The organism is Candidatus Thorarchaeota archaeon (assembly GCA_013388835.1).
Classification (GTDB): domain Archaea; phylum Asgardarchaeota; class Thorarchaeia; order Thorarchaeales; family Thorarchaeaceae; genus JACAEL01.
Window position 1 is genome coordinate 1 of record JACAEL010000068.1, and the last position, 57,418, is coordinate 57,418.

58 protein-coding genes, 1 tRNA gene and 1 CRISPR repeat array (1 of these 60 cut by a window edge) are annotated in these 57,418 nt (G+C 54.9%); of the genes, 38 read left to right on the forward strand and 21 right to left on the reverse strand.

What is annotated here, in order from left to right; all coding sequences use genetic code 11:
• The first annotated feature begins 22 nt into the window (after positions 1–22).
• Positions 23–397: a CRISPR direct-repeat array (repeat unit 31 nt; unit sequence GTTCCAATCAGACTAGAAGTAGGGTTGAAAC).
• Positions 398–500: 103 nt separating this feature from the next.
• Positions 501–1,448: a hypothetical protein gene (locus HXY34_10750; GenBank protein NWF96607.1), complete on the reverse strand. Its 948-nt coding sequence runs from the start codon at positions 1,446–1,448 to the stop codon at positions 501–503.
• Between the two features lie 456 nt (positions 1,449–1,904).
• Between HXY34_10750 and HXY34_10755 the strand changes: the two genes are divergently transcribed.
• The 12 genes from HXY34_10755 (at position 1,905) to HXY34_10810 (ending at position 16,495) form a co-directional block, all read left to right on the forward strand.
• A complete protein-coding gene (locus HXY34_10755) occupies positions 1,905–3,653 on the forward strand; it encodes a CRISPR-associated DxTHG motif protein (protein NWF96608.1) in 1,749 nt (582 codons plus the stop codon).
• A gap of 63 nt (positions 3,654–3,716) precedes the next feature.
• Entirely contained in the window at positions 3,717–4,772 is a 1,056-nt protein-coding gene (gene cmr1, locus HXY34_10760; GenBank protein ID NWF96609.1) for a type III-B CRISPR module RAMP protein Cmr1, read from the forward strand.
• A complete protein-coding gene (gene cas10, locus HXY34_10765; protein NWF96610.1) occupies positions 4,769–6,622 on the forward strand; it encodes a type III-B CRISPR-associated protein Cas10/Cmr2 in 1,854 nt (617 codons plus the stop codon). The genes cmr1 and cas10 overlap by 4 nt, the downstream gene beginning before the upstream one ends.
• On the forward strand, positions 6,619–7,818 hold the full coding sequence (locus HXY34_10770; GenBank protein NWF96611.1) for a hypothetical protein: 1,200 nt from the start codon (positions 6,619–6,621) through the stop codon (positions 7,816–7,818). Before cas10 ends, HXY34_10770 begins: the two co-directional genes overlap by 4 nt.
• A gap of 2 nt (positions 7,819–7,820) precedes the next feature.
• Entirely contained in the window at positions 7,821–8,714 is an 894-nt protein-coding gene (gene cmr4, locus HXY34_10775) for a type III-B CRISPR module RAMP protein Cmr4 (GenBank protein ID NWF96612.1), read from the forward strand.
• A 7-nt stretch (positions 8,715–8,721) separates the two neighbouring features.
• Positions 8,722–9,126, forward strand: a complete 405-nt coding sequence (gene cmr5, locus HXY34_10780; GenBank protein NWF96613.1) for a type III-B CRISPR module-associated protein Cmr5 — start codon at positions 8,722–8,724, stop codon at positions 9,124–9,126.
• Entirely contained in the window at positions 9,123–9,938 is an 816-nt protein-coding gene (gene cmr6, locus HXY34_10785) for a type III-B CRISPR module RAMP protein Cmr6 (protein ID NWF96614.1), read from the forward strand. The genes cmr5 and cmr6 overlap by 4 nt, the downstream gene beginning before the upstream one ends.
• Before the next feature lie 215 nt (positions 9,939–10,153).
• A complete protein-coding gene (locus tag HXY34_10790) occupies positions 10,154–10,660 on the forward strand; it encodes a hypothetical protein (GenBank protein ID NWF96615.1) in 507 nt (168 codons plus the stop codon).
• The gene (locus HXY34_10795) at positions 10,657–11,724 is read left to right on the forward strand and encodes a hypothetical protein (GenBank protein ID NWF96616.1); all 1,068 of its coding nucleotides are present in this window, start codon (positions 10,657–10,659) and stop codon (positions 11,722–11,724) included. The genes HXY34_10790 and HXY34_10795 overlap by 4 nt, the downstream gene beginning before the upstream one ends.
• Before the next feature lie 277 nt (positions 11,725–12,001).
• The gene (locus HXY34_10800) at positions 12,002–13,336 is read left to right on the forward strand and encodes a DEAD/DEAH box helicase (GenBank protein NWF96617.1); all 1,335 of its coding nucleotides are present in this window, start codon (positions 12,002–12,004) and stop codon (positions 13,334–13,336) included.
• A 14-nt stretch (positions 13,337–13,350) separates the two neighbouring features.
• Positions 13,351–14,913 carry a DUF790 family protein gene (locus HXY34_10805; GenBank protein NWF96618.1) on the forward strand — a complete coding sequence of 521 codons (1,563 nt, stop codon included), beginning with the start codon at positions 13,351–13,353 and terminating at the stop codon, positions 14,911–14,913.
• Between the two features lie 379 nt (positions 14,914–15,292).
• On the forward strand, positions 15,293–16,495 hold the full coding sequence (locus HXY34_10810; GenBank protein ID NWF96619.1) for a hypothetical protein: 1,203 nt from the start codon (positions 15,293–15,295) through the stop codon (positions 16,493–16,495).
• A 72-nt stretch (positions 16,496–16,567) separates the two neighbouring features.
• Here HXY34_10810 and HXY34_10815 read toward each other — a convergent pair whose 3' ends face one another.
• Positions 16,568–17,770: a magnesium transporter gene (locus tag HXY34_10815; protein ID NWF96620.1), complete on the reverse strand. Its 1,203-nt coding sequence runs from the start codon at positions 17,768–17,770 to the stop codon at positions 16,568–16,570.
• 467 nt (positions 17,771–18,237) lie between these two features.
• Positions 18,238–18,714 (reverse strand): hypothetical protein, encoded by a 477-nt coding sequence (locus HXY34_10820; GenBank protein ID NWF96621.1) that lies wholly within the window; start codon positions 18,712–18,714, stop codon positions 18,238–18,240.
• 335 nt (positions 18,715–19,049) lie between these two features.
• On the opposite strand from HXY34_10820, the gene HXY34_10825 reads away from it, so the two are divergent.
• On the forward strand, positions 19,050–19,544 hold the full coding sequence (locus tag HXY34_10825) for a hypothetical protein (protein NWF96622.1): 495 nt from the start codon (positions 19,050–19,052) through the stop codon (positions 19,542–19,544).
• Positions 19,545–20,079: 535 nt separating this feature from the next.
• On the opposite strand, the gene HXY34_10830 is transcribed toward HXY34_10825, so the two are convergent.
• Positions 20,080–21,105 (reverse strand): S8 family peptidase, encoded by a 1,026-nt coding sequence (locus tag HXY34_10830; GenBank protein NWF96623.1) that lies wholly within the window; start codon positions 21,103–21,105, stop codon positions 20,080–20,082.
• Positions 21,106–21,288: 183 nt separating this feature from the next.
• Between HXY34_10830 and HXY34_10835 the strand changes: the two genes are divergently transcribed.
• Positions 21,289–21,774, forward strand: coding sequence for a hypothetical protein (locus tag HXY34_10835; protein NWF96624.1), 486 nt, complete (start codon positions 21,289–21,291; stop codon positions 21,772–21,774).
• Positions 21,775–21,838: 64 nt separating this feature from the next.
• Positions 21,839–22,945 (forward strand): winged helix-turn-helix transcriptional regulator, encoded by a 1,107-nt coding sequence (locus HXY34_10840; GenBank protein NWF96625.1) that lies wholly within the window; start codon positions 21,839–21,841, stop codon positions 22,943–22,945.
• Positions 22,946–22,996: 51 nt separating this feature from the next.
• Here HXY34_10840 and HXY34_10845 read toward each other — a convergent pair whose 3' ends face one another.
• A complete protein-coding gene (locus HXY34_10845) occupies positions 22,997–23,365 on the reverse strand; it encodes a hypothetical protein (protein NWF96626.1) in 369 nt (122 codons plus the stop codon).
• Between the two features lie 109 nt (positions 23,366–23,474).
• Here HXY34_10845 and HXY34_10850 point away from each other — a divergent pair, with 109 nt between their 5' ends.
• A complete protein-coding gene (locus HXY34_10850) occupies positions 23,475–24,575 on the forward strand; it encodes a 4Fe-4S binding protein (protein ID NWF96627.1) in 1,101 nt (366 codons plus the stop codon).
• A 5-nt stretch (positions 24,576–24,580) separates the two neighbouring features.
• On the opposite strand, the gene HXY34_10855 is transcribed toward HXY34_10850, so the two are convergent.
• Entirely contained in the window at positions 24,581–25,765 is a 1,185-nt protein-coding gene (locus HXY34_10855) for an aminopeptidase P family protein (protein ID NWF96628.1), read from the reverse strand.
• Positions 25,766–25,849: 84 nt separating this feature from the next.
• Positions 25,850–26,758, reverse strand: a complete 909-nt coding sequence (locus tag HXY34_10860; GenBank protein ID NWF96629.1) for a carbohydrate kinase family protein — start codon at positions 26,756–26,758, stop codon at positions 25,850–25,852.
• A 266-nt stretch (positions 26,759–27,024) separates the two neighbouring features.
• Between HXY34_10860 and HXY34_10865 the strand changes: the two genes are divergently transcribed.
• Genes HXY34_10865 through HXY34_10880 form a run of 4 tightly spaced genes read left to right on the forward strand, consistent with a single transcriptional unit; the run spans position 27,025 to position 31,036 of the window.
• On the forward strand, positions 27,025–27,306 hold the full coding sequence (locus tag HXY34_10865) for a MoaD/ThiS family protein (protein NWF96630.1): 282 nt from the start codon (positions 27,025–27,027) through the stop codon (positions 27,304–27,306).
• The gene (allB, locus tag HXY34_10870) at positions 27,307–28,677 is read left to right on the forward strand and encodes an allantoinase AllB (protein ID NWF96631.1); all 1,371 of its coding nucleotides are present in this window, start codon (positions 27,307–27,309) and stop codon (positions 28,675–28,677) included.
• Positions 28,674–29,165: a 4Fe-4S dicluster domain-containing protein gene (locus HXY34_10875; GenBank protein ID NWF96632.1), complete on the forward strand. Its 492-nt coding sequence runs from the start codon at positions 28,674–28,676 to the stop codon at positions 29,163–29,165. The genes allB and HXY34_10875 overlap by 4 nt, the downstream gene beginning before the upstream one ends.
• Complete coding sequence (locus HXY34_10880) at positions 29,165–31,036, forward strand: aldehyde ferredoxin oxidoreductase family protein (protein ID NWF96633.1); 1,872 nt, start codon at positions 29,165–29,167, stop codon at positions 31,034–31,036. Before HXY34_10875 ends, HXY34_10880 begins: the two co-directional genes overlap by 1 nt.
• Positions 31,037–31,106: 70 nt before the next feature.
• On the opposite strand, the gene HXY34_10885 is transcribed toward HXY34_10880, so the two are convergent.
• Positions 31,107–31,352 (reverse strand): Lrp/AsnC ligand binding domain-containing protein, encoded by a 246-nt coding sequence (locus HXY34_10885; protein ID NWF96634.1) that lies wholly within the window; start codon positions 31,350–31,352, stop codon positions 31,107–31,109.
• Positions 31,353–31,605: 253 nt separating this feature from the next.
• Here HXY34_10885 and HXY34_10890 point away from each other — a divergent pair, with 253 nt between their 5' ends.
• From HXY34_10890 to HXY34_10905, 4 genes are read left to right on the forward strand one after another with little or no spacing between them, the layout of a single operon-like run.
• Positions 31,606–32,088, forward strand: coding sequence for a hydrogenase iron-sulfur subunit (locus tag HXY34_10890; protein NWF96635.1), 483 nt, complete (start codon positions 31,606–31,608; stop codon positions 32,086–32,088).
• Complete coding sequence (locus HXY34_10895) at positions 32,085–32,993, forward strand: F420-nonreducing hydrogenase (GenBank protein ID NWF96636.1); 909 nt, start codon at positions 32,085–32,087, stop codon at positions 32,991–32,993. Before HXY34_10890 ends, HXY34_10895 begins: the two co-directional genes overlap by 4 nt.
• Complete coding sequence (locus tag HXY34_10900; GenBank protein ID NWF96637.1) at positions 32,990–34,306, forward strand: Ni/Fe hydrogenase subunit alpha; 1,317 nt, start codon at positions 32,990–32,992, stop codon at positions 34,304–34,306. Before HXY34_10895 ends, HXY34_10900 begins: the two co-directional genes overlap by 4 nt.
• A gap of 5 nt (positions 34,307–34,311) precedes the next feature.
• The gene (locus tag HXY34_10905) at positions 34,312–34,464 is read left to right on the forward strand and encodes a hypothetical protein (GenBank protein ID NWF96638.1); all 153 of its coding nucleotides are present in this window, start codon (positions 34,312–34,314) and stop codon (positions 34,462–34,464) included.
• A gap of 116 nt (positions 34,465–34,580) precedes the next feature.
• Here HXY34_10905 and HXY34_10910 read toward each other — a convergent pair whose 3' ends face one another.
• Both HXY34_10910 and leuS read right to left on the reverse strand, forming a co-directional pair.
• Positions 34,581–35,777 carry an MBL fold metallo-hydrolase gene (locus tag HXY34_10910; GenBank protein ID NWF96639.1) on the reverse strand — a complete coding sequence of 399 codons (1,197 nt, stop codon included), beginning with the start codon at positions 35,775–35,777 and terminating at the stop codon, positions 34,581–34,583.
• 277 nt (positions 35,778–36,054) lie between these two features.
• Positions 36,055–38,958: a leucine--tRNA ligase gene (gene leuS / locus HXY34_10915; protein ID NWF96640.1), complete on the reverse strand. Its 2,904-nt coding sequence runs from the start codon at positions 38,956–38,958 to the stop codon at positions 36,055–36,057.
• 419 nt (positions 38,959–39,377) lie between these two features.
• Here leuS and HXY34_10920 point away from each other — a divergent pair, with 419 nt between their 5' ends.
• Positions 39,378–39,665, forward strand: coding sequence for a hypothetical protein (locus HXY34_10920; protein ID NWF96641.1), 288 nt, complete (start codon positions 39,378–39,380; stop codon positions 39,663–39,665).
• Between the two features lie 14 nt (positions 39,666–39,679).
• Here the strand turns inward: HXY34_10920 and HXY34_10925 are convergent, their stop codons facing one another.
• Entirely contained in the window at positions 39,680–40,174 is a 495-nt protein-coding gene (locus HXY34_10925; GenBank protein NWF96642.1) for a hypothetical protein, read from the reverse strand.
• 65 nt (positions 40,175–40,239) lie between these two features.
• On the opposite strand from HXY34_10925, the gene HXY34_10930 reads away from it, so the two are divergent.
• The 4 genes from HXY34_10930 to HXY34_10945 all read left to right on the forward strand — a co-directional run bounded on the left by HXY34_10930 (position 40,240) and on the right by HXY34_10945 (position 43,086).
• Positions 40,240–40,749, forward strand: a complete 510-nt coding sequence (locus HXY34_10930; protein NWF96643.1) for a hypothetical protein — start codon at positions 40,240–40,242, stop codon at positions 40,747–40,749.
• A gap of 234 nt (positions 40,750–40,983) precedes the next feature.
• Complete coding sequence (locus HXY34_10935; GenBank protein ID NWF96644.1) at positions 40,984–41,628, forward strand: hypothetical protein; 645 nt, start codon at positions 40,984–40,986, stop codon at positions 41,626–41,628.
• A 71-nt stretch (positions 41,629–41,699) separates the two neighbouring features.
• Positions 41,700–42,641 carry a succinylglutamate desuccinylase/aspartoacylase family protein gene (locus HXY34_10940; GenBank protein NWF96645.1) on the forward strand — a complete coding sequence of 314 codons (942 nt, stop codon included), beginning with the start codon at positions 41,700–41,702 and terminating at the stop codon, positions 42,639–42,641.
• A 28-nt stretch (positions 42,642–42,669) separates the two neighbouring features.
• The gene (locus HXY34_10945; protein ID NWF96646.1) at positions 42,670–43,086 is read left to right on the forward strand and encodes a hypothetical protein; all 417 of its coding nucleotides are present in this window, start codon (positions 42,670–42,672) and stop codon (positions 43,084–43,086) included.
• Positions 43,087–43,151: 65 nt separating this feature from the next.
• On the opposite strand, the gene HXY34_10950 is transcribed toward HXY34_10945, so the two are convergent.
• Positions 43,152–43,742: an isoprenylcysteine carboxylmethyltransferase family protein gene (locus HXY34_10950; protein NWF96647.1), complete on the reverse strand. Its 591-nt coding sequence runs from the start codon at positions 43,740–43,742 to the stop codon at positions 43,152–43,154.
• Between the two features lie 185 nt (positions 43,743–43,927).
• Between HXY34_10950 and HXY34_10955 the strand changes: the two genes are divergently transcribed.
• From HXY34_10955 to HXY34_10965, 3 genes are all read left to right on the forward strand, one after another.
• Positions 43,928–44,500, forward strand: coding sequence for a hypothetical protein (locus tag HXY34_10955; protein ID NWF96648.1), 573 nt, complete (start codon positions 43,928–43,930; stop codon positions 44,498–44,500).
• A 270-nt stretch (positions 44,501–44,770) separates the two neighbouring features.
• Positions 44,771–45,673: a transcription initiation factor IIB gene (locus HXY34_10960; protein NWF96649.1), complete on the forward strand. Its 903-nt coding sequence runs from the start codon at positions 44,771–44,773 to the stop codon at positions 45,671–45,673.
• Between the two features lie 74 nt (positions 45,674–45,747).
• Positions 45,748–46,500, forward strand: a complete 753-nt coding sequence (locus HXY34_10965) for an AAA family ATPase (GenBank protein NWF96650.1) — start codon at positions 45,748–45,750, stop codon at positions 46,498–46,500.
• Between the two features lie 24 nt (positions 46,501–46,524).
• Here HXY34_10965 and HXY34_10970 read toward each other — a convergent pair.
• The 4 genes from HXY34_10970 to selB form a co-directional block, all read right to left on the reverse strand.
• Positions 46,525–46,615: transfer RNA gene (locus tag HXY34_10970), tRNA-Sec, on the reverse strand.
• A gap of 27 nt (positions 46,616–46,642) precedes the next feature.
• Positions 46,643–47,293 (reverse strand): hypothetical protein, encoded by a 651-nt coding sequence (locus tag HXY34_10975; protein NWF96651.1) that lies wholly within the window; start codon positions 47,291–47,293, stop codon positions 46,643–46,645.
• 18 nt (positions 47,294–47,311) lie between these two features.
• Entirely contained in the window at positions 47,312–48,643 is a 1,332-nt protein-coding gene (gene spcS / locus HXY34_10980) for an O-phosphoseryl-tRNA(Sec) selenium transferase (protein ID NWF96652.1), read from the reverse strand.
• Positions 48,627–50,027: a selenocysteine-specific translation elongation factor gene (gene selB, locus HXY34_10985; GenBank protein ID NWF96653.1), complete on the reverse strand. Its 1,401-nt coding sequence runs from the start codon at positions 50,025–50,027 to the stop codon at positions 48,627–48,629. The genes spcS and selB overlap by 17 nt, the downstream gene beginning before the upstream one ends.
• A gap of 81 nt (positions 50,028–50,108) precedes the next feature.
• Between selB and HXY34_10990 the strand changes: the two genes are divergently transcribed.
• Together HXY34_10990 and HXY34_10995 are read left to right on the forward strand one after the other, a co-directional pair.
• A complete protein-coding gene (locus HXY34_10990; GenBank protein ID NWF96654.1) occupies positions 50,109–50,522 on the forward strand; it encodes a hypothetical protein in 414 nt (137 codons plus the stop codon).
• Positions 50,523–50,686: 164 nt separating this feature from the next.
• Positions 50,687–51,736 (forward strand): 4Fe-4S binding protein, encoded by a 1,050-nt coding sequence (locus tag HXY34_10995; GenBank protein NWF96655.1) that lies wholly within the window; start codon positions 50,687–50,689, stop codon positions 51,734–51,736.
• Here HXY34_10995 and HXY34_11000 read toward each other — a convergent pair.
• From HXY34_11000 to HXY34_11010, 3 genes are read right to left on the reverse strand one after another with little or no spacing between them, the layout of a single operon-like run.
• Positions 51,731–52,078 (reverse strand): LysR family transcriptional regulator, encoded by a 348-nt coding sequence (locus HXY34_11000; GenBank protein ID NWF96656.1) that lies wholly within the window; start codon positions 52,076–52,078, stop codon positions 51,731–51,733. The genes HXY34_10995 and HXY34_11000 overlap by 6 nt on opposite strands.
• A 25-nt stretch (positions 52,079–52,103) precedes the next feature.
• The gene (locus tag HXY34_11005; GenBank protein ID NWF96657.1) at positions 52,104–52,322 is read right to left on the reverse strand and encodes a hypothetical protein; all 219 of its coding nucleotides are present in this window, start codon (positions 52,320–52,322) and stop codon (positions 52,104–52,106) included.
• 48 nt (positions 52,323–52,370) lie between these two features.
• Positions 52,371–53,351, reverse strand: a complete 981-nt coding sequence (locus tag HXY34_11010; protein ID NWF96658.1) for a hypothetical protein — start codon at positions 53,349–53,351, stop codon at positions 52,371–52,373.
• Between the two features lie 498 nt (positions 53,352–53,849).
• Between HXY34_11010 and HXY34_11015 the strand changes: the two genes are divergently transcribed.
• The 3 genes from HXY34_11015 to HXY34_11025 are packed head-to-tail and all read left to right on the forward strand — an operon-like array spanning position 53,850 to position 55,389.
• Complete coding sequence (locus tag HXY34_11015; GenBank protein ID NWF96659.1) at positions 53,850–54,167, forward strand: hypothetical protein; 318 nt, start codon at positions 53,850–53,852, stop codon at positions 54,165–54,167.
• Between the two features lie 60 nt (positions 54,168–54,227).
• Positions 54,228–55,046, forward strand: a complete 819-nt coding sequence (locus HXY34_11020) for a hypothetical protein (GenBank protein NWF96660.1) — start codon at positions 54,228–54,230, stop codon at positions 55,044–55,046.
• A gap of 34 nt (positions 55,047–55,080) precedes the next feature.
• A complete protein-coding gene (locus HXY34_11025; GenBank protein NWF96661.1) occupies positions 55,081–55,389 on the forward strand; it encodes a hypothetical protein in 309 nt (102 codons plus the stop codon).
• Between the two features lie 146 nt (positions 55,390–55,535).
• Here HXY34_11025 and endA read toward each other — a convergent pair whose 3' ends face one another.
• Positions 55,536–56,102 (reverse strand): tRNA-intron lyase, encoded by a 567-nt coding sequence (gene endA, locus HXY34_11030; GenBank protein NWF96662.1) that lies wholly within the window; start codon positions 56,100–56,102, stop codon positions 55,536–55,538.
• Between the two features lie 20 nt (positions 56,103–56,122).
• Positions 56,123–56,785: a DUF47 family protein gene (locus tag HXY34_11035; protein ID NWF96663.1), complete on the reverse strand. Its 663-nt coding sequence runs from the start codon at positions 56,783–56,785 to the stop codon at positions 56,123–56,125.
• An 83-nt stretch (positions 56,786–56,868) separates the two neighbouring features.
• On the opposite strand from HXY34_11035, the gene HXY34_11040 reads away from it, so the two are divergent.
• Positions 56,869–57,418 carry the 5' portion of an undecaprenyl-diphosphate phosphatase gene (locus HXY34_11040; protein ID NWF96664.1) on the forward strand. Its footprint extends 245 nt past the window's final position, so the window shows 550 of its 795 coding nt (coding positions 1–550); its start codon is at positions 56,869–56,871; the stop codon falls past the right edge of the window.

Genomic DNA, 57,418 nt, shown 5'->3' on the forward strand with positions numbered 1-57,418 from the left:
CTGGAGAAGATGGCGGCAGAAGAGTTCCAATCAGACTAGAAGTAGGGTTGAAACCCGTACTCAGTACGGTCCCTTCAGGCAGGCGCTCTAAGTTCCAATCAGACTAGAAGTAGGGTTGAAACTTGTGATCAGTCACATCGGGGGGAGAAAAAAGAATAAGTTCCAATCAGACTAGAAGTAGGGTTGAAACGCCATCCAGTCATCCAACTCACAACGAACGGTCCCGGGTTCCAATCAGACTAGAAGTAGGGTTGAAACGTCGGCGATCGCCCACGCGTGGTCGCGGAGATAGTCGCGTTCCAATCACACTAGAGGTAGGGTTGAAACGAGCAGGTATGACTGGAGCATCCCGCTAGAAGTGAGTGAGTTCCAATCAGACTAGAAGTAGCGTTAAGAGAGTTGTAGGGATACCACGATGCGCACATGACCAGTGGTTCAGGTGGGGCGAGAGGTGGAGGAAGAGGTGATGGGGAGGTAGCGGTCGGGACACCGTGATGAGTCTAGGAGTTGGGCTGGTGTGTGAGAGGCTCGACAGTGACGAGTGGCAGACCGGACTTGGTCATCTGACTGACAAGTGAGCGAGCGTTCTTCTTCAATGAGGTCTCGTAGAACAGATTGACGATGGAGATGGGTGCGAGCACAATGAGGGGTGCGGCGAACACCACTGTGACGGGTATGAAGTATACGAAGAGCGGGTACATGAGTTCAGGGTTTGCGGATATTGCCTGATACCAGTCGACCATCTGGACTCCGAGCAGCAGGTAGCCGATGACGGTGGATAGTCCCGCGAAGCCGCGCAGGTACTTTATGAAGAACTGGCCCACGCCCTCGATATCGGCGGTGACGCGGGAGCCTGTGGTCTTCTTCTCGGTGATGAGTCCGGCGTCCTCGAGGAGCCAGATTGGAGTGAATATGAGTAGTACAAAGGTGGCGACGAGTATTGAAATGAAGAGGACGGGCATGGCGGTCCTTATGGCGAAGTCATGCTCGCCGAGGGAGGTGAAGTTCTCGGTCACGAATACGAGTGACTGGACAGTGGGTGATGAGAGACTGAATGCGAATCCGAGAGCTGCGATGGCAGGTGTGAACAGTCGCCTGTGAGGAGAGATTCCTGCGTTGCCAGTCCTTCTCTGGATGTAGTAGTTTTGGTTTCCGCCCTTGGCGATTCTGTGGGCATACCAGAAGAGTCTGGCCAGAGGAGCGGAGAAGAGGACGACGACCACACCACAGACGAGTGCGATAACATAGGTCCAGACGAGGTCAATCATGATGTCGCCCGGCAATAGGCGGTAGACTCCCAGGGGGCTCTGAAAGGGGAACACACCAGAATAGGTGAAGAAGACAGCAAGCACAATCGTCACAGCGCCAATCAGGTTCACCACAACTGTGAATCTCCACGGGACCAGCGGACTGAATGAAGTATCCGGGGCCGAACTGCCGTCACCCATTTCAAGTGCACCTTCTAATCAGTTGTGCCAGAATGTGTATCCTGTTCCTCCAGACCCAGATATCAAGTTGTCGCGGACGGCCCGTCTGGAGCATGTTACAATCATGCTAGAAGCGGGGTCGAAACTTGGGAAAACTAAGGGGCCGACAGAACAAGACGGAGTCGGAGGTCGTTTCCTCTAGTCAAAGACCAGGACCAAACAGGACTCTCCACCGTTCAGAGACTGGTTCTGCTGGCCCACAGGACGTTCTGAGAGGCGGGCGTGGCTCACGCAGTATATATGCACCGTGGATGAAGACAGTATGTGTCCCACCGGGACTGTGATGAGCCGCAATGACGGAGACTACGTGGCCCGGGGGGACCTGTGGGAGACTCGGTTCACACAGAATGTATTCAAATAGGAACATACACTCGACTGAAGAGTAGCAGGGCCGAGACGGGCAGAGAGGACACAGACGTGGGCAGACCAGAACGCTTGTTGGTGACATTCCTCGGCACTGGCAACTACGATACTACTGAGTATTATCTGTACCCTAACCAGAGAAACCGCTTCGAAACCAATATGACCTGTGCAGCCATCGCACACTTGGCGCACCCGTTCGACAGGATTGTTGCAGTCACGACGGAGCAGAGCTGTACACGCTTGCCTCTGCTGAGAGAGAGCCTAGGGCAGGACGCTTCACATCTCAGTAGTCTTACCATTGGGGAGCCCAAGGAGGAGAAGGACCTGCTCGATTCCATACAGACTGTGGTCGATATTTTGAGGCCAACAGATGATAGTAGAGTAGATGTGACACTGGACATCACCCATGCTTTCCGTCACATGCCCCTTGTCTTCCTCACAGCTCTAAACTATCTCGACTGCTTCGGGAATGCAGTGCTCGCCCGAGTACTGTATGCGCAGTTCCAGAAGGGTATTCCCCAGACGCCCATAATCGATGTGACCCCATCTCTCACTCTAGTCAGATGGTCTCAGGCTATGAGGACATTTCTCGACACAGGGAGAATGGACCATCTTGTTGAGCTCGCTCAGCATTACAAGAAAGGACTGGAGTTCTCTGACGCCGGCGCAAGGAAACTGAGTGAACTGATCAAGTATCTTCGTGCCCTTGCGCATCCCATAGGTCATGCACTTCCCATCGAGATAGGACGGTGCGTCGCCTCCCTTCTCTCCCAGATACGTGAGGTCGCCGATGACGAGATCATCGCGCCGCTCTTTGCAGAAACGCTCCGCAAGATTGGGACTGAGCTGAGTCCTCTGCAAATTGAATACTCGTCCGCAAAGAGCGATGTACAGCTGACAGAGCAGGAACTTCGACGACAGCTCTCTGTTGTTGAGTGGTTCAAGGGGAGGAACCGAATCGGTGACGCGCTGTTGTTGCTGCGCGAATACATTGTAAATGTGATGCTTCTAGACATGAGCCCAAGAGAGTGGCTCGATTTGAAGGCGCGAAGCCAGGCGGAGTATAGACTCTCAGCACTGACACGACTCCGAAGCCTAGAGGAGCTTGAAGGACTCCTCAGTGAGGACCAACGAGTGCTGGCTGACAAGTGGAACAAGCTCACACAGCTGAGAAACAGATATGCACATGCGGGGTTTGGCGTCACCAGCGTTCAGGCATCGTCTGACAGAACTGAACTCGATGAGCTTCTGGACTACTGTCACCAGTTGCACCCGATTGACTTGAGACCTGAAGCGCAGCACCACCGACTTCTTGTCAGTCCCTTGGGACTTGCCAGAGGCGTGCTATTCTCTGCCATTCGCCTGACTGAGCCGGACCATGTGATCGTGATTGCGTCTTCTGAATCGTCACCAGCTGTTGATGATGTGATGGTTCACGCGAGCTTCGATAGAAATGGCGTGCAGGTCCTAGAACTGACGGACACATACATCGGGTTCGATGAGATCCCGCGCATCGTGGAAAGGTGCCGTCCAACGGTTGCATTGTCGGAAGAAGTTGTCTGTAATGTGACTGGAGGCACCACGCTCATGGGTGAGGTCTCAAGAGCTGTGGGGAATGAGGCCTCACGGCTTGGTGTGGACACGGTATTCGTGGCGCTCGTGGACCGACGCCCGGCAGAGGTCCAGAGAAGTAATCCCTATGTTGTTGGGCAGCGGGTGGAACTGAGTAGCCATCTCCACAGACATCCGACGGAAGCCTCCATCAACACCGCAGGAGGGTCTAGTCAGACAACAGAGGAGTGAGGCAGGCGTGTGGTTGGAAGTGTACGCTAACGCTAGCAAAGAAGACACAACGGAGAAGCAGGAATGACAGCGAACAACTCGTTCAGAATCACACTCAGGACTGTGACGCCACTCTATCTGGGCGGAGCAGAACGGCAACCGGAACTGAGAACACCATCGCTCAGGGGACTTCTAAGGTTCTGGTATCGTGCCATGGACCCGGACTTCCGGAAACATGAGAGCAGTATCTTCGGTTCTGGTGGGAAAGGAGGCGCAGGTGCCCTCTCGATAAGCTTTCCGGACGTGCCGTTGAAACCCAACCTCTATAACATTCAGACGGACGAAAAAGAGTCGCCTGGAATCAAGTATCTGGCTTATCCGTTCTATATGAAAGGAGGAGATAGGAAAGCCGTCAGGCCGGGTTCTCAATTCAGTGTGCTACACACCATACGACCCTGGGCCGACCGGGAGCTAAGTGATCTGACGAGGAAGGCAGTTGTTGCCGGCTGGTGGGCAATATGCAACCTCGGAGGAATCGGAAATCGGTCTCGAAGGGGGTTCGGCTCGGTCACGTGTGTCGGAGTCGAAACAGACTGGCCAGAAGCATCTGACACTGGTGTCAAGTTGACACCATCTTCCACCAAGGAATGGATAGACAGCCTGAAGAATGTCCTCTCGAAAGAGAGTGGGCTGTTCAAGCGAATCACTAGCGGTGAACACTCCTGCCTCATCCAGGGATCTTGGATACTTCTGCTAGCACAGGATAAACGCAAGGAGGGCTACAATCGGTGGCAGCAGGCATTGGAATACATTGGCCAGAAGTACCAAGAGTTTCGCAAGAACCGCAAACTCTCGGAGAATGCCGCACTGGGACTACCAATCGAGGACAGAGACGGCACTAAAGTGAGGGGTGTCAAGCATGAACGCAGCGCATCACCGCTCATAATCAACGTCGTCTGCATCGACGGCCACTACTACCCTGTCGTGACGCTTCTCAACTGCAGAGTGCTAGCGCCAGACGAACAGGTTCACTTGGTTGAGAAACACATGGAAAAGACCATCGCTAGACCGAGTGCCAACTTCGTGACTGCATTCCATGACCACGTCAAGGACGACTTGTTAAAGGGGGTCGAATTGTGAGCAACGAGTCACTCTACATCTCATTTGGACCAGTTCAGTCTTATGTGAGCGAGGCACGTACGACACGCGACCTGTGGGCAGGTTCATCATTGTTGGCATTGCTTGCGGAGAGTGCTCTGAGGGCAGCCGCCGGCGCCGGGGCCGAACCGGTATCTCCGTTATTGCCCTCGAGTTCTCCGGACTCGCCCTTGAGTGGACATGCCTCTGTTCCCAATGTCATGCAGCTGGATTGCAAGTCTTTGGACCCACAGACAGTAGCCTCAGTAATGATTGACAGGTGGAACTCACTATGGCGAGGAGTATGTGACGAAGCCCGTCAGCTATTGGAGCGGGCATCACCTCAGTTTAACAACTATGCAAGATCCATATGGGATAGGCAGCAGAACGGACTCTGGTACTGCGTCTGGGTGACAGGGGCATATGACAATCTAAGGGCTCGCAAGAGCATACGTCAGTTCAACACAAGTCCGGAGCAGGGTTGGAAGTGTTCAGTCTGCGGAAGTCGTCAGGCAATAGCATTGAACGAAGGCACTAGGAGAGATATGAAGGACTTTTGGCAGGGAATCAGTACAACACTGCCTAGTCGAGTGCGAGTCAGGGAGGAAGAGAGGCTGTGTGCAATCTGCTTCACGAAGAGGGCCCTCTCCGAGCTTGTCAGCAAGGGTAAACCCAAAGAACTGTCTCGTTTGCAGGCCGAATCATTCCCCTCGACGGTGGACTTCGCCGCAGTGACTTGGTTGAAGGAAGTTGTCCACTCACACGACACGGCAACCATTCATGCAGCCAAGAGAATGCTGGAGTCGCTTCGAGCATGCAAGGCAAACCGAGTGAAGGCACTGACCATATCACTTGGGTGGGGGGTTCTGGCGCCTGATCTGCAACACCTGCTAGACTTCAGCTCAGACTACTACTATTCGGCGAGCTATGCCACACGGCGCTTACAAGACCATGAGGATGCCGACAGAAAAACTCTGAGAAACTCTCAGAAAGCACTTCAAGAAGCGGCGAAGAAAGCGGGAATACTGGGCCCCTCCAGTTACTGCGCGGTACTACTCATGGATGGCGACAACATGGGGAAAATTCTCTCAGAGAATGAACGGCACAAGAGTGATATCAGCAAGGCACTGAACGACTTCGCTGACACAACTCATAGTATTGTCGAGTCTATGAGTGGACAGGTCGTATACGCGGGTGGAGACGATCTGCTCGCGTTCTTGCCTCTTGGCACCGTTCTTGACGCAGCACTCGAGCTGAGAATTGCATATGCTAGCGCCATGAGTAGCATCGGTTTCCAGAACATCCGACCAACGATAAGCGCTGGCATTACTCTCGCAAATACCACCGCGCCCCTCAGGCAGGTCGTCACTCATACGCATCACCTCCTTGATGATGTGGCCAAAGAGCACAGAGATGCTCAGACCAAGACGATGAAAGACGCTTTTGCAGTTCAGGTCTGGAATCGTTCAGGACCGGGCATTCGGCTGGTAAGGAGATGGGACTCCACAGGAAACATCTCCTGCATAAAGACATTGAGAGGACTGATTGATGCAGCCCAAGGTAGGAGTGCACCGCCACTAACAAGCGGGTTTCTCTACAAGACTTCAGAACTCTTTGAGGAGTTTGGCGGCGGTACTGGAGTCATTGAGAGTCTCCTCTTTGCTGAGTATTTCGCGTCACGGACGGAAGGCGTGAAGAAGCTCAAAGAGACAGAACAGGGTAGGGCAGCCGTCCGCGAACTCATAGACCGCCTTCTGAAAGCATCAAGGAGAGAGGATCTAACGAATCAAGAGTACGACAAGAACACGCCACTCATGATAAGGTTCATGGCAAGCGGAGGTGTCAACGAATGACACTCAGTGTATTAGTAGAGCCCACGGACCCACTGTTCTTCAGGAGTTCGATTCCCTTTGACGCGGGTGAAACCACCTACACTGCAAGCATCTTTCCACCGAGCGCCTCATCGGGCTATGGTCTTTCCAGGGCATTTGTACTCGAGCATCTTTGTAAGAATATCAGGAAGTACGTCCAATCAGGATGTGACAATTGCCCGAGCGCGGCCGGGTGCCATGCCAGAGAGGTGGTTGGAAACCCGTCGAAGCGTGACGGGAGTCTGCGGACAAAAGGGCCGTACATCATGCACGACAATCAATGTCGGTATCCAGTGCCCATGGACTTGACTCAGAAGGGCGAGGAAAGGGGGCTCCTGCCGGGTTTGGTGACAGACAAGCCAATACGGACAGACCTGGGGATGACACGGCTTCCGACTGCTGAGGATGGGCGATTATTCAGGGACTGGGGTCACACACACACCATATCAGAAGCAAGCCTATCAAAGTACCTGTCAGGTGAGCCTGTTGACAGAAACGACCTAGTCCCTGTCACTTGTGACCCACTCCTCACACCAGAGTGGGACTGGAAGAAGACACCACATCATGCCGTCTATGAGAGAAGGACGGGCATAGCTAGGGATCTCAGAACGCGGGCAACCCGGGAAGGACATCTCTACCATATTGTCTTGGCACGTATGCGTGAGAACGCACAACTAATGATAACCTTGGATGGACTGAATGAACAAGAGGCACGCATGAAAGAGAGTCTTCTTCTCAGCTTTGGTGGAGAGAACAGACTCGCCAAGGTGAAACCCGTAGACCACGGGTCGAAGATAGCAACACCTAAAGGGGATGTGATATCATCCTCAGGCAGATTCAAGCTGGTGTTGCTTCAGCATGCGGACTTTGATGGTTCGTGGTTGCCTCCGGGTTTCAAGCCACAAGAGAATGAGGGCATAACCACTTGGACCGGAACTCTAAACGGGCTTGAACTCCGGCTCATTACTGCCAGGACTGGAAAGGCGGTTCAGGTAGGAGGATGGGATATGACCGGAAAGAGACCTAGAGAACTTAGGACACTCGTTCCGGCAGGAAGCGTGTACTACTTTGAGTCAGGCTCCAGCAAGGCTCAGGAGATAGTGCAGGCGCTTCATGACAGATGCGTCGGACTCGACACCCAGATTGGACTGGGACATGCAGTCATAGGAGTGTGGTAGCTATGAATAGAATTGGTGCACTGTTGGGATTGATTGCTGAAACACCCGTTCACTGCGGAACGGGACAGAGTATCGGTGGAATAGACTTGCCAGTCCAAAGAGAAGGTCACACAGGTCTGCCCACCATTCCGGGCTCAAGCTTGAAGGGAGCCCTCAGAGAGAACTGCGCGGCAGAAGATGCTAAGGTGCTATACGGCTCAGAACTTGGCACGGATGAGCACTTCGCTGGCGCCCTGACACTGACTGACTGTCGGCTCATGGCACTCCCTGTGAGATGCTCCTCGAGGCTTTTCGTGTGGGTCACATCAGCGTACATGATTCACCGATTGGAACGAGACCTCAGCATGATTGGCATCAAACTCGGGGCCAGCATCGAAGACCTCGATAGCAATACCGTGTTTGCCACCATAGAGTCAACTCTCACAGGTAAGACTCTTCTCGAGGATGTGCTCTTGGACGTGAAGAAGGACGGTCGTGTGTCCCGCCTAGCAAGCGTCATGTCGCAGCTTGTATGCAAGACGGAAGTGCATGGCAACCTGATGGCCAAACTACTCAAGGACCTGGTTGTTGTCAGCGACAGCACAATGTCGCATCTCTCTCGCTTTGCAACCATCATTACTGCAAGAAATCAGCTGGAAGACAGGACAAAGCGGAGCAACAACCTATGGTATGCTGAGGCGGTTCCAACCGACTCCCTGTTCTATAGCATCGTGATGGCAGGAGCCAGTCGGGACGAGAGCAAGAAGGAACCGAAAGATGTCATGGGACTCTTCAGTCAGGCCATCTCAAAGGGGTATGTTCAACTCGGCGGCAATGAAACAATCGGTGCTGGCTGGATGTCTGCAAAGCTGTTGCAGGAGCAGGACCTCTCAATCATAGCGAAGAGCGGAGTGTGATTGCACTGTGACAGACCTTGATCGCATGGAAGGTGAGTACGCTCTTGAACGCGTGACATTCGCAAACAGCAAGGATTTCCGTGACCGATATCAGACCCTCGCCAGGAGTGTTCCGTCGATGGTGCTAACAAGTGGACTCGGTCAGGCGCTAGCGTTCTTGCTTGCTGATGCCAAGCAAGCACCGAAGGATGTAGACCGCAACAGCGCACCGGGATGCCTCTTCGTGGACATATCCGAGTGGCTCACGAAGAAGATTGGAGTGTATTCCAAGGACAAGGACCTGATGACGAGCATTCTGCAGGGAACGAAGGAGCAGTACTTGGCCGCACAGGACTACACACTGAGACTGTTGCAGTGGTTGAAGAGGCTCTCTGAGGCAATTATTCCAAAGAAGGAGGAAGGCTCCGGGTGACCTACAAGAACAAACCACCACCGAAGAAAGACACTCCCAAGCCTCAATCCCAGCCAAAGAAGGACACTTCCGGGACGACAATCCCGTTCTACCAGTCAGATGTAGGTAGTATGCTCGGGAAGGACTCCAACCCGAGCCTTGTGTTCGATAGGTTTCCTGACTTCTGGACCCGTGGCGACTACCAGAGTACACCCACCCTCGAATTCCTCAAACGGATTGTGAGGCTTGTGAGCGAGAACAGAGAGATTGACAGTATGCTCCAACACACTAACGAACGAAGGAGGCGGCTAGTTTCTGCGATGGGGGGCAGGTCGTTTTGCCTGAAGACCCAGTGGAGGTTTGTCACAGGATTGGGACTGCCTCATCCAAGTGAGATTGGTTTTCGCTGGAACCCGCATCTCTCTGTACCGGTGATTCCGGGGTCTTCAATCAAAGGCGCACTGCGTTCGTGGATGCGCGACTTCGAGAATAGACCAGAGGCAGCTGATACGCTTCTGGGCAAGGATGGCGTCGGACAAGTCACAATACTTGATGCACTACCCAGCAGAAAACCCAAGATGGAGGTGGACATCATCAACCCGCACTACGCCGAGTACTACTCAGATCCCGAAAAGGCGATTCCGGGGGACTATTACTCTCCGATTCCAGTGTTCTTCTTGGCGACCGCTCCAGAGACAGAGTTCTTGTTTCACATCATGCCCGTGACTGGCTATGCACCTAGTCTTGATGATGTGGAGAGAGAGATGCGCGATGCGTTCAGGTCCATCGGACTTGGAGCGAAAGGCAACAGTGGCTATGGCAGATTCATCTAGTCAGTGACCGCACGACTCGAACAGCAGCAGTCCCAGAAAAGACAGCATAGGACTGCCGCATCTCCATTCAGACCATAGGCTGGGGTGCGATTCTCTTGATAGTGCGGGAAACCTTGTCATCAACTCGAATAGACCAACCACTGACAATTCTAAGGAGGAAGGAATACCATGACCCGGAGCATCCTGGAATCAAACTGCAGGCGCGGTGATTCAATATGAGAGAAGGAGTATGGTTCACGACGATTGGCACGAGCCCACACGCAATCAGCAACGGCATTCTGGCCGCGTATCTGGCAGGCGAGTGGTGCCCGACACATGTTGTCTGTTTCTCCCTGATGCCACCTGAAGACCTTGTTGACGAAAGGGTGAAGATGAATCTTGACAACTCGTTCGACGCATTCAAGTCGTGGCTCAAACGATTCAAGGAGGTCTTGAACAGAGATGTGGAGCTGATACCCATCAGTTGTGACGAGGACAACTATGAGGGCTATCGCAAAGATCTCAGGGGAATGTTGGAGCATTATCATGACAAGCCCAAGGCGATGGACATTACGCCCGGCCGGAAGTTTGCCTCGGCCATCATGATGCAGGAGGGGATAAGGGCTGGCGCCGATGCGATCTTCTATCTGCATCTTCTCGATGAAGCATACCAGCAGCAACCTCTGCTCAACATCCCAGCGGTATACCAGAGACTTGTGGACCTGAAGAGGGAAGTACAGTGACTCATACGGTATTGAAACTGGACCAGCTGATGGCTTTCCTGAACTGGCTATACATGCAGCGCGAGGAGGTGTTTGAGTTGGAGGTGCCCTATCTTAAGAAGCCAGTCCTAAAGGTCGAGATCCCATCAGACTCCCAGCGCGGGAGAGTTCACTCAATCATTACGCAGAGTGACTTTGGAGACCTGACGCCTGGCTCATCACTCAAGTACGACGACATCCTCACATGTCTGTTGGCATCGGGTGTGGTTCAGCCTGTCAACTGGTCAGAGGCCACGCAGGAGATAGAGGGATTTGTCAGGAGGGACCTAACTGGAGGCGAGCGGTTCGGTCTCATTGCATTTGACACAAACGCGCTCATGTTTAGGTGTTATTCGCTCTTTGAGAGACACACACGCACAGGTCAGTCTAGGATGCGCTCGCCCACCTATGGCTACTTGCTTTCCAGCGGAGTGCAGCGCGAGCTGGCTCCGCTTGAGTTCAAGTACAAGCAAGAGGACATATCCAAGATGAAAGACCAGTATCAGTGCGCTTGGTTTGACTTTCGCGACTACTTGAACCAACCGGGAGATAACCAGAGAAGGTTCTGGCTTGGCAGAGTGGAAGCTGCCAACATGCAAGGCTCGAAGAATTGCGTGAAGTGTGAGTCAGAGCTCCCGACCTCACCCAAGGAGAAGGGAGGCGACAAGGACTTGGTCATTATCGATTCCCTTGTCAATCACAGCAAAAGACAGAACGTGGATGCCATGGTGATCAGTTACGACGACCAGTTCGTTGCCACCGCACACCAGCTTGGTCTCAGAGGGATTCGGCTTGACAGACCCGCGACCGGAAGTTTGGAACACAGCACATACGAGACCGAATGGACTGCAATACGCGACTTGATCTATGTATTCTCCGTGTTGTTTGGAGCTGTGAGAGCAGCATGGCAGCAGGATGAATGGACACTCTTCCAAGGCATATGGCCAGGCAAGAAGGAGGAGAATTGGATGGCCGAGGAGGTATCGGTCAGCACTGATGACCCGCGACTCTCAGACATACTGATGATGGCGAGGAGACTCGCATGACCACCCCTACGCCATTTTCCAGCACAGGGCTAGTGGTTCCGTTCAGACCAGAGGTGGCAGGAAGCAGTGAGAGGAGTGTAGCGGTCGGGACACCGGGATGTGTCTAGGAGTTTGGCCAAGGTGTAAGAGGCTGGACAGTGGCGAGTGGCAGACAGGACTTGGTCATTTGGCTGACAAGTGAGCGAGCGTTTTTCTCCAACGAGATTGTAGAAGACATTGGCACACGCCTTCTCAATGAGAGGCAGCTCCTTATGCGGAAGCGGCACTCATGCACCAGATGACACAGATAGCAGTAAAATATGATAGAGGAACCATAGTTGTCACCGGCATAGAGAGGGTTCCCTTTGGCAGCTGGGATGCGAGGAGCAAGTGCTTCAGGGCGGAGGGCATGCGCTATCAGGAGATAGTTGACTACCTCAAGCGTAGGGGAGTTGTGTACAGCGATGGGGTGCTCGACGTCCCTGAGGTGCCTACCATGAGGGCAGACATCAAGCTTAGAGACTATCAACAACAGGCCCTCGAAGCGTGGGAGGAGTTGAGGCGGGGTGTTGTAGAGCTGCCGACCGGGTCTGGCAAGAGCTTTGTGGCGCTCAGGGCGATAGCCGACCTAGCGGTCCCGACTCTGATAGTGGTGCCCACAATAGACCTGATGAACCAGTGGAAAAGGTGGGGGGGAGAACACCTTGGTGTAGAGGCGGGCATGGTCGGCGGTGGCGAGCACTCGGTGATGCCGATAACGATTGCCACCTATGACTCAGCTGCCATCCATGCAGAACACCTGGGCAACCGCTTCTTGCTTCTTGTGTTCGACGAGGTACACCACCTGCCGGCCCCATCGTTCCAGCAGATAGCAGAGATGTTCGTCGCACCTTACCGACTGGGACTGACAGCGACCTACGAACGTGAGGACGGTGCGCATCTGGAGTTACCGCGGCTCATTGGAGGGCTAGTGTATCGCCGGGCGGCAGACGACCTTGCAGGCAAGCATCTCTCACCATATGTTCACGAGCGAGTCCTGATTGACCTGTTGCCGGCGGAGAGAGAGACCTATGACAGGGAGTGGAACACATTCAAAGCCTATGTGAGGTCCAGTGGCATGAGCATGCGTGGCGTGGCGGACTTCAAGCGATTCATCATGCGCACGGGCACTGACCCCGCTGCACGGAAAGCGCTCATTGCAAGGAACAGGGCCATTGACACGGCACTCAACTCGGAGGCCAAGATGCAGGTCCTTGTAGACCTGCTCGAGACCTACCCGGAGGAGAAGACCATGCTGTTCACACGCCATAACGACCTGGTGTATAGGATCAGTTCCCGGTTCCTCATCCCGGCGATAACTCACCAGACGGACAAGGAGGAACGGAATCGGATACTCGACCGCTTTCGGTCCGGTCAGTACAGGGTGATTGTGACGAGCCAAGTCCTTGATGAGGGGATTGACGTACCCGACGCCTCAATAGCGGTCATCATCAGTGGCACGGGGAGCTCACGGGAGTACGTCCAGCGCTTGGGACGCATACTGCGCAAGCGGGAGGGGAAGACTGCGAGGATCTTCGAGCTTGTGTCCAAGGACACGCTGGAGTCAAGGATGAGTTCAAGAAGACACAGGTGATGTGAAGAGGCACCATGCTTCCGACAAGTCTCCTTCTGGTGAGGCGTTCGGCAGACCGTATCCAGCCCCTGTTTCTGGAGACCACAGCGGAGACCAGTGAGTTGGCGGAGCAGGTGAAAAAGGTCTTCGCCAGTAGCATAGGGAAGAGCAAGAGAGACATAAGAGAGCATCTTCACAGGCTGGAAGAGGACACAGACTGGGACTTTCGGGTCGTTCGGGGTCTGGGCTCAGTGTTCGAGCGCAGGTGCGTGTTTGAACAGGTCGCACCTGTAAGTCCTATGACCGCCAGAGAGACGGTCTTCATGACCTCTGCATCGCAAGGACTTCCCACGAACAGTGAGGCGCGCGCAATGGTTCTTCAACGGGCCGCGCAGGCGCTTCATGTCACGGTGGAGGACCTTGAGAGCAGTCTGTACGCCGATCTGGATGACAACTTGTACCTCAGCGCCGTCAACGCGCTGCCCGCGACCAGACTGATTGGCGACTACAATGTGAGTCTTCTTCAGACGCTGCTGTTCAGAGCCTCACGCCTCGACCTGACGACCGACAACTGGAAGGGCGTCTTCCGGGCGCTTCGCGGTCTCGGTCTGATGTACACTGCCACGAGGAGGGATGATGCATACTCTGTGACTGTGGAGGGGCCTCTATCTGTGGTCAGGCAGACCACTAGATATGGGGCAAGGTTTGCCCGACTGGTCCCAAGTGTCATCGCCTCGGAGAAGTGGTCAATCGAGGCGGAGATCTCTGATGGACCAAGGGGAGGCCGCACACGGCATCTCAGACTTGACAGTCAGACGCACGGTCAGTACCTGCCCAGAGACATATCGGACCATGTCGAGTCATTTGACAGTGATGTGGAGCAGGACTTTGCGAACAGGTTCAGGAGGCTGGACACTGGCTGGGAGCTGGTTCGGGAGCCCGGCCCACTGCAGGCGGGCGAAGCGGTCATGCTTCCTGACTTCGTCTTCCGAAGACACGGTGTGGAGGTCTATCTTGAGATTGTGGGTTTCTGGACGCCGGAGTACCTGGCCCGCAAGTGGGAGAAAGTGAGGCATCTGGAGGGAGTGGACATCATTCTTGCAGTCGACGAGGCAAACATCTGCGACGAGCTCGCCAGCCTTCCCCAGCATGTCAGTGTCGTGCTCTACAAGAGGGAGGTGCCGCTCGCTCCGGTCCTAGCACGCCTTCGAGAGAGGGACGAGCAGATCAGGAGAGAGCATACATCACGACTCTCAGCCATACCCATAGAGATTCGAGTCCCATCGATAACTGTGGACGCTCTGGCAAGAGAACTGGATGTGGACCCCGATGCCCTTCGCGAACACCTTCGGGGCAAGGAACTGGCAGACCATGTGCTGGCTGTGGATACTATAGTGGCAAAGAGTGTCCTGAGCTGTGTGTCTGCAAAGATGACTGAGCGTATGAGGAGAGGACCACTGACCGTGGCGGATGCGTTCGAACTCGTCAAGGAATGTGGAGGGGTGAGTCCCGAGAGAATACTCAATCACCTCGGCTACATCGCGGACTGGTCCAGCCTAGACATGAGTGAGGCGCTCATCGTGAAGGTAGACCAGTGAGTGTGTGACTTAGCCGTGCCCACATTGGAATTGGAAGATGCTCTCAGAGTAGCGTGACGCCGGACCCCCATAGGACCTGTGATGCATCGTTGGCTGAGTCTCAGACGACATCCAGCGCAGGTGCTCCATTACACTATCGACCGCTTCGAAAGACCAGCGAGTCTCACTGACGGTGCTAAGCATCTCTTCTGATGAGTTCTTTACGAAACAGATATTTATGGACCCGCATGGTGGGAGCATGTAAGACCTATGAGAGATGTTCTTGGCCAGGCGAGAGCCGTGTGGAATTCAGCCAATGAGGTGGACGCGTCATTGGTCTCCGAGTGGCCGGACTCCATACTTGGTCGGCACCGTCTTTTCAGTATAGGGGAAGTATAGGTTGTCAAGACGACTACGGAAGGAGAGAAAGATTGTCAAGTTCGAGCCAGTGTCGGTCAGAGAGCTGCTCACTAACATGAAGACCTACTCAGACCTCATGCTGGACCTCTCCTACTCAGCACTCCTGTTCTCGGATGAGGAACTGATAGAGTGGGTCATGGAGCTAGAGGAACAGGTGGACAGGTTCGGGTATCAGCTGCTGATGACACTGTCTCTTGCTGTTCGCGACAAGGACGATGCAGAGGCTGCGGTCGGGCTGTTTCGCGTCGCATCATCGGCCAACAGGATCTCTGATGCGGCAGCTGACATAGCAGAGCTGGTACACAAGGGCAGGCCTGTCGACCCTCTCATCAAGGGCGTGTTCAACTACGTCGAGGAGCATCTTGTCAGGGCAAAGGTGGCACCGGAGTCGGTCCTGCAGTGTCGCACGATTGACTACGTGTGGGAAGAGCTGGGTGCCAACGTAGACGTCATTGCACTCAGAAGGGGAACTGAGTGGACAGTCAATCCGAGAGCAGACATCACGATATGCCCGGGAGACATCGTCTTCGTGAGAGGCTCAGACAAAGAGACCTCGATGTTCTTGGAGATTGCAACAGGTGGTCCCACCCTTCCGTCAACTTACAGTGGAGAGAAGCCTGAGACAGGCCTCGCGAGAGCGCTGCTAGAACTGAAGGAGAGGTCTGAGTTCATGATATCTCTTGCATATGCCTCGGTCACGTATCAGGACTCGGAACTGGCCCAAGAGGTCGAAGAGCTCGAGCAGAGAGTCGACGAGGACTGTGACAGAGTCTTGAAAGAGGTCATGTCACTTCCTGATGTCGATATCAACCGCAAGTGGGGGCTTGTGGGAGTGGTGTTTGCAGCGGAAGAGATAGCTGATGCGGCATGGGAGATGGCACAGGTTCAGCTCAGAGGACTGCCAACACACGAGATCATGACGTCAGTGATGCGAGATGCTGAGGACATTGTGGCAAGACTAGTAGTCGAGCCAGGGTCGGTACTTGACGGAAAGACACTTGACGAACTCGCCCTCGATGACACACATGGTATCTACGTCCAGTCCGTAAAGAGAGAGGGCATGTGGTTCCACAGACCGCGGGGTGAGATGCTTTTGAAGGCTGGGGACATTCTCGTCGTAGACGGGTATAAGAGAGGACTTGAAGAGTTACGAGCAATAATGGGCGGCGCACAGAACGAGTAGAGAGGCAATACACGGACCACGACCGGGCCCGGAGGCCTCACGAACGCTGGTAGTCAGCGGGAGTCAGACTGCCTACAACCAGACTAGGAGGGTCGCGGCAAACAGGGACAGTGAGGTGACTGCATCAGCAAATGTGCTCTCAACTGGTATCACGAAGTTATCCGGGTCCCAACCCCTTCGAAACGTCCCGAGTGCCATCAGGAGAGAAATGACGACCCCTATACCGACTGCCATTAGATTCGTCAATGAGATTCGCATGATCAAGACTGACAAAGAGGTCCCAGTGTTCAATCCAACAGCGGAGAAGGAGATGAGAGCATAGGCGACGAATAGTGTAAGTGATGCACTCCATGTGCCTGCTATCTCTGACAGCTGGTCCTTGAACAGTCTCAGCGACGAGTGCGCTGTGCCCAAGTTTAGCTTCGTGGTCGCGGTGGAGCCGACCACCGACCCAACATCACCAACAGTATCGATTATGGCGGGATATATCATGTAGATGGCGGGCTCATTTGTGATGACCGTTCCAATGCGGTCCAGTGTTGAGCCGGAGATGTTGACAAAGAATGCGATGAGTGGCAGTACCATGAGGCTTTCGCGAAGCGTGGTGATCATGTCTGGTTCATCACGGTCAATCCATAAGAGTACCACACAGGACAGCACGAACAGCACGGAGATGACAGTGAATACACCGAGGGACCATGAGAACCTCAGTGCAGACACTACGAGAATGTACGTCATCGTCACAAGAATGTCGGCGACAGTGGAGATGATGGGATAGGTGGAGACGTCGGGGTCCGCGCCCCGCTTCATCGACTCAATGGAGACAAGTGCAGTGGCGGGTGACACGAATAGCACCGATATGGCAAGTGTCGTCAGAATCGCGAGCAGCATATAGAGAAGGTCTATCATGGTGAGTTCTGCGAATAGCACACCGAATGCGCACCCGAACGCCCACAGCACCAGACCCATTATGAGCGAGAGGACGGTTGTCGAGTCGTAGAGGATCCAGAGATGCTTTGTGTTGCCCCTCATCGAAGGCCGGATTGTACCGATATGAAGGGCTGTAGATATCCGCCCGGAGAAGAGCCCGCCGATTGCACCCCTGACACTGATTATGGAGGGGAACAGCAGAACGCCCCAGCGTACAGAGGCCATGACATCAAGAGATGTGGCGAGCATGATGCCGGCTACAAGACCACCGAAGTTGAACGACAGTGAGGCCAGTGAACTAGCATACGAGCCTGCAACCTTCCGTACTGCCCTCATCCGACCCATCGTCATCACATCCCATCTCTGTCGTTCACCTCACAATACATAGCTCGTTTATGTGATAGAGATCTACAACCGAAACAGCAACGCGGTTCGGACCTACACATGTGCTGGGCAGACAGGACGACGGCTGCTCAAGTCATCGTTCTGATATCCGACACAGCTGGGATGACACGGGATGCAACCCGATGCCGAGTGCCATGTCGTGCATCCGTCGCGCCTTGCGCGCCGCATATATGTCTATCTGTATTGGGCAGTACCTTGGCAGACGGTTCATGTCGTACAGACAGTGTCAGCATGTTGGACCGCAGCACAGACTTCATCATGTCTTGGGCACAGGTTCGGTGTCGGTGTCAGCCTCATAGCGCACCGGACGAACACGCCATAATGTCGTCGGAGGTCTTGCAGACATAGTCTAGGCTGTTCCGCGACCGTCTGGCGTTTTCCTGTGACTCTCGCGACAGCCTCAGTGACTAAGAGGGCTTCTTGAGTGACTCCTTGAACCGACTCGGCTTGTAGTCGGGGAGTGCTGTATACTTGCCGTTCTCGTAGTGGAGAATCCTAAAGTGACGCGTACTACCAATAAGACTCGCAATCATGAATGCTACCACTGTGGGACATGACAGAGCAACGTAGACATCGCGCCGCCCTACTAACGCCGTTACTCTCAAGACGACTGCTGCAATCTCCTCTGCGGTCTGCGGGAAGTTCTCTGGTGGCATCTGGCTGGGCTTGCCAATCTCCGCGAGGAGAAAGTAGCCTTGTGCTTGAAGCTCACTTCCCGTGGGACGAGACAGACTGATTCCGATTGCCACCGGACGGCCCTGTTGTATGACTAGACTTGGTCTCTTGCGTCGCTCACTAAGATGGTCTACTATTTCAGATGGGGCGTAGACAGGCTGACCATTAATGGTTGTCCACTTGTACGACAGTTCCACTTGTTCGTTCATATTCTGCAGCGTGAGTGTTTTGTCCAATGTAATAAATGAGTCGTACGATTGGCCGCGCGAAACCTGATGTGACGAAAGGAACGTCCGTATGCTGGCGACAGTACCGTTCATTTTCAGTTGGACAGAGTTGGACACAGGAGTCTTGTCACTCCCAGGAAGCGGCACTGGGGTCACGTCTCGGGGTCTCATGAGGTGTCGAGCTGACCTTGAGCTCTCCGTTCCTGCACGGAGGTATATATGCACCATGCAGCGATGTCCAAGATCGTCCAACTTCTGGGCAGCTGCTGCTCACCCATGACACAATAACTCTAATCAGTCAGTTTGTGTGACTGCTTTTGCGGGCACGGAACATGGCTGAAGCGGTGATTATGTCCGTCGTCGCGGGCACTCTCGTACAGGTAGTCACAAGACACCGGGAGGTGAGCGAGTTCCTTGACAAGCACATCCGGAAGAAGATGCCCTTGAAACTGAACAAGGACCCAGACGACAGACCCCCTGCAATTGTGCTGAGCATGAGCCGGAGTGCACAGCACGACGTGAACATCTCCGGATACTGTGTCATCGCCGAAGTGGGAGCAGTCAGAGAACTGTCGCCCAAAGAGATGACGAGCTGGGCAGAACAGGCCGCATCTGTGATTGAGAAGCTTAACAGGAGCGGCATCATCCAGCATAGACCTCTGACTCTCGCGTTCGCATGCCCTGTTGCAGTGGCGTTCGTAGTAGGTACACTTCTGGGGCACGGCACTGATTACAGGACACTGCACTGGACGGGCACCGGATACGTTCCTCTGGACCTTCCCGACATGGACCGATTTCGACGAGCCCTCTAGTCAGACTGGCGCACACCACAAGTGTAGCGAGTCAATCAACCAGCTTCAAGTTTCGACTGTCAATAGCACGGAGTTGTCAGGCACATCCGAAACTGCGAACACCGACTGACGGTCACATTGCAATGGGCGGCTTGGCACATCTCCGCTGTTCTTGTACGAGACGTCAATAGACAGACACGGCAGACAATGTCTTGAACTCGAGTCCTTTCATCTTATATGATATCGCGCGGAAGCGGTATGAGCGAGTCTAATGCTGTTTGCGAATTGCTTCCTTGCAACTGTAGCATGAGCTAGTCCCAAGTTCGGATGACAGATGAGTCCTCTGTGCATGTCTGCGGGACAAGCGGACCGTGCAGACAGGGAGGTAAGGAGGAGTGAGCTGACACTTCAGACGCTCATTTCCACTTCGGTAGATGCTCAATGACCACGAGGCAAGCAGGAGAAGTAGACGAGGACAGGCCAACCCAGCCGAGGCCGGAGAGGGCCTGTGCCTCAAGAGCGGCCTGTGTGCATGGCCGCTCCAGTGGTGCTGAGACTAGATCAGTTGGCTGGCCTGTATGAGACCGTAGCCGAAGCTTGCGTCCCAACCAGACGTGCCTAGATCAAGTGCGGTGCTGTGCAGGTAACCACGGATAGTGGATGTACCAGTGTCACTGAATGTGCCCACTGGCATCTTGCCCTTGACTGCAATTATCAGAGCTACAAGCCCAGCAACGTGAGGACAGGCCATCGACGTTCCGGAGAGCGTCTTGTATATGCCGCCCTTGTAGGTGCTGTAGATGCTGACACCGGGGGCTGCAACCTCCACGTACGGGCCCGAGTTCGAGAATGAGGCAATCGCATCATTCATGTCCGTCGCGCCAACCGCAATCACCTCTGGGTATGCTGCAGGATAGGAGATCTCTGTTGTGGAGGGATTCCCATCTCCGGAGTTACCGGCTGCTGCAACGATCACAATGCCCATGTTGTAGGCGTGGATGATTGCGTTGTGTAGCTCAGCACTGTCCGACGTGCCTCCTAGGCTCATGCTAATCACATCAGCGTCGTCAGCAGTGCCTTCCTTACCATCGGGACCTTTGCATGCAGCGTAGACGCCTTCTGCAATGTCGGTGAAGGTGCCCGAGCCGCTGGGACCTAGGACCTTTATTGCATAGAGGTCAACGTTGGAATAGACACCAACAACACCCATAGCATTCCGAATGGCTCCAGCAATTCCTGCACAGTGAGTTCCATGTCCGTTTCCGTCGTCAGCTGTTCTGCCACGGACGGCATCGTAACCCCAGACTATGTTTGCCATGAGGTCGGGATGATCGAGGTCAATTCCGGTGTCGACGATGGCTAGGTCGACATCCGCTGTCGGGATGTAACCATCATAGACGCCATTGAAAATGCGTTCGATACCCCACTGGGTCTCAGCATCCGAGTCATTCCATACGTACATGGCGGAAGCTGTGTTGCGACCGTCGAAGCCGGTCTGCGCGTAGGCGACAACTGTCGTGGCCATGGAGAATGTGGTCAGCATGATTGCAAGAACAACCAATGCCGAGAACTTCTTACTCATTGTGTTCACCTTTTCGCCGGATTGGAAATCACAGCGCGTATGGCGATTACAAACGTGCTAATAAGCGTTGGGTAGATTTGATACTACTGTACAATCTAGTACATAATTCATGCACAGGTCAATTGTAAAGTCTGTGGCCGCAGCATTAATATATCATTCATGGATGGTGTGACGTGACCAGACATGCGGATTGACAATACCGCCCCAACCCTGATGGTGCTTGCCTTCTTGATTCTAGCCGCCTCGTCTGTGGTGTTGCCGGTTGCAGCTGCGAAGACTGTTCAGTACACTGAACCGACGCCAATTGTGCTAGTCATTACCGGTGCCACATACGCTGACGCTGATGGAGACCTGCTTGAAGACGATGTGATTGGATGGTTCGACATACAGCTCAGTGGCTCTCAGAGATACACGATGGATCTCCGCATATCGTTGAAGCTTCCATCAGGAACCGAGTATGCGTATCTCTACTTTGTGAGTACACGGCTTCAGACGCTGCACTGCACGATGTACTTCTACAACCATGCGACAGAGACGGGCTACTATGTGTTCTCGGCCGAAGCGTTGCTGTACAGTTCGGGTGGCTACTACGACGTGGCTGAGTACACGTTTGACCCACCGGGAGGGTCGGGAAATGCCGATCCATGTGGACTGCTCGTGGTTGCCTGAGAAGTGCGCAGAGACGTATGATTCAGGGGACTTGATTCACCTCAGAAGCATGGGGGAGTAGGAAGTGGTCCTATCGGATACAGACCTCAAGCTCCTACATCTGTTGGAGACAAGCCCGACAATCTCAGTGAGGGAGCTTGCTCATAGGGCAGGCATCAGCTGGATTACGGCCGACAGACACCTGAGAGAGCTGAGGGAGAACGGGGTCATTTCTGACTCTGTAGCGGTCTTTGGACCGTCAAGGCTCGGTCTCGACAGGCTCTCGGTGCTTCTCAAGGCGGGCAGGGAGTCACAAGTGAGACAGCTCGAGTCTGCTTGTGACGCCCATCCATACACACACTACAGGTCGCGGGTCTACGGACCATACGCTGGGCTGTTCGCCCAGTTTGACATTCCGCACGAAGGCGTGGCCATGCTGAAGCGGTTTCTCACAGAACTGCAGGATGGTGGTGTCTGCGAGAGGGTCACATATCTCAGGAGCATGGACTACCGAAGGTCGACGAAGACCAACCCTGAGCTGTTCGACCCCACGACTCTCTCGTGGACGTATAGTTGGGACAAGTGGGAGAGAGACATCACTGCTGCACGGACCGAACTGCCACAGGGCTCACCGAGGAGAAGACTGCATGAACTCGGGCTCACAAGGGTAGATCTTAGCCTTCTGGAGGAACTGACAAAGAACGCCAGTGTCAGCCAGAGCGTACTTGAGAAGAAGTACGGGCTGTCTCAGAGCACCGTGAGTCGCAAGCTGATATTCCTTAGAGAGAATGTCATCGAGTCGGTTCGGGCTCAGATTGACAGGTCACGTTTTGACATAACGTCCACGAAGCTATTCTACAGCCCCCGAGTCCCAGATGATGATAGAGCAAAGGTCTACAATGCCTTCTCAGCTCCGTCTGCCCCACCGTTCCCTCTGTCCATAGACCTGCTAGAGGGTGGCGGCGTGATTCTGTGGGGCAGGATGCCGCCCTCGTACGAACATGGTCTGTTCTATCTGCTCTGGTCAAGATTACCAGAGATTCAGGTTTTCACAATGGACACTGTTGGAAGCCACAGCAGAATGTACTGGTTCTATCCGGACAATGTCGACTTCGAGCGCAACACATGGAAGTACGACGAAGACTGGATGTTCAAGAAACCTCTGAGTGAACTTCAGCAAGGCATGGCCTGACTACGGTGCCACTAACGACTCGTCACAAGGACGTGAGTTGCTCGCTGGCCTTCAAGCGACCTGTGCGACGCCCAGGACAGACCGGATCTGCTGCAACGATGTGGAACGCAGTTGATACTGAAGAGTCGCCTCGTCAAGCTGAGACTCGATGAATCTCTCGAGGTCTCCGCGAGGGGTGATACTGCCCTTCTCGAAGTAACCGCTCCGGGTCAGGCCAAGGATACGCTGGTCGAGGAAGTCTGCAAGCGTTCTCAGTTGACGTGCTGTGCTGTCCATGCCGCCCCTGCGCTCTTCAGCCTCGAAAGACTCCTGCTGCAGAAGTACGGAGACTCGCTCGAGCACGTCGGTGTCAAAGCCGTGCTCAATGATATAGTCGATTATGTCATTGATGGTGTAGATTGTCTTGGCTGGAGAGTACATCTCAATTCCTCCTGGTCGCAAAACGGTCGCACCTTACGAAGATAAGGATTGCGACGACGAGTTTGGAATTCAGCTAGGCTTATTTTCAAGATTGTCGATGTAGAGAGATATGCGAGAGCTCGCTGTTGAACTCATGGGTATCGAATTCACAAACCCTGTGCTGACAGCAGCAGGCCCGACTTCAAGAGACGGGAGTGCGCTTCTGGAGGCTGCTCGTGGAGGTGCCGGCGGCCTGGTGGCGAAGACCGTGAGTGTGCGGCCTGCGGATGTCCCAAGACCCAACATGACATCCATGGGCGCAGGCAGGATTGAGTCAAGACGAGGGATACTCAATGCTGAGCTCTGGAGCGAGCTGAGTGTCGAGCAGTGGTTAGACAATGAGTACCGAGTCGCACTCAGCTCCGGACTTCCTGTGATAGCCAGCATTGGTTATTCGCCCGAGGAAGTCGCCGACCTCGGACCAAAGGTACAGAGAGCTGGTGTCCGCGCCATCGAGTTCAGCACGCACTACGTCGAGGACCATGTGGAGATTGCAAGAGCGCTCAGAGAAGCAGTTGAGATTCCCATCTTTGCAAAGCTCAGTCCCAAGACGGACGTTGTCAAGGTGGCTAAGGCACTGGAGCCCCATGTGGATGGTTTTGTGGCCATCAACACATTTGGACCGTGCCTGCGAATCGACATAGAGACCGCGCGTCCACTGCTTGGTAGTGAGGGAGGCCTCGGATGGCTCAGCGGTCCTGCTCTCAGGCCAATCGCACTTCGCTGCGTGGCCGATGTCGCCTCCGCGGTCAGGAAGCCAGTGATAGGAGTGGGCGGAGTCACCACGGGTGATGATGCCATTGAGTTCATGATGGCCGGGGCATCGCTGGTTCAGGTCTGTACAGCAGCCATCCTGGATGGACCGAGTGTCTACGGGCGCATAGCCAAGGAGATCTACGAGTGGCTCTTAGCTCACGGCAAGGACTCGGTGGAGGACGTGAGAGGGGCGGCCCTGCCGCATCTCCGGGTAGCGGCGAGGAAGAAGCCGCCGGCCGTTGTGGACATGGACAAGTGCGTACTGTGCGGTCTCTGTCCAAGGTCGTGCGTGTACGACGCCATCACGCTCAACAAGGCGGCAAAGCAACTCATCATTGATACGGCCAGGTGTGAGGGCTGTGGCATGTGCATCTCCGTCTGCCCATACCACGCAATCGACATGGAGTTGACATGAGGTTCTCAGACGAAGATGACATCCTCAAGTCCCTGCGTGAGACGCTTGGCGCGACCCTTGGTCACTAGGTAGTCGTTCTCTATACGCACACCGCCCACAGACCTGAGATAGACACCCGGCTCGATGGCCATGACGTGCCCTTCTTGAAAGCGCTTCTCCCCCTCGTACATGCTGGGGTTCTCATGGACCTCCAGACCAATGCCATGACCGAGGCCGTGTGTCATTCCCTCCTCTGCCTTGGGATTCAGGAACTTCGAGTCAAAACCATGCGAGGAGAGAACGTCGTAGCATTCCTTGTTGACATCATCAACCCGTGCACCCCCAGTCAGCGCGTCCACAGAGGCGTCTCCGGCCTCTTTGACGGCATCGAACATCTCCCTTACTCTCTTGCTCACAGTCCCTTTGACAACAGTGCGTGTGACGTCTGCGATGTACCGTTCCTCTTTGAGTCGTGGGAACACATCTATGATTAGCGGCTCACCCTCCTTGATGACGTCCTTCGTTGCACCCAAGTAGTGCCAGTCGAAGGCCTTCTTGCCCACAGCGACTATCGAGTCCTCCGCAGCCTCTGCTCTCTTCTCGATGAGGGCCGTGTCGAGCACCACCTTGATGTCGCCGACAGTCAGAGCACGACCTTGGTGCACCAGCTGGTGATTGGGACCGATGTCACAGTCTTTGATCAGCTCAACAGCACGACCAACCGCATACATTGTGGCGTCGGCAGCCTTCTGGATTGCCTTCACCTCACGGGGCTCCTTTCTGGCCCGTGCATCCTTGAGCAGATACGGCACGACCCGCACATCATACCCCAGTCCCCTGATCGCCAGCACGGATGAGACCGGCAGGTGGTCAGGGACCCCAAGGACCTTACCACTGAAGTGGGCCTGAAGAAAAGGCTCATAGAGGAGGTCTTGGTTCTCAAGTACTCTCTTCTTCTCGGCTCTCAGACGGTCGTACACCTCGGTGAGGTCGAACGTCCTCTTCACGAAGCTCTCTCGCTGGACCCGTGTGACGGTGTGGTAGCCAGCCGCGACCACAGTCTCTTCGTCCACAGGATGAAGTGCAATGACCGAGTCAGTGGACCGGAATCCGGTCATCCAGTACACGTCCGGTTTCTCAAAGCCATTACCTTCAACCACAATCGCATCGACGCCCTCTTCGTGGAGGCATCTGTCAAGGTCTTCAATCATGATTCAACCCCACTGGGTCTGCTGCTTGGATATACACTTGCACTAGTAGCCGGAGAGTCGTTTAGCGCTGCGTTAAAACCTTCCTCATAGATACGCCTGCATTCTCCTCTCCACGTCAGCCCTGCTCGGCATGCCATATGGGCCAATGGTCTCGATATTGAAGGAGGCACAGGTCGCTGCGAATAGCCCTGCTCGTCTGATGTCCCCGCACCGCACGTACTCCAGCAGGAAGCTCATCGCGTATGTGTCACCACAACCGGTCGTGTCCATATAGCGAGAGGGCAGCACCACCGGGATGTCAATCCGGGAGTGCTGTGTGTAGATGGTGGAGCCTCTGCGCTCTCTCGTCACCAATAGGATCCTGGGGCCCTGAGAGAGGACCTTCCTCACGGCCTCGTACTCAGTCTTGCCCGGCACGCTCATCAGCAGCTCGACATCGTCTGCCTTGACAACGTCCACGAGTCGGAGGACCTCATCGCGCTCGGTCCACTCCCTATTCTGCACAGGACCTGTCTTGGACTCCCGCAGGTACCCCTGTACATCAAGAGAGACAAGCGCACCACTGCCTCTTGCTGCCTCTATGCAAGATATGTGGACCTCGTTGGCGGTCAGAGGACAGAAGTGAACAATGCTGGCCCGCATGTGCTGCGGGAGATAGTCCTCCGCGCGCAGTGGTGGGGCCAGTGCGTCGATCGACTGCGTTCTCCGCCCATCCGCGTCATAACGGTTCACAAACCTCGTGGAACGAGGGCCACTTGTGCGAATACCAGTGATGTTGATGCCAGACTCCTTCAGCGCACGCAGATACTCAGCCTCGAAGTCGGTACCCACTCGTGACATCACACCGACACCGAGCGCACCTAGCGGAGGACCAAGCATCGCATAGGCAACACCGCCTCCGAGAGCCTCACGAGTCAATTCTGGAGTGACCAGCAGGTCTCTGCTGAAGTGACCGACAACCAGTAGCTCCATTCCCTGATGCTCTTGTGTCATTGAACTCGTGTCCCGGCGCAGACTATGTACGGAATGCCTGATAACTTCACTGCAGTCCGACACATCCATCTCGTAAGCGTCACCACCTCATGTGCGCATGAGATGCAGGTGCCACCGAACCACCTTGTTCAAGACTCTACATCGGACTCCGCTTCTTGAGGGCTGGGCTCATGAACACCATGTCTCTGTGGGACCAGTAGCACGACTCTCCCCTACACAACCATTAAAACGCACCAGTACGTCCTGTATTGAGCCGAGTGGTCTTCATGCCCAGAGTGACTGTCAGGTTCTTCGCAACGGTCCGGGAGGTCACAGGAGAGCGAAGCGTCGAGGTTGAAGCGAGTACGGTCAGGGAGATGCTCGCTGTCCTTGGTGACAGGTTCGGAAGAAGATTCACGGACACGGTGATGGACACAGCGACAGGGGAGATGAAGCGCTTCTACTCGTGCATGGTCAACGGAAAGAGGATAGAACTGCTGAACGGCCTCGACACCACCTTGCAGGATGGCGATGCTGTTGCAGTCTTCCCACCTGTAGGAGGTGGATGATTGACACCTGTGGACCTTGTGCTTCGGAACGGCCAGCTCGTTCTGGAGTCAGGAGTTGTGGCTGCAGGTCTGGCTGTGGAACAGGGCAAGGTCATTGCCATAGCGAAGGACAGTCACCTGCCGAGAGGTGAGAAGGTCATCGACCTGAAGGGAATGATAGTACTTCCAGGTCTCATCGATGGTCATGCACACTTTCACGACCCTGCAAGACTTGAACACGAGGACTTTGCCACTGGCTCACGTGCAGCAGCCGCTGGCGGGGTCACCACCGTGATTGAGATGCCCCTCACCAGTCAGGTGGACACATTAGCGGCTGTTGAGGACAAGATCAAACAGGGTGAGTCTATGTCAGTGATAGACTTCTCTCTGTACACGGGCATGATTCATGCTGGCAATATCGGAATGGTACGAGGCATGATTGACCGGGGAGTCGCCGCATTCAAGGCATTCACATGCCAGCCCTATCATGCCAACACGGGAGTCATCGTCAAGGCGCTCAGCGAGGTCTCGGAGCACGGAGGGCATCTGACCATACACTGCGAGTCACAGGGGGTGCTGGACGAGTTCGCCAAGGAGCACGAGGACGACTGGGACGCGCCTGTCGCCCACTCGCTGTCCAGACCGAATCTGGCGGAAGAGGTTGCAGTGAGGGAGGTATTGGGACTGGCAGAGAAGACGGGGGGTCACGTTCACATCGCTCATGTCAGTACGCGAGAGGCCCTGACAGAGATAGAGCGCGCCCGCACAAGGGGAGTGCAAGTGACTGGCGAAGTGTGCCCCCATCATCTGCTGTTCAACAGGGACGACATGAACCGGCTCGGTCCGAAGAGCAAGATGAATCCGCCGCTCAGGACAAAGGAAGACAGAGCGGCCCTCTGGTCAGGTCTATTGCGGGGGACCATCAACGCAGTTGTCAGTGACCATGCCCCTTGTCCCGAACCAGAGAAGAGTGCAGGCACCGAAGACATACGAAAGGCGTGGGCTGGCGTGGACGGCACTCAGATGATACTCAGGGTGTTGTTGTCCGAGGGCTTGAACCGGGGCAGAATGTCACTTGACGGGCTGTTGAGGGTGACCTCAAGGAATCCCGCCAAGATATTCGGTCTGTATCCACGTAAGGGGACGATAATGGTGGGGTCTGACGCCGACATTGTAGTGATCGACCCCCTGCTGGATTACAAGGTCAGCTCAGACATGATGTTCTCAAAGGCAGGTTGGACACTGTACGAGGGAATGAAGTTCAAGGGCGCTCCCGTGATGACCTTCGTGCGAGGAGAAGTGGTATATGACAGAGGGGAGATAGTAGTGCCGCCGGGGCATGGAGAGTTCATACCCATGGGTGGCGAGCATGGGCAGGTTGAGGAGAGATGACCGAGCTGAGTCATGTATTGGGCGACCCAGAGGTGTGTACCGGCTGCATGATCTGCGTGAATGTCTGCAGTATGTTCTACTTCAAGGTCATCGGCCCCGAGTGGGCAAGAGCGAGAGTCATCAGACTGGAGAACGGACTGGACTTCCCACTGTTCTGCCGCAACTGCGAGGACGCACCCTGCATGGCAGCCTGTCCAGTAGGAGCAATCACTCGCACATCAAAGGGGATACTCGTTGTAAACAACAGGAAGTGCGACTCGTGCGGTGCATGCGTCACGGCATGCCCGTATGATGCAATCCACCTGACACCTGACACACGGAAAGCAGTGAAGTGTATTCAGTGCGGCGAGTGCGTGAAACGATGTCCCGTCCATGCGATATTCCTGACCAGCGCTGCAGACCTCTCCAAGAGAGACCCTGAGGGCAGATTGATGAGGCTGCATGACAGGCACAGCGCGGAGCTCTACGATGGAGGTGAGAGACTCTGATGCACGGTGTGGGTGGGCAAGTCATCTGGGTCGACCTGACAAAGGGACAGGTAGAGAAGAGGCCACTCGAAGAAGAGATTGTGAGGGACTACCTTCTCGGGGTGGGCTATCTGTCAAGGGTGCTCACGGACGAGATAGGTGCAGAGAGAGACCCGTTCTCACCAGGGAACGTCCTCGGCATCGCCACCGGGCTGTTGACAGGGTCGATGTTCCCCCAGTCATCAAGGTTCACCATCGCAGCGCTCTCCCCTCTCACGGACATCTGGGGAGAGAGTCATGCAGCAGGCTTCTGGGGACCGGAGCTGAAGCTGGCCGGCTATGACGCGGTGTTCTTTCGAGGGGCATCAGCCAGCCCGGTCTACCTCCATATCGAGGACTCGGAAGTGAACCTGCATGATGCGGAGCAGGTCTGGGGAATGGGCGTCTTTCAGACAGACGACATCCTCCGCAAGAGGCACGGCAGAATGACAAGGGTCCTCTCCATCGGTCAGGCTGGTGAGAATCTTGTCAGGTTTGCGGCAATCATGAACGACAGAGACAGGGCCTCTGCAAGGTCGGGACTTGGTGCCGTGATGGGTGCAAAGAAGCTAAAGGCGGTGTCGGTGAGAGGACACGGAAAGATCACAGTGGCCCACCCGGAGGTCTATCTCACGGAGATGGACGAGTTCTATCGTCGAATGCTGGCCAACCCCTTTACGCCGGGCAGAGCGAAGTATGGCACGACTCACCTGATAGAACTCATGCAACACATAGGCAGACTGCCCAGTTACAACATGAGGCAGGGTGTGTTCGAGGGCTACGACAGGATCGGGGGCGATGCAATAAACGAGTGCTATCTTGTCAAGCCCCGAGCAGACTGGAGCTGCCTGCAGCGATGCGGACGGTTCACTGCAGTCAGGACGGGACCTTATGCCTATCAGGGCGGCTCACCTGAGTTCGAGTCGCAGTCCTCGCTGGGCTCCCGATGTGGAAATGCCAACTTGGAGTCGATACTCTACGCCCACCATCTGTCCAACATGTATGGACTGGACACAATATCACTCGGTGGGACAATCTCATGGGCGATGGAGGCATGGGAACAGGGGCTCATCACGTCAGAAGACACGGGGGGCATCGACCTCACATGGGGCAATCACGAGTCGATAGTCAAGCTGACAAGGATGATTGCGCTGCGAGAGGGATTTGGTGACCTGCTCGCAGAGGGGAGCGCAAGGGCTGCAGTGAGAATCGGAAGAGGCAGTGACAGGTTCGTGATGGCAGTCAAGAAGCAGGAGATGGCGGGACAGGAACCAAGAGCTCAGAAGTCGATGGGACTCGCTGCAGCGACTGCGGCGCGGGGAGCAGACCACCTGTATGGCTTTCCAGTCCTCGATGAGGTCGGCTTTGATGATGACATCCGAGAGCGCTTCGGTGAGAAGTACCTACCAGAGATGGCAGACCGACTGAACCCAAAGTACAAGGGAATCATGGTCAAAGAGTGTGAGGACTTCATGGTGATGATAGAGAGTGTTGGTCTCTGCAAGTACGGCACCCAGATACCTCCTGAGTTCTACTATGACGATGTCGCAAAGGCATTACGCCTTCACAACGGGCTCGAGGTGACTCCAGCACAGATACAGCTCATTGGAGAGAGAATCGTCAACCTGAATCGGCTCTTCAATGCGAGGCGGGGCATCACGAGGAGGGACGACTCCCTTCCGAGAAGACTGACCGATGAGCCTGCTCCGAACGGTCCGTCGGCAGGACAGACAGTGGAACTCGAACAGATGCTGGATGAGTACTATGCATGCAGAGGCTGGGACTTGGTCTCCGGACTGCCTCTCAAGAGCACTCTCGAAAGACTCGGACTATCGAAGGACGCACTGAACTAGACCAGTGCCTGGACGCACCACTCTACAATCACACGGGGGGCCATATGAACCATCTCGAAGAGGCTGCGTTCTAGTCACAAGAGGCACAGACATTCGTCACAGTGTCCTTGATCCCGTCAGTCTTGCGTAGCTTGTCTACAACGAAGCTGGAGAGGGCCTCGGGCGTGTTGAATACACCCTTGATGAGGAGGTCATAGGCGCCGTATATGAGATAGGTCTCTTGGACTTGGTCCATTTTGCGGACAGCCTCAAGGACTTCGCGTGCCTTCGCAGACTCTACCTTTGCCATGATGAAAGCCATGATCACAGTAGACATACCTCGATGACAGGATACACTTAGAGTTGCCCAAGCTTGAATAAAACTGTTCCCTTGGACAATGCTGCTCTCAGGAACCATTCTCACAGTTCACGTGACGGGCACCACATCACGCGGCCTGTAAGAGTACCAGCACCAAGAGCACATGGTGGTGTCGGCTTCAATATGCTGCTAGAGGCCACGATGACTCATGCAGAGGTTCTTGGACAAAGGGAACGTTTTAAAGAGCTGCTGAAGGAGCTTCGACTGACCGATGGAGGTCACTGTGTTGACGGCTGCGGCTCACGAAGACGGAGCAACTGGCAAGGCATCCAAGGCCAAAAAGAGAGAATTCGAGCCGAGGATCATCAGCTTCTGCTGCAATTGGTGCTCTTATGCTGGAGCCGACTTGGCCGGCACAAGCAGGATGCAGATGCCGCCCAATGTACGGATAATCCGTGTGAACTGCACGGGTCGTATCGACCCCAGCTTCATTCTTGACGCGCTCAGCCAGGGTGCAGACGGCGTGCTCATATCGGGCTGCCACCCCGGCGACTGTCACTACACAACGGGTAATATCAAGATGCGTGCAAGGTTCGCCATGCTCCGGGCGCTCGTTGAGCAAGCGGGCATTGAGCCGGAGAGGATACGTCTGCAGTGGGCGAGTGCTGCAGAGGGAGATGTCTTTGCGAGAGGAGTGACCGACATGGTAGAGACGGTGAGGAAACTGGGTCCGAACCGGAGGACTGGACAATGACAAAACGTGTTGCCTTTGCGCAGCTGTCCTCTTGCTGGGGATGCGACCAGTCGCTTGTAGACCTTCACTTCAGTCTCCTAGAGGTGTTGCCTCAGCTGGAGATACTCTATTGGCCAGCTGTAGTGGACTTCAAGCTCAAAGACCTAGAGGGTCTACCGGACAAGTCTGTTCATGTCGGCTTTGTAGAGGGAAGCTGCCGAACCGAGAACGACCTGCACCTGCTGAAGGTCATGAGAGAGAAGAGCAAACTGCTGGTCGCATGGGGATCCTGTTCGTGCTTTGGTGGAGTGCAGGGGCTTGGTAACCAGTGGACGTTGAGCCAGCTCACTGATACCAAGTTCTTCAAGCCGGAGACAGTAGTCAATCCGCGATTGCCTACGGAGAACGTCCCAGCGTTCCTTGACAAGGTCGCGCCAAATCCCCAGCATGTGCCCTTTGACATCATACTCCCCGGGTGTCCGCCATCCAGCAAGAACACATTTGACGCAGTGACTGCCCTGCTCACAGGTGCGCCTTTTGACCTCCCACAGAAGACCGTGTGCGACCAGTGTACTCGCACACGAGAGGAGAAGAGAATCAAGAAGTTCCGCAGGACTCACGAGGGCAAGATAGACCCGAAGAAGTGCATTCTTGACCAAGGCTACCTCTGCCTCGGTTTCGCCACCATCGGGTTCTGTGGCGCACAGTGTCCCGCAGCTAACGCTCCATGTAAGGGATGCTTTGGACCCCCGCCCGGTGTGAAGGACCACGGTGCAAAGATAATCTCGGCGTTGGGCGGAATTGTGGAGATGGAACCGGAAGAGCTCAGGGCTGCATTCCCAGACCCGATTGGTTCCTTTTACTTCGTTGACTACGCAGCATCATACCTGTCAAGGATAACCTCGAAGGAGGACTCGAAGAAATGACCGACGGGGAAAGGACCATCAAGATAGAGCCGGTCACAAGACTGGAGGGCCACGGCGACCTGACAATCAGACTGACGAAGACCGGCAAGGTCAAGGATGTCCAGTTCAACGTGACAAGCACACGGTTCTTCGAGAAGTTCCTTGAGGGACGGTTTGCAGAAGAGGCCCCAATCCTCGCACCCAGGATATGTGGTATATGTCCGGTCCCACACCATCTGGCTTCCGTCAAGGCCGTCGAAGCTGCATGGGACGTCACACCCCCTCCGGCGGCAGTCAAGGTGAGAAGACTCCACATCAACGCGAAGCAGTTGTCTTCTCACGGGCTACATTTCTTTGCCCTTGCGGCTCCGGACTTTCTTGCAGGTCCGTTTGGAGACCCTGCCAAGAGAAACGTGGCGGAGATAATCAAAGCTCTGCCGGACGTTGGAAAGCTCGCGCTGCACGTCATGCAGTTCGGTCAAGACCTCTCAGGGTCAGTGGGAGGTAGGCCAGTTCATCCAGTCACTTCAGTACCTGGTGGACTGCTCAGCCCATTCTCAGAGGAGAAGCGAGATGCGTTCCTGAAGCAGCTTGACTCACTCAAGGAGTGGACCACTGCAACTGTGGAACTGGCCAAGAAGGTGATTGAAGACTACTGGGACCCTATCACAAAACTCGCGGTTGTACCAACATACTATCTCGGAACTCACAAGAGCGGAAACCTCGAGATCTACGACGGCCAGATTCGTGTGATGGACCCCGAGGGCAAGATAGTCGCTGACTTCAAGCCAAAGGACTATAGAAAGCACCTGGGAGAGCATATCCCCGACCACTCCTACGCCACACACACCTTCTACCTTCCAGCGGGATATCCGGAGGGGGTCTGGAGGGCCAACACACTGGCAAGATGCAATATCGCCGACCGGATGGCCACACCTCTTGCTCAGGAGGCACTTGAGGAGATGCGTGCGAAACTCGGCAGGCCGATACATGCCACCTTCGCTTACCACTGGGCAAGAGTCATAGAGATGGTCCAGGCCGTAGAGGAGATCGAAATGCTCCTCAAAGACCCAGACATAGTGAGCACCGATGTCAAGCTCTCGGATGTGCAACCGAAAAAGGGCAATGGTGTGGGTTGTGTGGAGGCACCGCGAGGCACGCTCATTCATCACTACTGGACTGACGAGAAAGGAGTCATCACAGCCGCTAACCTTATAGTCGCGACTAACAACAACATAGCAGGAATCGAGAAGAGCCTCCTCGAAGCGGCAAAGCAGATCTTCGAGAAGCGAGCTCACGAGTCACTTAAACTGCCAGAACCAAAAATCAGGTGAATACTGTGGAAGAGAAAACACCCGAAGCCGTTCTTAACCTCTTGGAGATGGTTGTCCGCTGCTATGACTGCTGTCTGTCATGTAGTGCGTTCATGGTGGTGGTTGATGAGGACGATAAGGTCATTGCCAAGAGGGACTTCGTCCTTGGAGCGGCTTGAGCCAACTACAGCAACCAACCAGACCGCACTGCGTCTAGGCTCCCCCATCAGGGGGAGTCAGTCATACTGAGAATGCGACCGCAGCGGACACGAGAACGTACATACCTATCCGTCGTCTAGTTCTTGACCTTCTCTGCGAAATCCCTTCCAAATGCCTTTGCGGCCTTGAGTTCATCCCCTGTCGGGACCCACTTCACAGTGAAGGGTTCCATGACCACCTGCATCTTACCGCGCTCCATGGCCTCCTGTATCTTCTTCGCTGCTCCGCCAGCCCAACCGAACGACCCGAAGGCGGCTCCCTTCTTGCCCTCAGGCTTGAGGACCTCAATGTCAGAGAGTATCGGAGCAACGGTGGGCAGGATGTCGTTATGCAGTGTGGAGCTACCCACGAGGACACCCTTGGCTTCGAGAAGCTCTGCCATGATGTCACTCCTGTCACTATGTGGAATGAGCATGAGCAACGGAGTGAGACCTGCCTCGCGTATTCCCTCGGCCATGGCCCGCGCGAGCTTGGTAGTACTCTGCCACATGGTGTCCCAAGTTATCACGACTTTGTCAGTGGTCCTCTCACCCTTCGCCCACTCCAAGTATCTGGTGACTATCTGCAGCGGGTCCTTCCTCCAGATGAGACCGTGGGACGGTGCAATCATCTTGATTGGCAGACCCAACTTGACTACCTCCTCGATCTTCCTCTGCACCATCCTGCTGAGGGGCCATAGAATGTTGGCGTAGTACTTGGCTGCTTCTCGCCACAGCACGTATTGATCCACCTCGTCAGCAAACCGCTCCTGAGTAGCATAGTGCTGACCGAAGGCATCATTCGGCATGAGTATCTGGTCCTCTACCATGTAGGTGAACATACTCTCTGGCCAGTGGAGCATGGGGGCCTCGTAGAACCTCAGAGTCCTCCCGCCGAGGTCCAGCTCATCCCCTGTCTTGACCGTCTGTATCTTCCAGCCATCGGCGTAGTGCTTCTTCAGCGGGTCCACTGCCCTTGCTGTGCATACAAGGGTCGCATTCGGCACCCGTCTGAGGACCTCTGGCACAGCACCGGAGTGATCCATCTCCGCATGGTTCGACACCATGTAGTCAATCTTCTCAGGGGCCACTATGTTGGAGATGCGACTGAACATGTCATCCGCAAAGGGCCCGTAGACAGCATCGACAAGGACGGTCTTCTTCTCGCCCCTGATGAGGTACGCATTGTAGGTCGTTCCATGGTGCACAGTGTATGAATAGCCATGAAAGTTCCGCACGTCATAATCAATGGCACCAACCCAGAACACGTTCCTTGCAATCTCAACAGGCATCATGTGAATCACTTCGAGTTGACTATGGTTAAGCACCTAATAAAGCCTCCGGACGAGTGCAGAAGACTCTCTGATGTCCACACAGATGGTGCAGATTGGAAGTGCGAGTCGAGTGGTCATTCGACTCCTTCTGACAGATGCGTAGCACAGGTTTGCTGGTGCAGGGAACAGAGTCGAGGCAAGTGTCAACACCGGACATGGGATGGTGAACGAGATTCGTCATACCATGTCTCTGCTGGAGACGACTGAGAGGGCCATTATCCGCCTCAGTGCCGAGTCGCTACTCCAGATAGATCGATACTCGTCCGGGCAGCGCGAACCTCGCCTTGCTCTGAGGGTCGTAGTCGGCGTGTTCGGCCGAATGGACGACCACCTTGATGCCAAGCTCTGTAGACATGTAGCCAGCTGACTGTTCTAGCGTAGTCTTCTCAGACTTGGCGCTGTCCGAGTGGTTCCACAGGCCATTCTCCTTGGCAATGCGGTCGACAAGCATCTTGATCTCCTTGCCGTAGGCCCGATAAGCGTCCTGACTCATCAGGTGCTTCATCAAGTTGCCCACTATCAGTGGCATGTCTGCCGTTCTGATGCTCTCCATCGCATCGAACATCCACTGAGGTGCCACATACAGATGTGCAGTAGAGATCGGTCTGCCCCTCAAGAGACCAACAATCTCCCTGACGTCGTGGATGGTCGCTTCCACTACCTGCTGCGCCGCCTCTGCCTTCGAGTCAATCAGCTTCTTGTCGCCCATCGGCCAAGGTGCCACAGACACGTAACCTTCGCGTCTCATCTTTGACCACAGCTCCTCTGAGATGTGCGGCGTGATTGGGGCCATCAGGCGGACCCAGATGTCGGAGATGTAGGCCATTGTGCCCTCACGCTCCTCCTTGGGGACCTCCTGTCGCCTCAGGTACTGGTTGACTACCCGCGTCATCTCTGAGATGGCGGAGATTGCGTAGTCGCGTATGCGGAGAGCATCTAGGAACTCGGTGCACTCTCTGGCCAGAGAGTTCACGCGCGACACAACCCACAGTGTGGCAGCAGTGGGATGGTCCTTCCGAGTATAGACCCGTGGGGTCTTGGCCGAGTATCTGCGGACCGTTTCCACGAACTGGTTGAGCCGTGTTCGGACTGCAGGCACGTCACTCTCGCGCCAGTCCATCACGCTGCCTGATTCCGCCGCAGAGACCACGTAGGTCCGGTAGACATCCGCGCCGTACTTCTTGGGAATCTCGACCAGCGGGATGACACGTCCCTTGCTCTTGCTCATCTTGCTGCCTTCCATTATCAGGTGCTCGTTGAGACTGATGCACTTCAACCAGTGTCTCTTGGGGAATATGGCGACATGATGGAATATTGCAAAGCTGAGGTGGTTGGATATGTGAGAGGGAGCAGTGTGGCGCTGGTCATTGGGATACCAGTAGAGGAACTCCTCGTGCATCTCTTTCAACAGGGTCGCATCGATACCGGTCTCTGCGGACACCTTCTCCGGAGTGCTCTTCCCGAGAAAGACATAGTCGAAGAAGCTCAGAGTGAGCTGCTCCGGCTTCAGACGGTTCGCAGTTATCCTGTGGGCGATTGTGTAGTACGCCATGTAGATTGTGGAGTCGGATAGGGACTCGATTATCCACTCCGAGTCGAAGGGCAGTCGCGTACCAATTCCTCGCTTTCTGGCACAAGGCCTCTGACCCAACCAGTCAAATGTCGCCTCGAACAGGTTCCTGAAGGTCTCAGGGACAATCGCCATGTTGTTCAGAGCAGTCCATGCCTGCTCCTTCCAGCCGGGACTCGTGTAGTCCAAGAACCACTGTCCAGCAAACACACCCACTTCCACATCTGTACCGCACTTGCATATCACCGGTCTCAGGTCAGGCTCATAGAAGACATCACAACGACTGTTGGAGCGCATCCATGCCACGACCTCTTCCTTCACATCCTTTATGGCACGACCTGAGAACTGACCGCAGTTGTCCTTCATCACGCCCTCGTAGAACTCCGCCTTGTAAATCTCCTGAGTGGCTTCTTCTAGCGCAACAGACTCCTTCTGACTCTTGATTCCTCGCTTCTCCACAGCGTCCTTTGCAGGGAACTCGCCATAGCCCTTGATATCAATCATGCTGATGATCTGAATCGACCTGACGGACTCTGCGGTGATACCGAACCTCTCAAGTCCGGAGGGGTCATTCCACAGGTCTCTCAGGGCAATGTAGTCGAATGGAGCATGACCGGGTACCGAGTAGACGACACCCGTCGCATTGTTCGGGTCGACAAAGTCCGCAGGAAGAATGGGCATCTCATGCTCATTATGAACAGCCCGGAAGCTCTTGCCCACTATCTTTGAGCCGGGGAACGTCTCCAGTACTTCTACGTCCTTGGCCTGCAGCTTCATCTTCCTCACTGCCGCTTCTGAGACAACCCACTTCTCGTCGCCCACTCGCACCCATGCATACGTGGCTACAGGATTAATCCATATGTTCGTCACACCGAAGATGGTCTCAGGACGCAGAGTGGCTGGCACAATGAAGCCGTCCTCAAAGCCGAACTTGATGGCTGTGAACTCCTTGATCTTTGCATCGGCGCCCTCCAGCAGGTCGTCTTCGCCCACAGGGTTGCCGCACTTGGGGCAGTACAGCAGCGGGTAGTTGCCCCGAGTTATGTAGCCCTTCTCCATGAACTTATGGTACTGCCACTCAATGAACTTGTTGTAGGTCTTGTCCCCGGTGGTGAACCTACGCCGCCAGTCGATGCTGTAGCCCAGTGCGTTGAAGTCGGCGGCGATGGCTTCCGCGAAGAACTTGGCCACAACCCACGGGTCGGTGAACTTCGCCAGCTGGGCCTCCACAGCATCCTCAGTGGGCAGATAGACCCGGAGGTCACGCTTGTACTGCTCGATTGCGACTCTGTCGCCCGCCTTGACACGCTCAACCATTCCTAGGATTGGGGTACCGGTCATGTGAGAGGCCATGGGAAACAGCACATTGAAGCCACGCATCCTCTTGTACCGGGCAACCACATCACCAATCGTGTACGTCCGCCCATGACCAATGTGCAGCGCGCCGTTCGTGTACGGGTATGGTACGGTCAGGTAGAACTTCGGTCTCTTCGGGTCCGGGTCGGCCTCAAAGACCCGGTCCTTCTTCCAACGCTTCTGCCACTTGGACTCAATCTCGGCGAATTCACTCATCACTGAGAACCTCCACAGCATGAGCGACCGGCGAGCAGGGAAACATGCGCTCTATAAAGCAGTCGGAAAAGACGCACACACTATGAGATGAGAACGCAATCCATCCTTGCTCACTCTGTCAGTGCGACACCATCTCTCCTTATTAGAGCTATGGTCAACAGGTCTCAGCCTTCCGGATTACCGCACTAGTGAGAGGGGAGGGACATACAGACCATTTTGCGGCGGGCAGGCCAGTTGGCGCCAATGTTATCGTCCTTATAAGGAGCCAGTAGTGCATGGGAATAGGCTCTGGACCCTGTCACCAGGAGACACGAGGAATCGCCGTTGACATCAGGTCTACAGAGTCTGTTGACATGCCTGTAGGTGCGGAGGCAGTGTGTATTGCTCGCACTTATAGACGACCGGGAGCGCGTCAACTCATGAGCGAGCGAATGAGAGGAAAGAAGGAGCAGGGTCTAGGCACAGATCACGAGACCCATACCCGTCTGTATAGCACAACCAGTCTCGAGGACTTGGGATTCCTGTCGACCACGAGGGAGGTCCTAGAGCTATCCAAGAACAGGATGTTGTTCTGTTCTCACTGTGGAAAGTCCATGGACCTCAATGGTGTAGAGTGGTTCGGCCCATCGGACTTCACATGTAACCACTGCAGGGCACTGAACAACATCCGTACGCTGACACGCACACTCTATCTCAGCCGGACCTGAGTGATGCTCAAGGCCTAGGTCTTCACTCCGTAGTAGGTCATCATGGTGACCGGAAGACCTTGAAGTCTCAGGTACATCCACAGTTGCATCTTGTGCATGGCAATATGGCGGGTCATCTCGGACAGGTAGAAGGCCCAGTCCTTCGGTGGTCCCTGGTCATAGAACGGCTTCTTGTTCCGCTCAAAGAGCTCCTTGTCAGTCATCCTGCTGAACCGGCGCCTCACTTCCTCCACGCCCGCATCGAACACTTCGAGTAGTCCGGAGACAGTGTCGCGTCTGAGTCGCTCTTCCATCTCGTGCGCCCTTTCCGAGCAGTCGAGCTCCATGCAATAGATAGCCGGGTCCATGCTAGGTATCTGAGCCAAGTGGTTGGCCACTGTGATGAGGTCCCTCATTCCCTTTGCAGGTATGAAGTCCATCTTCGCCTTCTGAATCGACTCAATCACAACTCTTGCCTGTTCGCATTCATGAAGAAGTCCGTCGAGTAGTGCTTCTGTTGCAGTCTTCATCTGGTACTCCTCCGGAGTCTGGCCACAGACTCCACTTGCGCTCCTAATTAGGAGTGGCCTCGGTCTTGCCGAGTCTGAAGGTGGCAGAGGTCAGCAACACCGTTTTTATCCTAGTGTTGACACAGTCAGCTCTTGATGTAAGAATGGTCCTGTTCGGCACTTCGGCAAGCATCTTTGCGGATCTAAACCTGATAGCACAGATTGTTCTTCTGACGCTTCTGGTGTTAGGCATTGTCAAGCGAAAGCCGCTTCAGATACATGGCAAAGTGATGATGAGTGCCACAGTTGTCAACATAGTGGCCACACTTCTGTTCATGGCGCCCTCACTGCTGCTCAACTGGGGTTCATTCACGGCCCTGCCCTTCCCTCCAGGACCAGCGATTGTGGTTGTGCATGGCATAGTTGGAACGCTGGCAATTCTCTTGGGAGCTCTGTGGACATACCGTTTCATTGTCGCCACCAGAAGGTCTGCCCCTCTTGCCTGCGGCAAGAAAAAGATGATGTGGCTCACGGCAGGACTCTGGCTGTACGCTACTGGTGGAGGCATCGTATTCTACATACTGCTCTATCTCTGACAACTAGCGACAATGTCCGCGCGATTGGCGGACTACCGGGAAGCCCGCAACGCGGGTCCTATCGGCTGCCACGATTGAACCGGTCTCAAGCAAGCGTTTGGCTTCTGGGAACGAGCAGTGAAGACCGCAGTCCTTCACATTGACTAGATTCAGTGTGGCCACTAATGATTCCATGACCGATGCTCAACTCCGGCTCAGAGATACGGCCTTAAGCGGCATGACTCCGGCCCGCATATGTGCTCAGAGCAGACCAGATGCACCGGTGAGTTCATCGACGTACATGATCAGCTCCGGTCCTACTGCGAAGTCCTGGACCTCCTGAGGCGTGTGGAGAGCAGTGGCTGCCTCAAGGACTACTTCAATGGAGGCAACACAAGTGGAAGACTGCTCTTTCAGGTCTTTAGTAGTGAGTTCGTATCACAGCTGGCCCATCTCATCAACGATGCGTTGTCCGTGTTCTGCATGAATGGTCCTGTGCTGGAGGTCATGAGCGGAGACGGGACACTCACTGAGATGCTCCGGCCTCTGCTGAAGAGAGACATCATAGCAACAGATGCAAAGTCCTCGGGATACAGGATAGAGTACCCGAAGTGGGTGCGTACCATGGATGCGTTAGACGCTGTCGAGACGTACTCGCCATCCTTTGTTGTCGCCTGCTGGGAACCGTATCTGTGCGCAGCAGGACTGAGGATTGCGGAGAGGGGACTTCCACTGGCGTGGATTGGCGAGAGACCCATGTGCGGTCATCCGGAACTGTTCGATATCGAGCACATTCGTGCCGGCTCGCCCTACGCAATAGGAAGACATGACAGCATTCTTAGATGCGAATTCAGAACAGACATCTATCTGTTCAATGTGGACAAGCCAACAGATGCGTAGCTGGTGATACACCGCTTCTTATTGCGTCATCGGGAGGTGACACCGTAGGCTGACAGAAGGCGGTGAATCACATGATCAGACCTCAGGTAGAAGCCGTCGACATAGACCTCAAGACAGGAAGCACCCTGGGCTTCTACACATATGGTGAAGACCGACCGAATCTGCTGATTGTGTCAGGAACAACGGGCCGTTCAGCCACAGACGTCTATGCCAGCTATCTCATCATGAAGCATCTTGAGAGTCTTGACAGAGTAGACGGTTCTGTGACGATTGTACCCGTAGCAAATCCACTGGTCTTCAGACTGGGAGCAGCGGTCTCACCTCTGGACATGCGAGACCTGGAGACGGTCTTTCCGGGAGACAAGAGAGGCACGGTCACTGAGAAGACGGCGAGGGAACTCTGGCGCCATGCGACACAGGCAGACGCAATAGTCGTGTTGAAGACGAACTGGCCATCTTGTATCAGCCACACGGTCGCACTCTACAAGGAGTACATTCATGTCAGGAACCTGGCATCGCAAATCGCACTGCCATTGGTTGTCCAGAGCCTGGGTCAACAGGGATCGCTGTCGGCAGAGGCAGCTCATGAAGGCATACCCGCAGTGGACATCGAGCTTCGTGGGGGAAGGGACCAAGTGGACTCGCAGGCAGCGGTAGAGGTGCGCGAGGCGATTCTGAACTATATGCGCATAAGAGACATGATACCGGGTGAGAGAATCGAGTCGTCGCCAGTCTTCACCGGGCGAATGCAGCAGCTGAATGCAGAGAGTGAGGGGTTCTTCATACCGCGAATGAACGTCGGCGAACCTGTGCAGGCAGATGATGTGATAGGCACCGTTCAAGACAAGGGAGATTTACTCTCACCACACGCCGGCGTCGTAGTGATGCTTTCCACTCTGAGCTATGTGTTCGAAGGTGATGTCGTCGCGAGGATAGCACCGCCGGCGAGTGAACAGAAGAACCACACTGAACCAGTGTTTGAGCGAACACCGACGGTAAGGAGGAAGTGGTGAGGTGAGCTGTCGAGACTGTATGCATCTGATGAGCACGAATGTGGGTGACAAGACACTCCGGTCGGCAGGGCATCTGCTTGTCCTTGGCAGCTGCTTGACCAGTCGCTTTCCCGAGATAGTTGAGGGGTTCTTGAGTGGTGACCATTCACCCGTGCCGGTGGAGGTCTGTCTCGAGGAGACACACATGAACATGGCAGGGTACAAGCTGGCCTCGATTGTGAGCTACGCAGGTATCGACAAGCTGACAGCCCTGACCATAGATGGGTCCCCACACTGTGTCCAGCTGCATTACCTCATCGAGGACATCAAGCGGCACTTCGCCCCTCAGGTCCAGACAGCGCACTTTGTTGTTGAGAAGGGTGAGACACACAGTGTGTCTCCTGAGGCAGTGAAACAGTCAAGACATCTGCACAGAGTGGAGAGAACACTGTCGGATAGTCACTAGTCTTCATCTGCGGGACTCGACCCCTTCTGGCCCCCACATGGTCGCCTCGACAATCCCCTGAGGACCTAGTCACGACGCCTCAGTCTTGGTAACATAAAGCCCGCCTGCTTCCGATAGTCAATGTACTCCTGACCATAGTGAAGGACAAGCTTTCGCTCTTCGAGATAGGCGCCAATCAGGACATACACACCTAGGGAAATCGAAAATGCTGCGACATTGGCGAATGGATAGATCAGCACAAGCGCTGCAAGCAGTATGATTGTGGCAAGGTACAGAGGATGGCGCATCCGCGAGTAGACTCCAGTTGTCACTAGCTCTGGCATTCGGTCGGTACGCATGTCAGCCACTGTGCTCACCGAGAGCACTCTTGATGCTGCTGCGGATAGGAGTATCCCAGTGACGACAAGGGCAATCCCGCCCAGCATGAGTATGTAGTTGACGCTGCTCGGGACAGAGATGAAATAGAACCAGTCCCAGAAGTCCATCAGGAGGAATGCAAAGAGAAGAGCAGCCACACTGGTCAGATTGAATAGTCGTGCGTAGACGCTCTTGCCCCATCTGTCAATTATGCGACTCTTGACCCGGAGAGCGGAGACCCCACTGTGCTGGAGTCCGAAGACGAGGACTCCGAAGACGGTCAGAAGAAGATCTGCCATGGTGCTCTCACTCCAGCGTAGGTCAATAAGCATTGGCGTATGGCACCATAGAGGGCCTACCGGAGTGCTGCCATATGGAGTCGACATGTGCTCCGTTCTCGGGACTTACTAGCCGGTGACGCAATGTTTATATGCCGCAGTTCACTATAGTTGAGAAATAAACTATAGTTAACGAGGATGCGAGAATGACAGAGACAACCATGAATCCATTCAAGCCCGTAGAGATATGGGATGAAATTGTTGTGAAGGTGAGGGAAGGCGAAGAAGAGAAGCCTGTGGATGCCAAGCACTACCATGTCAGATACATGGTGGGTGAGAGTGAAGACAAGCGATTTGTCGACTCGGGCAGAGACAGCGTGGAGCCCGTCCATGGGAAGACTTTGTTCATAGCGCCCTCAGTACACAAGGTTCACGGAGAGCCATTCCACTATGACGTGTCTGCAGTGCAGAGAATCGCCCTGGAGAGCAATCTCGATGGGAGGGTGAGGGAACTGAACAGAGCGGGACAATGTCAGGACCATCCACTAGTAGAGGTGGCATATCAGAGCGCCCAAGTGGAGTGCTGCGCGATGACCAAGGAGGATGCGGACAAGCAGACAGTGCCAATGCAGTACCTAGCAGGCTATGTCCTTGGTCGGAAAGACGGCACGGTAAAGATCGCGCTTGCCAAGACAGTCCTTGAGTCGGGCGTCGAGTACTACGAGAACATACACATAATTCCCGAGGCAATAGTACAGAGCTGGACCTGTCTCGAGTGAGCACAGACAGGACACCGTGATGCGAAGACAGTTTCCGGGGCGGTTCGAGTCCGCCCCACATTCATACTTCTACGTCCGTACAATAGTTCGCAAATGCTTAAATTTTTAAGCACCTTTGTTTGCGGTTCGAGAGCAACTCTGCTCGGAGTGGCATTTTGTTTGCTAATTGTGCCCTTCGATACTGAGGGTCAAGTTCCGAGTCAGAGCTGAGCAAGAAAGGTGAGCACTATGGCAAGACCAGCGAAGGCCATGATTGACACTCAATATGGCATGGCATTGTGTTCGATCTGCGGCGGTAGTGACTTCTATGAAGACCACACGCGTGGTGAGACTATCTGCACAACGTGTGGCTGCGTTATCAGTGACAAGATACTCGATGCAGGCCCAGAGTGGAGGGCATTCACAGCCGAAGAGAGAAACGCAAGGGCCAGGACTGGTTCACCCATGACGCTCACAATGGCAGACAAGGGCCTTGCCACGACGATAGGCTGGAGCGACAGAGACGCAAATGGACGGTCTATCGCCGCAAACAGTCGTGCTGCAATCTACCGAATGCGCAAGTGGCAGATTCGCACTCTTGTCCATAGTTCACAGCACAGGAACCTGAGCATTGCCATGAGTGAGATGGACCGGCTCACCTCACAACTGGGCATTCCCAGCGAGACCAAGGAGACCGCTGCTCTCATCTACCGAAAGGCTCTTGGAAAGAGACTCGTGCGTGGCAGAAGCATTGAAGGCATGGTTGCAGCGACCATCTACCTCTCATGCCGCATCCACCGCATTCCAAGGCAACTCGATGAGATAGTCACCGAAGCCCGCGTGAACAGAAAGGAGCTGGGACAGTGCGTCCGACTCGTACTCAGGAATGTGCCAATCAAGGTGCCAATCCCGTCTGCAAACGACCTTATGCCCAGAATCTCTGCAGACTTGGCACTGGAAGGCAGGACACTGCGATGCGCCATGGAGATAATCAACCAGGCTCGTCGTAGAGGCATCACAGCTGGAAAGGACCCCGGTGGTCTGGCCGCAGCTGCACTGTACATTGCAGGGATTATCGAGGATGACAGACGCACGCAGAGAGAGATAGCAGAAGCGTCTAACGTGACTGAGGTGACTGTGAGGAACCGCTACAAGGACCTTGCGAACAGCCTCCAGATCACTATCAAGCCATAGAGTGGAGCCACAGACTCCACTCATGACGAGTGAACACAAACTCCTTCTGCATGTTCAGTATACTGTCTGCTGACATGAAGCAGTTCCTACTTGCAGTCTGTGGAATACCTGCCTCAGGCAAGTCAACCCTTGCGAAAGCCATAGCTGCAAGACCGGAGATACCTAGAGCCGCAGTAGTCAGTACTGATAGATGGAGAGACAGCGAGTACTACAGAGAATTCAGACCAGAGAATGAAACAGGGGTCAGGATGGCGGCATTCCAGCAGTCAGCTCGACTGCTCGAAGAGGGAATCTCAGTTGTCCATGATGACACTAACTACTATGTGAGCATGCGCCACGAACTCAGGACCCTAGCGCTAGAGAACGGGTGCCTCTACGCCGTCGTGTATGTGAGCACGCCACTGGACGTGGCTCTGGACTGGAACAGACAGAGGGAACAACCGCTGCCTCCAGACGTGATATCAAGGATATCTCGAAGACTGGACATCCCCGGGGAGAAGTACGCTTGGGATACCCCTCTAGTGACTGTGAACCTCTCCGAGGAGAATGCTGAGGCAGCATCTGTCCGGGTGGTCGAAGCACTGAGAGAGTTGAGGCCAGCAGACCGACCTCCGTCATCAACTCGCGTTTCGACTCACATGGAACTGGACTTGGCCATGCGGTCGCTGATGACAGAGATGCTCTCTGCCAACAGAGCCCTCAGGACTGACACGCGAGTGCACGCCATACGAAAGAGGGTTCTCAAGTGGGCGGTCAGGGAAGATGTCGATGCATCTGACGCCGTCCGGGTTCTCGAGTCAGAACTGAGAAGAGTGTTGGAAGGATAGGCCGTTACAGAGGACTCACCTCGATGGCGGCCCCCCAAGAGAATCGAACTCTCATCGCTTGCGCGATCATGGGTTTGAAGCCCACGGGACTCGACCACGAGTCCTTTGGGGGGCCTCTGATGAGACATACCACTGCGCCATGCTATAGGTACTTTGAGAGCACTGAGAGTGTGTCCTTCTTCCATTCCACTGACTTCTTGGCAAGCTCGGTCGCGAGTCCACCGGGGAGAGGATCGGACCTTGGCAGTGGCTCGAGCTGCCTGAGCCAGCCGCTGGTGGTGAGGGCCAGCGGATGAAGTTCCTCGCCCTCAGTGGCTTTGATGAACATCTCTCTGCCATGAGCAATCTGCATGTACACATCGTCCAGGGGGGCCTTGTTAAGAATAGCAAACACAAGGCGATCCCAGCAGATCTTGGCCAGCAGTGCGCGCTTGACACGCTGCTTGCTGTCATCAGGAAGCTCATTGTACTTGGACACCTGAGACGAGACTTGCGTCATCAGCTCCCCGAGGAGCGACTCTGCATCGGACTTGTCCCGCGACCAGACCACAAACTCAACCTCTTTCTTAGACTCATCCACCCAGACATTCACTGCAAAGGGCTTGTCACCAATCTTCAGTGAGAAGTGAGCCTTGCCCTTGAACACCTGGCTCTCAGCCTCGCTGTACTCCTCAAGGAGAACCCCCGGCCGAGAGGCTACGGCATTCCACGCTATCTTGAATATGACCGCAGACTCCGGGTGCGAGTAGCTCAGCGTACGAGCGGCTTTTGAGTACTGTGTCAAGTCTTCCACGGGCATCCCTCGTGCTCTCTAGCTCCCTTCTGGGAGGGATGTGAGCCCTTTAAGAAGTTTCGTGGATGCACTCTCAACGTCCACGCGTCTTGCTCCAATGGCAGAGTTGACCACCACGTAGCTCTCAGGGTAGTTGTCCACGCAGGCACCGAACTCACCCCGGACCACAACACGAGGACCAGTGACCCTTCGTTCATATAGATAGGCCCCGAGTCTCCGAGCGTCATCAAGACCCACAGTCATTGCACAGGCGATTGGACTCACCACATCGAGTACCCTCTGACCCGTCGTCGAGGCAATCTCCTCAATGCGCGACTGGAGGAACGCTCGGTTCTCAGTCTGTTCCTGCCGCAGCTTAACATAGCCCTCTTCTCCCAACACCAGCATGGCTGCAAGCGTCTGGACTACAGGCGCCGCTGACGCACGTCCCGCATAGGTGGCAGCCGTCCATTCGATGACTTGGCTGTGTGGTGATACAACTATGGAGGCGCCCACTGGTGCAAGGAAGTTCTTGTCGCTGCTCTGAACAATGGCGTCCACCCGTCCGGCGTCTACTGCGGCCCGGATGAGCGCCATGACCTGAGCCGACTGGACCCCATATGCATTGTTGATTACAAGGGGAGTGTTTCTCTCGGCACAGAGTCGTGCTATCTCCTTTACCGGGTCGGGTTCTCGCGGCGGAAAGAAGGTGGTCGTGGCAAGTACGGCTTGGCCACTGTCCGGCCGCATGAGCCTCTCAAGAGCACTCAGATCGGTTTGCACTGCATCCCCTTCAATCAGATTCGGGATGGACACTTCTTCAAGGCCAGCCATGGCAATGGCCCTCTTCGGAGACAGGTGGTCCAGTCGTGGATAGAGCACCTGACGCACCCCGAACTCACGTCGCAGAGCGGCGAGGACAAGGGCAATGGTCATACCGGTCGACAGCGGCACCACGAACCCATGTCGGACGTTACTGAGACCGAGTTTGCGTATGGCGTCGACTGCCACTGTGTTGGCGATGTTCTGCATCAGTGAAGCACCAACCGCCTTGGGTTGAGGATTGGTCACATGTCCGCTGCGTCCAATGCCATGATTGAACCCCAGAGACAGACGACCGATGAGTGGAGAGGCAGCTCGACCCTCCCGCTCTCCCACTCGAGCAGCTTCAGGGTCCTTGTCCGAGTCCAGAGATGAAAGGATGCGAATCAGCCACTCGACTTGGACGTCGTCCAGTGCCTTCTTTGGAAAGTGCCTCCTGTTGATGACATCCTTCACAGGGTTCAACAGTGCACCTAGAGTAGTCAGTCCACGGACTGCCATGTGAGGCGGCAAGACCTCGCTGATTCGCTTCTCAATCTCGTCTTCCAAAGCGGTATTCCTCCTCGGTATATGTTTCGTACAGTACATCAGTGCCCGTGGTGGGCATCGAGTCGAAGACAGCCACCATGACGCCCTTCGTACCAAAGGCCTCGACGAGTCGCCCTTGAACTCCAGCTGGAGTGTGAACGACTCGGTTGATCAGGAGTTCTGCAGACTCACGCCGGGTGGCCAGGCCTTCAACCAGCACGTCAGTCGCTCTAACGCGCTGTACTCGCCCGACTCGGACGTGTTTTTGCAGGAGACGGAGTGTGTCATGAGTCGCCGTTACTTGTCCGGACCCAACCACTCGCATCTGCGTGGGAGGGAGGTCGGACCTCATGAGCAGCACCCTGGACCCTACAGGGACCGGGAGTCTCTCGGCGAGCAGCAGTGCGGCCGTGATGTTTGGGCCCTCGGCCCGGTCGAGCACAACCCAGCCTCTCTCCGTCGCTTCCAGCGGCACCAGCTCCGCTGTGACTGTCGGAATGCCGACTGTCGCGGTCAGGACCATTCTCTTGGTGATGCTGCCTCTGTACAGTGGACTGACATACAGATCCACTGTCAGACTGTCGGACAGACTCATGCTGCCTGGAGAGCAGAGATAGTCCCCACGATGGACGGTCTCGTGGTGTATCTCTGGGACGTTCACTCCCACCCGGTCGCCAGCTGAGGCCTCCTCTCTCTCCGTGCCGAATGTCTGTATGGAACGTACTCTTGCGACAGCCCCCTGAGGCATCAGCTCTACAGTGTCCCCTGTGCGTAACCGCCCCTGAAGGACTGTACCAGTCATCACAGTACCGTGACCTCTGACCAGGAAGGCATGGTCAATGGGAATCAGAAGTGGTGCTGCCGGATCACGTCTCTTGGGCCGGAGGATGGTCAGCAGCTTGGCCTTTAGCGAGTCGATACCATCACCTGTGACTGCAGACACACGGGCGTACTCCACAGTCTTGAAAGATGTCTCAGCCATGATGGCCCTCATACGGTTCTCGACCGCGTGGACAGCTGCGGCTGTCGCGGAGTCAGTCTTTGTTATGGCTACAAGAACACTCTCGACACCCATTGCCTCAAGCACGATGATGTGCTCACCCGTCTGCACTTTCGGTCCCTCGTCTGCAGCGACGACAAGAATAGCCGCATCAATTATGCCGGCGCCCGCGACAACACTGCGGATGAGGTCGGCATGCCCCGGTGCGTCCACCAGAGTGACAAGATAGTCCTCCATGGTGAACATGGTGAAGCCAAGGTCAATGGTTATTCCTCGCTCTTGGGCCTGTGGATGCTTGTCCAGTCCTGCTGTGGACACCTTTGTGCTGAGGACGCGGGCCAGAGAGGTCTTGCCATGGTCTATGTGGCCCACCAGACCGACATGAACTGGAGTCAGACCTGTCATGGTAGTATGAGGGGGGATGATACAGGTCTGTGTTAAACCTTTGTTAGACACGACGGGTTTATTGGGTGACTGGGACCACTCATGGCTATGGTCTCAAGGTCCCTCGAGAAGATGATGCTTATTGCTGTGGGTCTGACCACGGTGATAGTTGTGGGTGTACCGATACTGCTACATACTGTGGACATGCTGAACGGCGCAACACAACTTGAGATGGCCTCCGCCTTTGCAGGCCGGGTCCATGACGCCACGCTTCGGGTGGACAATGGCAGTGCCGCCTCATACTCGATACAAGTGTCTGTACCAGCAGGAGTGACCGTGACGGCCCTTGGCCACACGCTTAGCATAACCTACTCAAGAGATGGAGGCACACCCGTGGTGTGGTCAAAGGAGTATGACCACGAGGTGGCCCTGATAGCACCGACGGCAGAGGGCCCCCATGTCTTGTCTGTCACTCTCTCGGGGGTCTATGTCCATGTGGAGTTCACCAGACTCTGAAACGACTCTCTTGCCAACATTACGGGCACAGGTCGCCAATTCAAATACGGACTGGCTGCTGTTCAGCAAGGTGACCTGTGACACAACTGCCTCTAAGACACAACGTTTTTAATGACGGCTCAGGTCTTCGCCTTCCAACGCCGTAGGGCGAGGTCTGAACACCCATGGCAGACGATGCCGACAAGCTCGACAAGACTGAGGAAGAACGTGACCTCGAACAGGACGAGAAGGTCAAGAAACCCACAACCGAGCCTCCAAAGGAGACCAAGTCTCGAAGGGGCAATCTTGTGGGGATATTCTTCAACGTCAGAATGCTCAGGAGGCTTGTTCAAATCTTCTTCTTCGTAGGCATAAACGCGTACATCCTCGCCTCTTGGACAGGTGGAGAGGCACTACTCGCCTTCTGGCAAGCCGTAAGGACGGCCCTTCCAACACTGCCCATAATTGCTCCTCTCGAGGCCCCCTTTGCAGCAATTGCTGGTTCGTTCGACACACTCCAGAGAGAGCTGACTGCAGGGGCGTTCCCATTCTTCACATTGGGAGCAATGATCATAATCCTCACAGTCTTGGGCAGAGCACCCTGCGCATGGATATGCCCGATTGGTACCATCCAAGACTTCTGTACGCTTCCAAAACGGACTAAGGTCAGACCCTCTCCGAACACTGAGGCGGAACTCAGACGAGTGAAAGGATACCTCTTCTTCCTCGTCATCTTGTTTGCGATCTGGATGGGGGTGAGCAGAATCACGGGCAATGCTGCAAACCTCGAGAAGATACTTGGTATCTTTGCACAGGCCCCATTCGACCCGTTCAACCCTGCATACATACTCTTCTTCAGGATGACTGAGCTGAACTGGCCCAACAGCGTCAACACCCTCTGGTACCTGATGACCTTTGGTCCCATCGCATGGCTGCAGATCATCTTTGTGTTCTTGGTATTCGCAGTGTCCTTCTGGGTGCCAAGGTGGTTCTGCCGCTGGCTGTGTCCAGCTGGCTGGTTCTATGGGGTCTTCTCAAGAGACTCTCTGATCGGCATAGGACGCAATCCCGCAAGATGTACTCCTGACACCTGCAATGTGTGCGAAGTTGTGTGCCCCATGAACATCAGGATACGAAGGTTCCCCTATCAGCACATGTACTCTCCGGACTGCATCATGTGTCTTGAATGCAAGAGCCACTGCCCCAACAAGGCGATTCAGATAAGGTTCTCATGAGAGATTGTCCATAGCCTTCTCAAACGCCTCGCTAACACGGGCGTACAGCTCCATCAGTGCGATGCCTGCCTCTGTGACTCTGGCACCACCACCACCAGTGAGTCCACCAGTCGTACTGCCACCTCGATGGGTCTCCACAACCCTGGTACCAAGCCGTGCCTCCACATTTCGGATTAGGCCCCATGCGTACCTGTACGACATGCCGAGGCTCTCTGCACTCTTTGCGATGCTTCCGGTCGTCTGAACAGCCCTCAGAAGCTTGAATGTACCAGCTCCGAAGACATATTCGCCGTCCTTCTCAATCCACAACTTCCAGACCGGTTGCAGTCTTCCGAGATCCAATACGAGTACCTGCCAGCAAGACCAGTCAGTGACCCCATCTCATTCTTTCGGGCTTCGTGTCCTCTTTGTAGGCCTTCTTTATCTTCTTGTAGTGGTCCGCACAGAGATACACTCTCCGTGCACGGGGGTCCTTTGTCTTGAGCCCTGAACGAGAGAGGGTCTCACCAATACGCGTTGTTGAAAAAGACTTCTTGGAGGGCTTGTCACAGCCCTGGACGCTGCAGATTTTCTCAGACTTCTCCAAGGTATGCCACTTCATGTGTGGGACTGGGAGCACAATTATAACATTATCTCATCTGGGAGTGAGAACGGGTCCCCTCTCAAAGTCGAAGACAACACGTTCCTCTCCTTGGTAGCTGACGCGGAGTGACGATGAGTCATCCACTGACCCAATACATACTGCACGCATCCCATGCTTGTTGACGCACTTGGTGACCTGTTCAATTCTTCCCTGACTTACCGAGACAAGAAAACCCAAAGACAGGTACATTCGAATCCAGTCAATGAGTGGGATGGGAATCGGTCGGCTTGCATTTACACTGTCAAGGTCGACCAGCCCGCCTACACCTGAGTACTCAAGCATCATGCCGGAAGTCCCTATCAGACCTGCAACTGAGACATCCTTTGATGCACTCAGAAGGTGCGCCTTGGCCAGTGCATTCATGGTGGAGAGGCGGAGACCTATGACATCGGCACTACGACCAGTGACCGAGTCCCAGCCTAAGCGATAGTGGACGCCCCGCTGACCCGCAGGGTCGAAGATCAGGACCAGTGAGTCACCGGGACGGGCGCCGCCTGCGGTGAGCAAGTCCTTCTTGCGAACTCTCCCGGTGGCAGAACCGACCACATATGTCGAGCGGGACTGGGGGTTGGTGTGTCCTCTCACGATGGGTACTCGAAAGGTATGTGATGCCTCGATGAGGCCACGCAGCATCTCCTCTCCAATGGAGGGGGAGGAGTACGACAGAGCAACAGCGAACGAGGTGGGGATGCCACCTGCCGCATAGATGTCCATGACACAAGCGAGGACGACGTTGAAGCCTGCGGCTCGGGGATGTGCGACACAGAGTTCCTCCACAATGGAGTCAGTTGTCAGGAGGACGGTGTCTGCAGAGCCTCCCTCAATGGCCGCCGAGTCCTCGCCTAGAGTGTGCTCGGAGACCCCCGCGTAGGACTCTTTACGAAGACGCCCTATTATGGCTGGGAGGACGTACTTCCGGGTGATTCCATCAAACCTGTGAAGAACACCCACTATCTCGTCAATGTCACTCAACAGCCATCACTTGCCGTTCATCTCTGATTGGACCGTGCTGGACATAGGAGTCATGTCGCCCTCGTGCAACGAGTCTGCGGTCACTCCTGGAGGCCTTATGAGGTGTCGAGCCGACCTCAGGCGCTCCGTTTCCGCAAGGAGACACATAGGCACCACTCAGCGATTTCCAAGACCGTCCGACTATTGGCGCCTGTTGCATACCCGAGTCGTTCACGACCCGAACATCCTAAGGACAGCGGCAATCTGGTCCAGCAAGATGCCAATTCCCAGTAGGGACAGTCCAACCATGAAGAAGATCAGAGCCCGCATCTCAGGACGGACTTCTTCGAACATCTCAGCACATTCTCCGTGTGGAAGCCGATGTGTGAGCCTTATAGAGGTTGCGGACTCTTGCGCGGCACCTGACGCCCCAACAGGTATTCTTCACCAGCAAGACAAATAAGCAGAAACTGCATCCTAGCCGTAATCTCATCTAGCCTGTCTTTCGGTGAGTCTTAAATGTCGAACAAGGCTGAGAATGCAAAAGCCTTCGGTGCTCTACTGGCACAAGCATGGGAGAACACTCCCTCGTTCATCTGCAGCAATGACGACTACATCTATTGCCTGTTTCCAGCGGACAGCACGAAGGAGAAATGGGTGGAAGCATCCATCACATTCCCGGATGGTTCACTGGAGAAGAAGGAGATTGACCCAACGAAGGCGATTGCACTTCTCGTAGAGGAACTTAAGGTCCTGCCAGACTATGGTGCCGACTCGATTGTCAACTCAAAGGCCAAGCTTGACGAGGCAGCAGCCCGTCTTGCCAAACTAGTCTAGTCCAGATGCGAGAGTGACCTGTGGGGTCCACACACACGGCCCGAGTGGCGAGATTGTCTGATGCCAAAACCGAGTGTTCTCTGCCCAGCATGCGGTCTTGAGGTCCCGATGGGCCGTTTCTGCAAGAACTGCGGCAGCCCACTTCCCACCGAACTGCTTCCTGCAGAGGAGACCTCGCAACAGGAACTTGTGGCTGATGGACAGGTGGAACCTGAGCCTTCAGAAGACCAGACGAAAAGTGACCTCGATGAGGTCGCATTGCCGGACTTTGGTGTCCAGATTGACGGCATAGACTCAATGACCCTTGCGCTGCTGCTCTCACGCTCTGAACTTGAGCTGATAGATGCTGAACTTGACCACATGATTGGTGTCATTCAGGCAACCAGACAGGCTCTAAAGCTGACACAGGCCGACAAGGCGGTGCTGACGCGAAGAGCCGAGGAGCTGAAGGAGTCATTTGAGAGCCTAAAGTCGCGCAGAGAGGAACTCGGGAGGGTGTCCGGTGAGGTCATCCTGGAGAGCATACTGAAGGACATCCATTCCCAGCGCAAGAAACTTGAGAAGCTGGAAGCAGCAGCAGAGACTCTGGATGCGTCAGTGGTCCGGGAGCAAAAGACGCAGCTCACTTCGCGGCTGAAAGAACTTGACAGCGACCGCAAGACGGCACTGAAGGTGGCCAAGGGTTGGCTCAAGGCCTTTGAACAACGACTTAAGGAGATGGACCGAGAAATGAGCCGACTAGATGCCAGACACAAGATTGGCGAGGTGGCCGATGACTCATACGAGGAGTTGAGAAGGAGAGGCGACCGGCTGATCAGAGTGGTTCAAGGCGGCCAGAAGCGGCTGGATGAGATGATAAGACAAGCTGAGAAGATATGAACGGAATTGATGGCCGAAAGGAGGCCAGACTACGATGACAGACCTGCCTGACTGTTCTCCCTCATGCAAGAGCTTCAAATGTGAGGCAAGACCGCCTGCACTCAAGGTGGTACAGGAGAGGGGGAAGAAACGACTCTGGTGCGTGATGGTGGACGATACATGCGACGGGGCGTGGTGCCAATACAGCTACTGTGCTGAGAGAAAGATGACACCTGAAGGCAAGTGCAAGCGCAACTCGACAAGATTGGACTTGGAATCAGTGGTCCTACCTGAGGACCTAGAAGACCCGTCGGCAATACCGCGAAAGTACGTGAAGAAGCTCCGCGAGAAGAAGATTACATAGGCACGCGCCAGTCGCTGTGAGAAGCGAGTTGCTCAGAGGGGCTAATCGAACCAGACGTCATACTTGGTTTGCACTTCGATCAGCTGCTGCTCCGTAGGCTTGCACGACAGGAACTAGCGCTCACGCGAGGAGCGGAGTCATCTCATCTATGGCTTGTGCCAGACGAAGGAGTAGTAGGCAATCTCACCAGTCTCTTTGACTGTCGCAACTATGAACTTCTTGCGGACGCTGGTGGCGAGGCGACCAGCTCTCACGATGTCCAGTGGCAAGACACCTCTCTTCTGGGGAATGACGTGGACTAGGAAGGGGGCATGGTCAAGCCCGGGGCCCTTCTCGTAGACTGCAAAGTCAGTCCCGAACTTAAGACCCGGCCGAATCACGTAACCTCTCTCCCTGAGCTCGTTGTAGACTAGTGCCCTGTCCCGAAACTCATCCCATCGTCTAAGACCCAGACTGATGAGTTCCTCTTCGCTCAAGTATCGGTCAACACTAGAGTCATGTACTGCAAGCAGTCCCTTCTTGACAAGGTACACACACTCAAGGAGTGACAGCTCCAAGGGCTTGTCAAAGACGTTTGACTTCGGCTTTCTGATGCCCACCGGCTGACCGAAGTATCCTAGTGCGTACAACCACATGCCCTGACTAGGATTCCAGACGATGGCACGTTCTCCGACCAGCTCTGCTTCGGCTGGTCCCTCTGTGCCGTCGGACATCAATGGACACACTCCGGCAGTCACGTGTTGAGCGTCAGAGAGATGCCACGGATTGTGTTGGCAGCATCCTCACTGAAGTTGGCAATCTCCTCAAGCACGTTGACAAAGTCGCGCATATGAAGGATCTGTTCCAGCGGCACTTTACTCGGGTACAGAAGGGCCCAGACATCCCTCATTACCGCATCTATCGCTTTCTCAGTCCTGCATATGTCGTCAGTCTTGGCAATGGAGGTCTCGATGTTGATTGAGAGGAAACGGATGGCTTCTCTCTGATGGGACACAATCTCAAGAATCATCGTGCTGAGTTCGGACACCTTCTCTCTGAGCTTGCCTTCAGGGCGCCACACATGTGTTATGGCCGCAAGGTGATAGCAGGCTATCTCTGCACCGTCAATCAGCTTGTCGTTGTAGTGTACCAGTCTGAGAAGGTCCTCGCGTTGCATCAGTGTGTTTGCGGAGGCAAGGTTGTTGAGAATGGTCCGTTTGAGTTCGTCGCCCTTGACTTCCATCTCGGTCATCTTCGCCAGGTCTTCTGGACTGACCGTCTTTCCATCGTCCAGCCAATTCGCAATTGCACTGCTTAGCACCTTTATTGCAGACGACGCAATCCTGAAGTGCTCGTCAAGGACCTGCGTCATCTTCGCAAGCTCACTACTGATATATCGCCCATTGTCGAGAACCATTTGCTGCCATCCTCACAGAACGGGACCCTCTAGAACATGTTAAAAAACATTGTCAACGCTCGACAAGAGCGGAGAAATAGAACATGGAACTGTGGCAGCTGCTTGTGGCAGTGATTCAAGGGCTCGTTGAATGGCTCCCCATCAGCAGTGAAGGTCAGGTAGTGCTCTTCTTATACAGCACGGGAGCCGTGAACTACGAGGATGTGATCTCACTAGCAATCTGGCTACACTTGGGAACCACAATGGCCGTTGTGGCTCGCTATCCTCGGGACATTGTGAGTCTGGTGACTTTGAGAGACCGGAGACTACTACGACAACTGCTCATTGCCACCGCTGCCACAGCCGCCGTAGCTATCCCGCTATACTTCACACTCCGAACGGTTGTGACTGCAGCCACAGGAGATTTACTGAACATGTTGGTGGGCGGCTTGTTGATTGTTACCGCGCTCATGTTGTACCTTCCAGGGAAGAGGGGCGTGGACATGACCACTCAGACAAGCGAGCACGAGGCCTCAGACAAGAACATGCTGCTTGCCGGACTGGCGCAGGGCTTCTCCGTGCTACCGGGACTGAGCAGGTCTGGTCTGACCATCTCAGCGCTTCTCATGCAGCGAATCGACAAGAATACTGCGT

Excerpts from the sequence above, each read along its gene's own strand:
- HXY34_10750 (NWF96607.1), bottom strand. The coding sequence starts at position 1,448 with ATGGGTGACGGCAGTTCGGCCCCGGATACTTCATTCAGTCCGCTGGTC.
- cmr1 (NWF96609.1), top strand. The coding sequence starts at position 3,717 with ATGACAGCGAACAACTCGTTCAGAATCACACTCAGGACTGTGACGCCA.
- HXY34_10770 (NWF96611.1), top strand. The coding sequence starts at position 6,619 with ATGACACTCAGTGTATTAGTAGAGCCCACGGACCCACTGTTCTTCAGG.
- cmr4 (NWF96612.1), top strand. The coding sequence starts at position 7,821 with ATGAATAGAATTGGTGCACTGTTGGGATTGATTGCTGAAACACCCGTT.
- HXY34_10790 (NWF96615.1), top strand. The coding sequence starts at position 10,154 with ATGAGAGAAGGAGTATGGTTCACGACGATTGGCACGAGCCCACACGCA.
- HXY34_10800 (NWF96617.1), top strand. The coding sequence starts at position 12,002 with ATGACACAGATAGCAGTAAAATATGATAGAGGAACCATAGTTGTCACC.
- HXY34_10805 (NWF96618.1), top strand. The coding sequence starts at position 13,351 with ATGCTTCCGACAAGTCTCCTTCTGGTGAGGCGTTCGGCAGACCGTATC.
- HXY34_10815 (NWF96620.1), bottom strand. The coding sequence starts at position 17,770 with ATGGGTCGGATGAGGGCAGTACGGAAGGTTGCAGGCTCGTATGCTAGT.
- HXY34_10820 (NWF96621.1), bottom strand. The coding sequence starts at position 18,714 with ATGAACGAACAAGTGGAACTGTCGTACAAGTGGACAACCATTAATGGT.
- HXY34_10830 (NWF96623.1), bottom strand. The coding sequence starts at position 21,105 with ATGAGTAAGAAGTTCTCGGCATTGGTTGTTCTTGCAATCATGCTGACC.
- HXY34_10835 (NWF96624.1), top strand. The coding sequence starts at position 21,289 with ATGCGGATTGACAATACCGCCCCAACCCTGATGGTGCTTGCCTTCTTG.
- HXY34_10845 (NWF96626.1), bottom strand. The coding sequence starts at position 23,365 with ATGTACTCTCCAGCCAAGACAATCTACACCATCAATGACATAATCGAC.
- HXY34_10850 (NWF96627.1), top strand. The coding sequence starts at position 23,475 with ATGCGAGAGCTCGCTGTTGAACTCATGGGTATCGAATTCACAAACCCT.
- HXY34_10855 (NWF96628.1), bottom strand. The coding sequence starts at position 25,765 with ATGATTGAAGACCTTGACAGATGCCTCCACGAAGAGGGCGTCGATGCG.
- HXY34_10860 (NWF96629.1), bottom strand. The coding sequence starts at position 26,758 with ATGACACAAGAGCATCAGGGAATGGAGCTACTGGTTGTCGGTCACTTC.
- HXY34_10865 (NWF96630.1), top strand. The coding sequence starts at position 27,025 with ATGCCCAGAGTGACTGTCAGGTTCTTCGCAACGGTCCGGGAGGTCACA.
- HXY34_10875 (NWF96632.1), top strand. The coding sequence starts at position 28,674 with ATGACCGAGCTGAGTCATGTATTGGGCGACCCAGAGGTGTGTACCGGC.
- HXY34_10880 (NWF96633.1), top strand. The coding sequence starts at position 29,165 with ATGCACGGTGTGGGTGGGCAAGTCATCTGGGTCGACCTGACAAAGGGA.
- HXY34_10885 (NWF96634.1), bottom strand. The coding sequence starts at position 31,352 with ATGTCTACTGTGATCATGGCTTTCATCATGGCAAAGGTAGAGTCTGCG.
- HXY34_10890 (NWF96635.1), top strand. The coding sequence starts at position 31,606 with ATGGAGGTCACTGTGTTGACGGCTGCGGCTCACGAAGACGGAGCAACT.
- HXY34_10895 (NWF96636.1), top strand. The coding sequence starts at position 32,085 with ATGACAAAACGTGTTGCCTTTGCGCAGCTGTCCTCTTGCTGGGGATGC.
- HXY34_10900 (NWF96637.1), top strand. The coding sequence starts at position 32,990 with ATGACCGACGGGGAAAGGACCATCAAGATAGAGCCGGTCACAAGACTG.
- HXY34_10910 (NWF96639.1), bottom strand. The coding sequence starts at position 35,777 with ATGATGCCTGTTGAGATTGCAAGGAACGTGTTCTGGGTTGGTGCCATT.
- leuS (NWF96640.1), bottom strand. The coding sequence starts at position 38,958 with ATGAGTGAATTCGCCGAGATTGAGTCCAAGTGGCAGAAGCGTTGGAAG.
- HXY34_10920 (NWF96641.1), top strand. The coding sequence starts at position 39,378 with ATGAGCGAGCGAATGAGAGGAAAGAAGGAGCAGGGTCTAGGCACAGAT.
- HXY34_10925 (NWF96642.1), bottom strand. The coding sequence starts at position 40,174 with ATGAAGACTGCAACAGAAGCACTACTCGACGGACTTCTTCATGAATGC.
- HXY34_10935 (NWF96644.1), top strand. The coding sequence starts at position 40,984 with ATGTGCTCAGAGCAGACCAGATGCACCGGTGAGTTCATCGACGTACAT.
- HXY34_10940 (NWF96645.1), top strand. The coding sequence starts at position 41,700 with ATGATCAGACCTCAGGTAGAAGCCGTCGACATAGACCTCAAGACAGGA.
- HXY34_10945 (NWF96646.1), top strand. The coding sequence starts at position 42,670 with ATGAGCACGAATGTGGGTGACAAGACACTCCGGTCGGCAGGGCATCTG.
- HXY34_10950 (NWF96647.1), bottom strand. The coding sequence starts at position 43,742 with ATGGCAGATCTTCTTCTGACCGTCTTCGGAGTCCTCGTCTTCGGACTC.
- HXY34_10955 (NWF96648.1), top strand. The coding sequence starts at position 43,928 with ATGACAGAGACAACCATGAATCCATTCAAGCCCGTAGAGATATGGGAT.
- HXY34_10960 (NWF96649.1), top strand. The coding sequence starts at position 44,771 with ATGGCATTGTGTTCGATCTGCGGCGGTAGTGACTTCTATGAAGACCAC.
- HXY34_10965 (NWF96650.1), top strand. The coding sequence starts at position 45,748 with ATGAAGCAGTTCCTACTTGCAGTCTGTGGAATACCTGCCTCAGGCAAG.
- selB (NWF96653.1), bottom strand. The coding sequence starts at position 50,027 with ATGACAGGTCTGACTCCAGTTCATGTCGGTCTGGTGGGCCACATAGAC.
- HXY34_10990 (NWF96654.1), top strand. The coding sequence starts at position 50,109 with ATGGCTATGGTCTCAAGGTCCCTCGAGAAGATGATGCTTATTGCTGTG.
- HXY34_10995 (NWF96655.1), top strand. The coding sequence starts at position 50,687 with ATGGCAGACGATGCCGACAAGCTCGACAAGACTGAGGAAGAACGTGAC.
- HXY34_11015 (NWF96659.1), top strand. The coding sequence starts at position 53,850 with ATGTCGAACAAGGCTGAGAATGCAAAAGCCTTCGGTGCTCTACTGGCA.
- HXY34_11020 (NWF96660.1), top strand. The coding sequence starts at position 54,228 with ATGCCAAAACCGAGTGTTCTCTGCCCAGCATGCGGTCTTGAGGTCCCG.
- HXY34_11025 (NWF96661.1), top strand. The coding sequence starts at position 55,081 with ATGACAGACCTGCCTGACTGTTCTCCCTCATGCAAGAGCTTCAAATGT.
- endA (NWF96662.1), bottom strand. The coding sequence starts at position 56,102 with ATGTCCGACGGCACAGAGGGACCAGCCGAAGCAGAGCTGGTCGGAGAA.
- HXY34_11035 (NWF96663.1), bottom strand. The coding sequence starts at position 56,785 with ATGGTTCTCGACAATGGGCGATATATCAGTAGTGAGCTTGCGAAGATG.